This window comes from Tannerella serpentiformis (assembly GCF_003033925.1).
In the GTDB taxonomy this organism is placed as follows: Bacteria; Bacteroidota; Bacteroidia; order Bacteroidales; family Tannerellaceae; genus Tannerella; species Tannerella serpentiformis.
The window spans coordinates 865,073-922,743 of the sequence record NZ_CP028365.1 but is presented as its reverse complement, the minus strand read 5'-3'; the positions used below and the strand labels follow the sequence as shown (position 1 = coordinate 922,743).

Here is a 57,671-nt window from a genome sequence, read left to right as displayed (position 1 = left end):
ATCGAGCACATTTTGAGAGCCAAGTAAAGCGTAACGCCGACGGTGTGCCGGTCAATAAGCTGTCGGTAAAAGGTGTGCCGGATGGTGCGGACGTTAAGGCTGTGGCTGCGCGCTTGCAGGAGATTGCGGAGAAGGCGCGCACCGAAGGCGAGTACAACAAGATCGGTGAGATCTATGGTTTCCCGGTCATGGTGAAGACGGAAAGCACGGCGAAGGATCTTTTCGATTGCTCCGTCAACCGCTTTTTCGTGCAAGGCTGCAGCGGCATTTACTATACCTATAACAATGGTCGTCTGGCCGCTGATCCGAAGCTCGCTTGCCAAAACTTCCTGAACGCACTAGAGCGGATCCCGAAAGTCATCGAGACGCACGAGAAGGAGTTGGCCAAGACGAAGGAGCAGATTCCGGTCTTTGAGGCAGCCGCCTCAGGCGTCTGGCGGAAAGAGGACGAGCTACGTACGCTGAAGAGGAACGCGGCGGAGCTGGATCGGAAGATCGCGCTCTCATTAAAGAAGAACGAGGCGAAAGAAGACGAAGCTGCGATCGGTAAGCAGGTTTCCGTTCTAGAGCCGCCGGCCACCAAAGCTGAACGGCCACTACCTGGTAACGAAACGAAGCTGCGTGTGCGCTGAGTGGGTGGAGGCAGATATCATTGTTGTTGATTTTACAAATTAACTCACGCACTCATTCTTGACTATAGACTTAGTTCACCCTCAGTTTAAGTAAGAATTACAGCGAGTCGCTTTGTAAAGGCACATCCGTAGTATTACCATTATACGGATTGACTTAGTTCCATATAGATTGTTCCTCATCTCTTGTTTGTAGAGGTACCACCTCTATTGTTTTTGAAGACATAGGGGCTCTCCTTACGTGATTTCTATCTTTGATTCTTAAAGGACGATTAGTCTGTTCTTCAAAACTTGACGAAAAAAAATTCCTCCCCATACCATTTCCAAAAGTAACATCCATGGGTTCACCCGTATCTTTCCATATCCGCACTTCAGCAGCATAATCAAACTCGAATTTCACAATGCTACTATCATATGGAAATGTAACAGTATAATACGCACGTCCAAGATTCTTTCTTATTTCAGGAGAGCTATCATCATAATCATCCCTACATAACTTTTTGGGAGGAGATACTATAGGCTTTCCAAAGTATGACGCATATCCAGGTCCTAACGTTTCTGCCACATTCTGTGCGATTTCGATCAAAATCACATGCCGATCTTTAGTGGGAATTTTATCTATATTTACTGATTGGGCATATGATGAGCCTACACCCAAAATCATCACAAAAACACCAAGTAAGTACTTCATAATATAAACCGCTATATTGATTATTTAGATTAGATGGAACGCTTTGATGGACCAAAGCGTATATATTTTCTTTGGAAGATCTTTCCTATCTCCCCCTCTTTCTCGCTTGGCATAATCATATAATACACTGGGTGACTTATTTTTACTAGCAAAACTTTTATCAGCAGAAGACGGCCTGTCCTTCTCTTTGTTTCTTTAGGGCAATACTGCAAAGTCGTATGGCAATGAAAAAAAGCACAGACTGTCGTATTATCAATGACTTTCCCTAAGCTAACATTTGCATTTGTCCCTCTACATCCTTGAGTGACTGGCCCTTGCACAATTTCTCTACATGAATAAGTATTGGTGTTCTTGTTGTAGTAAATATAACGTGAGTTCGACCTAAGAAAAGGGGCAAAAAGAGGTGGGAGTCAAGAGTGAGGTTTGTATCTTTAATGCGTTGAAAACAAAGAGCAAATCCAACAATGATTTCCACCAATAAAACGGTAGAGATCTACTATCTTGTCGACGAATTCTTGAAAGAATACGACGCCGTAATCAAAAGTCATTCCTTGGAAGAAGGGGCCCCAAAGAAAAGGAGGAACCGCAAATTCACTATGTCCGGTAGTGAGGTGATGACGATTCTCATCCTTTTCCACTTCTCCTCTTTTCGGGATCTGAAGCATTTTTATCTCTTCGTCCGATCACACATGAAGTCTGATTTCCCCCATACCGTGTCCTACAACCGATTTGTAGAGTTAGAGCGAAAAGTCTGTATCCCGCTTGCTGTCTTCCTAAAAATGAAGGCTTTGGGGCAATGTGCCGGCATATCTTTTATCGATTCTACTCCCATCCGAAGCTGCCATATCAAAAGAGAAAAGCAGCATAAAACCTTCAAGGAATTTGCCCGGAAAGGGAAAAGTACGCTGGGGTGGTTCTATGGATTCAAACTCCACTTGATCATTAATGACAAGGGGGAACTGCTCGGGTTTTCTTCTGACTCCGGGCAATGTAGACGACAGACCCCCCTTGAAACACATGGACTTCCACAAACGGATCTTCGGGAAGCTCTTCGGAGACAGGGGCTATATCTCGAAAGACCTCTTCGAACAGCTCTTCATTGACGGAGTCCACCTCATCACGCGTCTGAAAAAGGGTCTGTGAAGAATACCTTGATGTTCCAACATGACAAGATTGTGCTCCGGAAAAGATCTCTGATCAAGACAGTTAATGATCAACTGAAGAATATCTGTCAGATAGAACATACTCGTCATCGATGCTTCTCGAACTTCATCATCAATCTGTTATCGGCTTTGGCTGCTTTCTCCTTTTTCGACAAAAAGCCCTCCATCAACACCGCCGAGGAGTTTGTACATCCCTCTTTCCTGCCGGTTGCTTAGGTCGAACTCGCGTTATTTAATATCGTTCCGAGGGATATTTAACCACGTTCCGAACGTATTACGACCACCTCGGAACGTTATTCCCCCCGAAATAAATCCCAAACAGCTTCTTAGGATCAGTGAGAGCGTTTTTTTGAGGAAGCAGCTCGAGCGAGATCTATTGGACGAATAAGCGTTTTACCGTCGCCAGAAGCCGGGTAGAAGGGGGGTGAGGACGGTGAAGATCTCTAATCGGCCGACGATCATTAGGAAGGAGAGGATCCACTTGTTGAAGGAGGAGATGGTGGAGAAGTTGCCGTCCGCAAAGTGGCCGATGCCGGGGCCGGCGTTGCTGATGGAGGTGGCGGCCAAGCCGAGGGCGTCACCGAGGTCGATGCCCTCGAAGGTGAGGACGGTACAGCCGAAAAGGATGAGGCCGACGTAGATGATGGCGAAGGTGTAGACGCGCTGGACGACATGCTCGGGGATGACTTGCCCGCCCGCCCGCAGGGGCAGAACGGCGTGGGGATGCGTTTGGCGTTTGAACTCGTTGAGCAGGTCCTTGACGAGGATCATGAAGCGACCCATCTTGAGTCCGCCACTGGTGGAGCCAGCGCACCCGGCCACGATGATGACGAAGAGGGCGATGACGGCAAAGAAGGAGCCCCAGGAGGAATAGTTGACGGTCAGTAAGCCGGTGTTAGAGACGAGGGCGGTGCTGTGAAAGAGGGCGTGGCGGAAGGCCAGCTCGGGGTTGGTCTCGTTGTGACGCAGCAGGATCCACGCGGTGGTCACTATGGTGGTGGTGGCGATGACGATGCAGAACCAGCGGAATTCGTGGTCGTGAAAGAGCTTTTGGCTGTGTCCGCGGAGGGCGAAGTAGAGCAGCGTGAAGTTGGTGGCGCCGATGAACATGCCCAGGATGACGATATACTCCGTGTAGGCGGAGTGCCAGTAGGCGAGGCCATTGTTTTTGGTGGAATAGCCGCCGGTGGCTACGGTGGTCATGGCGTGGTTGAGGGCATCGAATAGGTTCATGGGGCCGATCCAAAGGAGGAGAAGGAAGGCCAGAGTGATGAGGACGTAGAGTCCGAAGATGCGCTTGGCTACCTGGGTGATGCGCGGGCGGAAGCGATCGTGGGTGATACCGGGCGTTTCGGCGTCGAATAGCTGGGAGGCGGCACCACCGAACATGGGTAATAGGGCGACAGTGAAGACAATCATGCCAATGCCACCCTGCCACTGGGTGAGGCTTCGCCAGAAGAGCAGTCCGTGAGGCAGCCGCTCGATGTCGTCCAGGATGGTGGCACCGGTGGTGGTGAAGCCGGAGATGGTCTCGAAAAAGGCGTCGGTGACGTTCGGGATGTAGCCGCTGATGAGGTAAGGTAGCATACCAAAGAAGGAGAGGAAGATCCACGTCAGGGTGACGCTGATCATGCCTTCGCGGCGGCCGGAGCGATAGTCGTTGGCGTGGCGACCGGTGATATACATGGCGAGTCCGGCAGAGAACATGATGGCGCAGGAGATAGCGAGCGGGATGAGGTCGCTGTCGTGATACCAGAAGGAGACGGCTACGGCGGAGAGCATAAAGAGGCTCTCGAGCATGTGCATCGTGCCCAAGAACTTGATGATGAAGCGGACGTTAAGTTGGTGAAACATAGATGGGGGGATGGGATTTAGAAGCTGTCTCGAATCGATTTCGGCAGCTCCTCAGAATAATCATTCAATAAATTCGAAACAGCTTCTTGTTAGCGTGAGTTTGACGTAAGAACAAAGCCAGCAGAGAGGTTCTACGGATGACTCGCGATGGGCTAAAACATTTCTGGAAATGCTTGCAGCATTCCTGCAAACGCCAAAAAGTTTTTCGGGGCACTTGCAGCATTTCTGCAAACTCCGAAAAGTTTTTCGAGGCACTTGCAGCATTCCTGCAAACGCCGAAAAGTTTTTCGAGGCACTTGCAGCGTTCCTGCAAACTCCAAAAAGTTTTTCGAGGCACTTGCAGCGTTTCTGCAAACTCCAAAAAGTTTTTCGGGACACTTGCAGCGTTCCTGCAAACTCCAAAAAGTTTTTCGAGGCATTTGCAGCATTGCTGCAAACGCCAAAAAGTTTTTCGTGAGACTTGCAACAGTGTTGCAAGCGTTTCCAGAAGCACTTTGGCCGTTACAGCGCTCAATCAAAGACATGCTCCAGAGATAAGATAAGAGACCTCATTCTTACGCCGAACTCACGTTTGTTATCCTCCGATCAGCCCCGTTTTCCCCACAAAGAACAAGAGCAGATAGCCGAGTATTAAAGAGACCATGCCAACGATCAGTCCGATCTTGAGCATATCCTTCTGTTCGACCAGTCCTGTAGAATGGGCTATGGCGTTCGGAGGGGTCGATATCGGTAGGCACATGGCACTGGATGCAGAGAGGGCTATACCGATGATGACTGTCGACGTTCCGCCGATCTGTTTCAGAGCGTCTCCCATTCCCGTGCAGGCTACGACAAGAATGGGCACAAGCAGCGCCGCCGTAGCTGTGTTAGAGATGAAGTTGGAGAGGATGTAGCAGATCGCGCCCGATATGATAAGGATCAGCATGGGTGACCATCCTCCGAACGGGATCGACCGAATGACGGCACCGGCTAGGCCAGAGCCGTTCAACCCGAGGCCGAGAGCAAATCCGCCTGCTACCATCCAAATCACACTCCAATTGATCGACTGTAGATCTCGCTTCGTAATGACTCCGGTGACGGCAAAGACGCCCATCGGAATCATCGCGACCGTATTGGCGTCGACCCCGGTATATCGGTCGAACAGCCACATCAGGACGGTAATGATGAAGGTGATCGATACGACCTTCATTCTCCATCCGCTATGTATCTCCCCGGTGATCGAAAGCTCAATCGTTTTCTTCTTGAACGGGAACAGCTTTTTTATGAGGTACCACGAGATGAAGAGTAATACGATGACCAGAGGGAACATAAAGGCCACCCAGTCCCCGAAACCGATGTGCATGTTCAAGCCTTCTGGATCGTTCAATGCTTGCAGGGCGATGGCGTTCGGTGGGGTTCCAATAGGTGTTGCCATTCCGCCGAGATTGGCCGCGATGGGTATGGAGAGCGTCAGCGCCGTACGTCCCTTACCGTCTGGTGGCAAGGCTGCAAATACGGGTGTGAGGAAGACAAGCATCATGGCTGCCGTCGCCGTATTACTTATAAACATGGAGAAGGTGCCTGTGATCAGAATGAACCCCAGCAGGACGGTTTCCGAGCGTTTCCCGAAGGGTTTGATCAGCGTCTTGGCCAGTAGCACGTCTAACCCAGATTTGGTGGCTGCGATGGCGAGGATAAATCCGCCGAGAAACAGCATGATCACAGGGTTGGCAAACGTGGCCATGATCTCTTTCGAGCTCATCAGAGTCCCGAACGACTCGCTATCGCTCTTCAAGAATGATAGACTGTTGTCCGATACCGTTAAGCACATCGTCGTGATGATGACCAACGAGGTGGCCCACGATGGGATGGCTTCGGTAATCCACAGCAGGGTGGCGAGCACGAAAATGGCAATAACCCGCTGTTGTACTGTCGTGAGCCCATCTATCCCGAACGATGTGCTGGGCAGGTTCCAAACGATTAGTGCGAGCAGCAGGATAACAAGTGATGAGATGAGTTTTTTCATCTCAAATTGATCTGAGAGTTTTCCGATTACTTCTGTCATGGTGTGTTGCGTTAATGGATTAATAAAACAGGGCTGCAAGTTTAGTTGAATAAAACAACTAACCATGAGGTGCTCTCTGATGCTTTTTAGACATGACAATCGATAAGGAGGGCATCAGCGCGTTGACTATCCACCATCCTATACCCCTGTATCACCCTTTATATTCAGTTGAAGTAATCCTTGAGTTTGCGCATGGCTGAGTCGAAGCAGAAGACCATGACGTGATCGTTGGCGCGGATCTGCGTGTCACCCTCTACCATCATGGGGATACCGTTGCGGATGAGTCCGCCCAGGGTCATGTCCTTCGGCAGACGCATGTCCTTGATGGGCTTGCGGGTGATCTTCGAGTCGGGTTTGGCCACGAGCTCGGCCACGTCGGCGCGAGCAAAGGCGAGGCACTTGACGTTGGCCACGTCGGCGTCGAGGAGGAACTGGTAGATGTGCCCCGCGGCGATGAGCTTCTTATTGATTACCGTGCCAATGTCCACCTTGGCGGCCAGGGAGATGTAGTCAAGGTTCTCCACCTGTGCGATGGTCTTGAAGACGCCGTAACGCTTGGCTGCCAGACAGGCCAAGATGTTCGTGCCCGCGATTTCGGTCAGGGCCACGAAGGCCTGGGCGTCGTCGATGCCCTCCTGCACAAGCAAGTCGGTGTCGCGCCCATCACCGTGGATGACGAGCACGTTCTTGGGCACCTGTGCGGAGATCTTTGCACACTTGTCGCGGTCGGCTTCGATGATGGTGATGTGAATGTTGTCAGGCAGAAAGTGCGCCGTCTTGATAGCGATGCGTCCGCCGCCCATGATGATGATCTTCTTCACCTCCGGATTCTGCTTACCGGTCTTGATGCGTACATCCTCGATGTGTTCGCGGGTGGTGGTGACAAAGACGATGTCGCCAGACTTGATGTGGTCCATACCGCGGGGGATGATCATCTCGCCGTTGCAGCGCTGTATGGCTACGATGTGATAGCATTTCTTGTCGTGCTGCATCAGCTCTATCAGCGAGCGGTTGATGATTGGTGCATCGTCGCGCACCTTAATGCCGAGCAGGATGAGTCCGCCGCCGAAGAGTTCCCAGTACTGTCGTGTCCAAGGCCGACGGATGGCTGCTACGATCTCTTTGGCGGCCAAGATCTCGGGGCAGATCATGGAGTTGACGCCGATCTTCTGGAAGAGCTCATTGTTGCGTGGCAGGAGGTACTCATGGTTGTTGATGCGGGCGAAGGTCTTGCGTGCACCGAGGTTGCTGGCCAGCATGCAGGCCGTGATGTTGGTCGACTCCTCCGTGGTGACGCTGACGAAGAGGTGGGCGTCACGGACGTCGGCGTTCTCCAGATCGTGCAGCGAAGTGGGATTACCGACGATGGGCAGGATCTCCATGCCCGTCTTGGCGAAGGCCAGATTCTCCTCCTTAGGGTCAAGGAGGATGATGTCGTGGCGTTCGCGCGAAAGCATTTTCGCCAGATGGCGGCCTACCTCACCGGCACCCGCAATGACGACTCTCATGCCTGGCCTCCTTTCTGTCCGGCGAGTGAGCGGATGGCCTCGAGGATGTGTGGGGCGTCCATGCCGCAGAGGTTATAGAGTTCGGCTATGCTGCCATGCTCGATGAAGCGGTCGGGGATGCCAATGCGTTGCACGCGGGGTGTATAGCCATGCTCCATCATGAACTCCATGACGGCAGTGCCGAGTCCGCCGACCACAGTACCGTTCTCTACGGTGATGATGCGCGAGTAGCGACGGCCGATCTCATGCAGCAGCTCCTCGTCGATGGGCTTGAGATAGATCATATCGTAATGCGCGGCGGAGATGCCTTCCGCGGCGGCGGCTTCGATGGCCTGACGCGCCACGTTGCCGATGGGGCCGATCGTGACGACGGCTACGTCTGTCCCCTCGCGCAGTCGACGGCCACGACCGACGGGCAACAGCTCCATCTCGTTCTGCCAATCACGCAGCTCGCCTTTGCCGCGCGGATAGCGGATGACGAAGGGGCCACGGTCGGTCTTGTAAGCCGTGAACATGAGGTTGCGGAGGTCGATCTCGTTGAGGGGGGAGGAGATGATTAGGTTCGGAATGGGGCGGAGGTAAGCCAGGTCGAAGGCGCCGTGGTGCGTGACGCCATCCTCACCCACGAGGCCCGCGCGGTCGAGGCAGAGCACGACGTGCAATTTCAGTATGGCTGCATCGTGGATCACCTGATCATAGGCGCGCTGTAGGAAGGAGGAGTAGATGTTGCAGAAGGGGATCATGCCCTCCTTGGCCATGCCCGCTGAGAAGGTCACGGCGTGGCCCTCGGCGATGCCGACGTCGAAGGCGCGATCGGGGAAGGCTTTCATCATGTACGTCATGGAGCAACCCGTGGGCATGGCCGGGGTGACACCCGTGATGCGCTGATCTTTCTCGGCCAACTCCACGAGCGTATGGCCGAAGACGTCCTGATAGAGCTGCGGCTCGTTCGTCCGTTCGGGTAGGAGGCGCTGGCCGGTATCCTTATTGAAGCGCCCGGGCGCGTGCCAGACGGTAGCCGACTGCTCGGCGGGTTTGTAGCCCTTGCCTTTCTTCGTTTTGATGTGGAGCAGCTTGGGGCCCTTCATTTCCTTGATGTCGCCCAGCTTCTTGACCAGATCGCCTACGTCGTGGCCGTCGATAGGCCCGAAGTAGCGGATACTGAAGCCCTCAAAGAGGTTGTGCTGGCGGTTGATGAGAGCCTTGAGGCTGTTATTGAAGCGCAGGATGTTCTCGCGCCGATCTTCGGAGATGAGGTTCAGCTTGAGGAGCCTCTGGTAGACCTCGTAGCGGATGTGGTTGTAGGTCTGGCTGGTGGTGATGTCGACAAGGTAACGGTTCATGCCACCCACGTTGCGGTCGATCGACATGTCGTTATCGTTAAGCACAATCAGCAGGTTGTTGGGGTCGATGGAGGCGTTATTGATGCCCTCGAAGGCCAGTCCGCCGGTCATGGCGCCGTCGCCAATGACGGCCACGACGTGTCGGCCCCCTTCGCCGGCTATCTCGAAGGCGGTGGACATGCCCAGGGCGGCAGAGATGGAGTTCGAGGCGTGCCCGGCGATGAAGGTATCGTAGGCGCTCTCTTCGGGGTGGGGGAATCCGCCGATGCCGCCGAACTGGCGGAGGGTGTGGAAGGCCTCGCGTCGGCCGGTGAGTATCTTGTGACTATAAGCCTGATGCCCGACGTCCCAGACGATGCGGTCGTCGGGCGTGTTGAAGACGTAATGCAGGGCCACGGTCAGCTCCACGGCGCCGAGGCTGGCGCCGAGGTGTCCGGGCCGCTCTGAGAGTACGTCGATGATGTATTTCCTCAGCTCATCGCATACCGCGGGGAGCTTATCGACGGCGAGTTTCCGCAAATCAGCCGGGCTATCTATCCGGCTCAACAGATGATATTGGTTGCTATCAGCCATTCCTGTGTTCCTTACTGTTCGTTTTTATCGGGCAAAGGTAGCACCGGAAGTAAGGGCAGCAAGGAAAGCACATTCCCCAGCCTTGTCGGCAGGCCATCGAGGGTCATTTTGGTACTCGCACGGCATGCAAGGGGTAAAATGAGGGTCATTTCGGTGTTTGCACGGCATGCAAGGGGCAAAATGAGGGTCATTTTGGTACTCGCACGGCATGCAAGAGGCAAAATGAGGGTCATTTCAGTACTCGCACGGCATGCAAGGGGCAAAATGAGGGTCATTTTGGTACTCGCACGGCATGCAAGGGGTAAAATGAGGGTCATTTCGGTGCTCGCACGGCATGCAAGAGGCAAAATGAGGGTCATTTTGGTGCTCGCACGGCATGCAAGGGGCAAAATGAGGGTCATTTCGGTGTTTGCACGGCGTGCAAGGGGTAAAATGAGGGTCATTTCAGTGTTTGCACGGCATGCAAGGGGTAAAATGAGGGTCATTTCGGTGTTTGCACGGCGTGCAAGGGGTAAAATGAGGGTCATTTTGGTGCTCGCACAGCGTGCAAGGGGTAAAATGAGGGTCATTTCGGTGTTTGCACGGCGTGCAAGGGGTAAACGGCCCCGATGGCTTGGGGCTATAAAAGCAACAGAGGCAGCCGAGGGAGGAGTTTCTTCCCGGGCTGCCTCCGTCGGCTGGTTGCCAAGCCTGCGAAGAGGCCTCGGATCAAAGCTCAATCGCCGAGTTCCAATTGCCCTCAGCGCTGTGCTTGTTGTTGTAGTTAATCCGTATGCGATCGCTACCGATGGCTGTGACCGCGGTTGTCTCCGGCAGACCGTTGGGGCCAGTGGCTATGATCCGCAGTTGCCCGTCCACGAGCGTGAACGTAGAGGTGTTTCGCAGGGTGTAACTCAGGGGTAAATCGGTCTTGAAGTCCAGCCGCAGTGTAGGCACAGCCAGACTTGTCCGCACGCCATTCCCCACGAGCTGTAGGCTGCCGTCGCTGACGAATTGCACCATCCACGCGGAGCTGTCGGCAAACTCTCGGTCGCGTCCGATGTGCTCCATGTACCACGTGCCACTCTTCCCCGTGTTGACGCGGAAGTGATCCACGGCACGCTCCGAGCGTGGGCTGAACTTCGTGGCCAAGCCTTCGCCGACCACCTCCCACATCCCACCGCGTACGGCGTTGCGGATCGTAATGGTGCGCTCATTCCCGTAGCGCTCCTTGAGGCGAAGCGTCCACGCGTTGGGCTCTTGGTCGCGCTGGATCTTTACGTTGGAGAAGTAGAGTCTATCCACCGAGTCGCGTCCAGACGAGGTGTTTTGCTCTAAATAACGGTCGAAGCGGTGGAGGTATTCCGCCGTGATGCCACAGCGCTCCACCAGCGCCGAGGTGTACTCGAAGGCGACCCATCCGGGGGCCGTCTCACCTTGATTGCTGCGTTCTTCGACGCAGGCCGCAAGCGACATAAGGAGGATCCCTGCGGCAATGATTTGTTTCAGGTTCATATGTTATAAAGTAGTTATGCGGCCTTGCGGCCGCGGTAGTTATCGGCCTAACGGCCGGGTAGTAGGCGTATTGCATACGCCCGGTAGTTATGGCGCTTCGCGCCGGGTAGTAATGCGGCCTTGCGGCCGTGGTAGTACGGGGCTAAAGCCCCGGGTAGTTACGGGTAGTTAGAAGTAGATTCTACCATGTAACTACCCTCTGACTACCCGGGCGAAGCCCGTAACTACCGCGCCGCAAGGCGCATAACTACCCGGGCGAAGCCCGTAACTACCGAGGCCGACAGGCTGCATAACTACCCGGGCGAAGCCCGTAACTACAGCGCCGCAAGGCGCATAACTACCCGGGGCTTCAGCCCCGTTTTACAGCTTGAATGCGACGCCGCCCATGAGCCAGAAGCCGGCCTGGGGCACGTTGCCGATGTCGTAATAGGTGACGTTGAACATGTTGTTCAGGTCGAGGTGGAAGTCAAACTTGCGGACGGCATAGTTCAGCTTCAGGTCGAGGGTCGAGAAGGCCGGGTAAGGCTCCAGGCCCATGTCCTTCTTGTCCACGTATCGGCGATAGCTGCCCATGCGCTTCTGCGCGCGGAAGTGCCACGAGGCCGTCAGCCCGCGAAAGATCGGGTGCTGCAGTCCGACGGTCACCTTGTCACGCAGGTAGTTCAGCGAGTAGCGCGACTCCAGGCCGTGGCTGTCGGCCGTCTGATTCATGCGTGCATAGTCCACGTTGAGCACCGTGCCGCGCATCGAGGGCCAGATGGCGCCCGGGCGGAAGGTGGCGCCCATCTCGACGCCCTGCTTGTCTATCTCCGTGAAGTTCCATGACGCCCACTTGGCCGTGCCCGAGTCGCGCACCCAGTCGATCACGTCGCGTCCCCACATCAGGTAGCCCACGAGGCGGAGCGTTACTGCGGGGCGCGTGAACGTCACACCGAGGTCGACCGACTCAGAGCGTTCGGGCTTCAGGCCCACGTTGGCCGTGTGCGTCTCGGTGGTGTAGTAGAGGTCGGTGAAGGTCGGCATACGGGTCGAGCGACTCCAGGTAGCGTTCAGCTTCAGGTCGTCCGTCGGGCGATAGGCCAAGCCGGCCGAGGGGTAGAAGCGCACGCCGTCGAGCAGGGTGTTGCGCTGCATCATCACGCCGGCCGAGGCGGCCCAGCGCTGCCACGTCCAGGTGTGCTCAGCCGTAGCGCTGACGATGGTGCGGGCGTCGCTGCGTGTGTAGTGACCGTTCGGGGTGGCCATCGGTGTACCGAGCTTGCTGCTGATGATCTCCTCGCGCCGCAGTTCGCCGCCGAGGCTGGTCACGCCGCCGCGCCAGGTATATTGGAAGATGAGGTTCGCCCCGTACGTGTCGCCGCGGTGGAAGTTGCGGCCCTTGTCGGTGTCCTTGATGAGGTCGAACTGATCATAATGACGATTCCAGTAGAGGATCGGCACCACCTTCAGTGCGCCGCCAAAGGCTCCTTTGACGGATCCGGCCCAGGAGCTCGTGCGCTCGTATTGGTTGGGGTAGAGGGCGGTGTAGAAGGTGTTGGCGCCGTAGTTCTTGCTTTCATAGCCCGCCTGAATGTCGAGGCGGTTGTCGCCGCTAAAGCGCACGCGCGTCTGCCAGAAGGCGTTCCAGATGGCGTAGTCGCTGCCGGCGATGTATCCGTCTGAGGCGCGATGGCCGACGGAGAGGCTGCTTGTGGTGGGTCCCGCCTCGAGTGCGCCGCGCACTTCGCCGCCGCGCAGGGCGTGCATACCGGCTTCGGCTGCGAGGTAGAGGGGAGTTTCGACTTTCTGTTTCGTGATGATGTTGATGCCGCCGGAGAAGGCCGACGAACCGTAGATGAGCGCTGATGGGCCGTGTACGATCTCGATGCGCTCGATGTCGGAAAGGTTAATGGGGAGATCGAAGCTGTAATGGCCCGTGTGGGGGTTGGAGAAGTTGACGCCGTTGAGGAGGACGGCTGTTTGGTCGGCTGAGCCGCCGCGGATGGAGATGTCGGACTGTACGCCGTGGCCGCCGCGTTGGATTACGTCCACGTTAGCGGCGTAGACCAGCAAGTCTTGGATGCTTCGGACGGGCGCCTGCTCGATCTGTGCGCGGGTGATGACGGTGACGATCTTGGACGTCTGGCTGAGCGGCGTCTCGAGGTGTGAAGCCGTGACGGTCACTTCCTCGAGCGTCTCTTCGCGGAGGCTGTCCGTGGGCAAGGCGTCGGGTGCCGCCGCAGGCTGTGCTGCCGTCTGCGTGGCGTGGGCGAAGGTCAGCATACAGCCGGCCACCACGCCGATGTTAACTACTCGGTGCATACTGCTGAAAGCGCTGTATGCCTTGCGTGCAAACCGCCGGAAGCGGAAGGTGCACGCCCTGTTCAGGTGTCTCTTTCTGTTCATAATTAAAGTGATTAAATGATGTTTGCGCCGCAGTTAAACGGCTTGCAAAAGAAGGGAAAAGGGGAAAAACGAGCGACCGGGGCTCTCAGAGAACAGCTGCTGCCTGACGTATCCGTGCTAACGTGCCGCTGAGCTTCTTGTCGGTCTGAGCCATGTGCAGATCGTACTTCAATTGCAGGCGCATCAGAGAATCGGCTGGCACGTTCAGCGCTGCCTCAAAGCGCATGGCCGTCCGTGTCGTAAGCGACCGCCGCTCGTTCAGTATATCATTCAGCGCCCGATAGGAGACGCCCATTTGTCGCGCCAAGCGTGAAAGCGAGATGCCCCGGCATTCGATCTCATCCCGCAACACTTCCCCCGGATGCGTCGGGGTATAGCCGTAGCCTAAATTTCCCATTGCTGTTATTGATAATGATTCGACAATTCTATGATGTTGCAGATCGTGACGACCGTCTCGGAGACGACTCGCTCTGTCTTGAACTCGATGCGCCCGTCTTTCCCGTCTCGTAGAGTTCTTTCAGATACGCCTTATCAAACGTGATCTCCATCTCTCTTTCGCTCGCCTAATTCGTGGGCAAAGATACCTCCTTCGGCTCCTCCGTCCCCGTAGCTTTTTGGCGGCGGGCACGACGTTGCGAGAGGCTCTGCTTGTAGGAGGTGTTGATGCGGGCGGTGAGGGCGGTGAGACGTTCGGCCAGGGCCTCGAGCTCCGTACGCGAGGCCTCGGAATTGGCTTTGAGGTAGGCCATTTGGAGCAGCATGATGATGTGCTGATAGATCTCGTCCGACTGGTGCCGCACTTCAAGCATAGCGGGTTGCTCCTTTTGCTCCACACGCTCGTCTCGACGCTGTCGACTCAGCGTTAAGTACTCCCCGTCGAGCCTTTCCAGCGCCTCTAATGCCGCGGTGAGGCCGAGGCGCCCTATGTGTGCGGTGTGCTCAGGCTTTTTCAGGTCGTAGATGAGCGATAGCAGGTCGGCCGATCGGCGATCGGTGGAGAGGTTCTGGAGTCGCACGAACTGACGTGTCACGATGTGCAGCGCGTGGGCAGCTTCCACCTGCGCCTTGTCGGGCGAGAGCCGCATGATGCGCACGATACCGAGGATAAACGTCGCGGCTCGCGTACGTTCCGCATCCTTTTCGTGCATAGCCTTGGTATAGACCGTGGCGCGGATCTCGACGGCCTGATCGATCTCTTTACGGGCCAGGGCATACCACTCGTCGGATAATTCGGTCGGTATGTCGGTCGTTTTTGCGTTCACCTCGCGCACCAAGTCGCACGCCTCGCAGTGGAATCGTGCGTGGAGTGCGTTGTCTAACTTGTCTAAGCCGATTTTCTTGATCTGAATCGTGTGCTTCATCTCGTTTTTGATGGATATGGGGATTGACACCTCGATCGGAGTGCCTCACGCGTCGCGTTTCCCGATCGTTAGCGCCTACAAATGAAATAAATTGTCGCTTTTCGGTAAGCGTACGAGGTCGTATGCTCGAAAAAGCCTCTTTCGCGTGATTCAGCACCCGTATGAGTCCGTAAAGAGGCTCTTTTTCGTTATTCATACTTGGTAAGAGTCCCCAAACGGCCTCTGTTTCTCTATTCATACCTGGTATAGGTCTGGAAATAGCCTCTTTTTCGTGATGTGTACGCCGTAAAGTGCCCTCAAAAGAGGATCTCGAGGGAGTTTGACGGCGTATGATATGCAAAACAGACTCTATTTCTTAGATCATACCGCGTATGAGGTGCAAAACAGCGTCTTTCGGTGAACTTATACCGTGTATGAAGTGAGAAACAGCTTCTTTTTGTAGAGCCATACGGCGTATAGATTAGGAAACAGTCTCTTTCTCTCGACTCTTACGGCTGCTACATAGGGAAACACGCCGCGTTTACCTCTTCCATGTTGATGGGCATTCCGAGATCAGCCACGTTTATCTCTTCCAAGTTGATGGGCATTCCGAAATCAGTCGCTGGAGGCAGTTCCATGTTGATGGGCATTCCGAGATCAACCGCGTTTACCTCTTTCATGTAGGTGGACATTCCGAAATGAGCCGCGGAAGGGGGAAGGATGCCTATGCGTTGGGGAGGGACAAAAAGAGAGCAGGGAAGAGAGTCGGTTGTGACTCTCCCCCCTGCTGAATCTCGGTGGCTACCCTCGGCGTCGGGTTGCACACCAGACAGATTGACAAGTGTAATAGTTACGTTGGCCCGAGGATTACTTCTTCAAGCTCTTAGCACGAGCTTCCAGTTTGGAAACTGGGAGGTAGATCTGGAGACCTACGTTGAGCGAAAGACCGTTTACGGAGCCTTTGCCGAACTGGCCGTTGTAGAGTGCCAATGCTTCAAGCGCTACGTGCTCGTTCAGGAAGTAAGCGTAGCCAGGACCAAAGTTGACGTTGAATCCAACTGGTGCACCTTGGACACCACCCAGACCGACGCCGACTTCACCAAAGAAGTGGCCTTCTTTTGGGCCGATCTCTACCTCTTTATTGCCGAGATAGTAACGACCGAAGGCGTTGAGGCCATAGCTGAACGTGGTGTTGCCACCGCGCTGACCGGTGAAGCCGGCATTCACTTTGGCACCAAAGGCCAAGTTGTCCTGCACGAAATAGCCTACACGCGGAGTGAGGTTGAGCGAGAAGTAGCTGCCGCTACCCAGACCGAACTGAATGTCGCCGATGCTTCCACCAACCAATACGCTACCTTTCTCGAGCTGTGCATTTGCTGCTCCGATGGAGCACAGTGCGAATACAATCGCACTCATCAGAAATTTCTTCATACTGTTTTGTTCTCTTTGTTTGGTTTTTTTCATTCCTACTCTATTCATATGGGCTTTTCGGATACTGCCGCGGCAAAGGTATGCGGTTTTTTGTAAGTCGGTTTGTAGTGAGCCCAAAAAGAGACAGATAAACAAAGGGTCAGAGGTCGATGGCGCCTCGACCTTGGCGCAGGATGGTGAAGGGGGAAGCGGTGCAATCGACCACGGTGGAGCCTTCGGTGCGGCCGATGCCGCCATCGATGACGAGGTCGACACGTCCGTCGAACTTTTCATGGATAAGCTCGGGGTCGGTGAGGTATTCCGGCTCCTCATTGTCGCTGGCGGGGTCGTGGACGGACATGGTGAGGAGGGGATTTCCCAGTGTGCGGACCAGCTCGAGGGCTATGGGGTTGTCAGGGATGCGTAGGCCTACCTCGCGTCGGCTTTTGTAGATGCGCGGAAGGTCGGCGCCGGCGGGCAGAATGAAGGTGAAGGCGCCGGGAAGGTGGCGCTTGAGGAGTTTGAAGGCATCGTTATCGATGCGCGTGTAGGCGCCGGCCTCGGAGAGGTCATGGCAGACGATGGAGAGCTTGCTCTTTTGCGGGTCGACGCCCTTGATGCGGCAAATGCGCTCCACGGCGCGGACGTTGAGGGCGTCGCAACCGATGGCATAGAGCGTGTCGGTGGGATAGATGACAAGTCCACCGTCACGCAAGGTGCTGGCGACGCGATCCAGATCCTTCTGGTTGGGGTTGTTGGGGTAAATTTTTAGAAGCATGGTATGGGCTGTTTGATGAGGGTGGCAAAAGTAGAGACTTTGGGCAGTGATACATGATGAAAGCCCCCAGAGGGGGTGTGCTGAGGGGCTAATTTTCCCGCATGATTAGCCAGATTTGCCGTGTGGCATTTTTTCTACTTTTGCGCCCGCTCCATCCGTAGATGGGCGATTATTAGTAAGATAAGCGAATGTAGTTATGGCGAAATATGCGTTGGTTACAGGGGGCTCACGAGGCATTGGGCGGGCCGTTTGTCTGGAGTTGGCGGCCGCGGGATACGCGGTGCTGATCAATTGTCGGGCTAACCTCGAGGCGGCATCCGAAGTCGAGGCTGAGGTGAGGGCTCGCGGCGGAGTGGCAGAGGTGATTCCGTTCGATGTGGCCGACTCTGCGGCGGTAGATGCTGCCTTGGAGGCTTGGGAAGCGGGTCACCCGGAGGATGCGATCGAGGTGCTGGTCAACAATGCGGGTATTCGTCAAGACGCGATGATGATCTTCATGCAGGATAAGGATTGGCACGAGGTGATCAATGCCTCCGTCGATGGCTTTTTCTATGTCACCCGCCGCGTGCTGAAGGACATGCTGATGCGCCGCCATGGACGCATCATCAATATGGTCTCCCTGTCCGGTTTGAAGGGTATGCCGGGCCAGACGAACTATTCGGCGGCTAAGGCGGCCGTGATCGGCGCCACGAAAGCCCTGGCGCAGGAGGTGGCGCGGCGTCATGTGACGGTGAATGCCGTCGCCCCGGGCTTTATTGCGACCGATATGACGAAAGATCTGGACGAGGCGACGCTGAAGCAGACTGTCCCTGCGGGGCGTTTCGGTAGGCCGGACGAGGTGGCCGCATTGGTCGGCTTTTTAGCCTCAGACAGGGCCGATTACATCACTGGGCAGGTCATATCTATCAACGGAGGCCTCTTGTGAAGGGCTTCTTTGGGCCTAAAATTCCCTTCCCTGGGGGAGGTATATATAAGGTATAGGACACATACACGAAACAATCAAGAAGACTATAGAGATAAAGATGGAAAGAAGAGAGATAGAAGAGAAGGTGAACGACTTTTTAGTGGAAGAGATGGAGATCGAGGCGGAGAAGATCAAACCTGAGGCCTTGCTGAAGGAGGATCTGGGGTTAGACAGCCTGGATTTTGTGGACATCGTTGTGATTGTCGAGCGCACTTTTGGCTTCAAAATCAAGCCCGAAGAGATGGCCGACGTGAAGACGGTGGGTGCCTTCTACAACTATATCGAATCGAAGCTCTAAAGACGAGACTGGAAGGATCGATCAAGGCGTCACGATGGTGCAGAAAAGCGACGAATGGGACGGCGTAACGGGCGGCACGACGCTCGGACAGAAGGCCATGAAGGTCATGCTGTCCATCCTCGACGTCCGCATCGGCTACGTCCTGCTGGCCTTCGTCGTCCCCTTCTATATGCTCTTTCATCACAAGGGTTACGTGGCCATCTACGGCTATTTTCGCCGTCGTCACGGCTATGGACCGCTGAAATCATTGCTCAAGACCTACCGCAACCATTTCCTTTTTGGTCAGGCCATGCTGGATCGGTTTGCGGTCTATGCTGGAAGGGCAAAATTCAGCGTCGATAACCCTGATAACCCGCTTTTTCTCGCCATGCTCGATCGGCCAGAGGGCTGCATCGTGGCCAGCGCCCATGTGGGCAATCCGGAGTTGAGTGGTTACCTGCTGAGTCAGCAGAAAAAGCGCATCAATTGCCTCATCTATGGCGGTGAAGCTAAGGAAGTGCAGAAAAATCGCATCAAAATATTGGAGCGGAATAACATCCGCGCCATCCCCGTATCGGACGATTTGTCGCACATCTTCCTCGTCAACGAGGCGTTACAAGGGGGCGAGATGGTAAGTATGCCGTGCGATCGCACGCTGGGCAGTAGCAAGTGTGTGACGTGCGACTTCCTCGGTGCGCCAGCTGACTTCCCCATCGGCGCATTCGTGTTGGCTGAGCAATTTGGGGTGCCTGTGCTGGCTATGTTCGTGCTGAAGGTCTCGGCCTCAGGCTATCGCATCCATGTTTCTCGCATCCCTTCGCCCGCAGGGGGAACAAAACGCGAACGCATCGAGTCCATGACCCGCGCCTATGCCCATGAACTCGAACGCATCGTGCGGCGTTACCCCGAACAATGGTTTAACTTTTATACGTTCTGGAAAAGATGAAAATGTCACCCGCTCTTGAGCGGACTTTTACCAAAGATCGGATGAGGATCCTCGAGGCACAACGGCGAGCACACGAGATCGCCTTTGCGCCAGTCACTTTTCAGGTGGCAAGACTCATGCGCAAGTTCGGTCTCTTCGCTTTATTGAATGAAGCACGCCAAGGCTTGACGCTGGAGGAGCTTACCGAACGCTCCCCAGCGCTTTCGCACTATGCGGTGCAGGTACTTCTTGAGTCGGCCCTCACGGCCGGGATGGTTTGCTGCACAGACGATCGATTTGTGCTCTCAAAGCTGGGCTGGATCCTACTTACAGATCCGCTCATTGCCGTGAACATCGACTTTAACCATGATGTCAACTACCTCGGTTTGCATCGCATGGAGCAGGCGCTCCTTGAAGGTAAGCCAGAAGGCTTGCGCGTGTTTGGCGATTGGAAAACGATCTACGAGGGCCTCTCCGAGTTGCCCGATCCGGCACGTGAAAGTTGGTTCCGCTTCGATCATTTCTATTCGGATCACTCTTTCGACGAGGCATTAGAGATCGTCTTTGCCCAACGACCGAAACGCTTGCTCGATGTAGGTGGGAATACGGGCCGATGGGCCGCACGCTGCGTGGATTATTCCCCCGATGTGCATGTGACAATCATGGATTTGCCGCAACAGCTCGACATGGTGCGCCGTCAGATGGCTGATCGCCGCGGTGCAGATCGCATCGAAGGCTACGCCATCGACTTACTCGACGTTACGGCCCCCTTCCCCACCGGGGCAGACGCTATTTGGATGAGTCAGTTCCTCGATTGCTTCTCGGAAGGTGAAATCACGAGCATCATACGACGTGCCGCGGAGGCGATGACAGATCGCACCCGCCTCTATGTCATGGAAACGCTCTGGGATAGGCAGTCGAACGACATTGCAGCCTTCTGCCTGACGCAGATCAGCCTTTACTTCACCGTCATGGCCAATGGCAACAGCAAGATGTACCATTCCGACGACCTCATACGCTGCATCCACGCGGGCGGACTGGAGGTGGAGACGATCCACGATGGTCTAAAGGGCGGCCACTCGATTCTTGTCTGTCGGAAACCCGCTGAGCGGTCGTGATTCGTCCCTTCGACATCCTCGAACTGCTGCCGCAGCGCCCACCTTTCGTTATGGTCGATCGGCTGATCTACTACGATCCTGTCGTGGCCCGATCTGAGTTTACTATCCGCCCCGACAACATCTTCTGCACCGGAGATGGACGCGTGGAAGAGGCTGCACTCGTGGAGATTATAGCCCAAACATGTGCTGCGAGGATGGGCTATCGCGAAAAGACGGAACCTTCACGCGATGGCATGGTCAAGATCGGCTTCATCGGCATGATCCGTCCGCTGCACATCCTCCGTGCGCCGCGCATAGGCGAGATGCTCACCACAACCGTCGAGGTGAAGGAGGACATCTTCTCCACCACACTCGTTGAGACTGTCGTCGAAGCGAGCGGTGAGACCATCGCCACGTGTAGCATGAAGATCTTCCTGACCGACCGTGTACCGACAACAGCTTAAACGCCCTGACTGGCCTACAAATCGTAAACTACGAGTTACGAGTATCTGGCACTTGTGGCTCCCTAACCCGTAACTATAAACAATATGAACAAGAGAATTCTGCTTTTTATCATGGCAACCCTGCTTGTTGCCGTCGGCACGCTGCGGGCGCAGAGTGCCTCAACCCCCGCTAAGTTTCACACCGAGCTTGGAGCCTCCTTTGGCACCGGTTCATTGAACGGTAGCGACTATCACTTCACTTCGCGCGACTTGAATGTGTCGTTTGGCTACGCCTTCACCCCGCGTTTTTCTGCTTACGTCCCCCTCACGCTGACCACCGGCCTCTTCCGGGGCGATAGTCCCGGCCTCCATAGCACTTACGAAAATACGGGCACCGTCGGAGTCGGCGCCGGATGGAACGCCATCCAACGCTCGCTTTGGCGCCTTCGCCTCAATGGCGAGGCGGGCTGCTCACTCAAGAGTAAGACCGATCCTTGGAGCTTCTACTATTACGACGCTGGCGCGCGCCTCTACCTTGGCGAACAGAATCGCTTTGTCAACGCCTACGTTGGCCTTGGCGTCAAGCATATGCTCACGCGCACCGATGGGCGTAGCGACTATTTCACGCCCTACGTTAGCATTGGCTTCCGCCTCAATGCCCTCGGCCGGTAAGTAACAAGTGGCAAGCGCCAGATGCTTGCCGCCTTTTTCTTCTAATTACTCCTCTTGACCTCTCTCCACTTTTGACTTCTCCCGTCCTTCAAACATCCAAGACCTTCGACATCCGCTTCAGTGAGGTCGATTCGATGCACATCGTCTGGCATGGCTCGTACGCCCTCTATTTCGAGGACGCTCGCGAGGAGTTCGGGCGTGTCTTCGGGCTGAGCTATTCGAGCTATGTCGAAAATGGTTGCTACGCCCCGCTTGTCGATCTGCAATTCAGCTACCGCCAACCCCTTCGCCACGGCGAACGCGCTCGCACGGTCATCACCTACCGCAACACGCCCGCGGCCAAGGTGGTCTTTGACTATGCCATCCATCGCCTCGACGAGGCCGACACGCTCATCGCCACTGGCTCCTCCACACAGGTCTTCCTCGACCTCAATTATCAACTGATTTGGACCAATCCCCCTTTTTACGAAGCATGGAAAATCCGTCACGGCCAGCTATGACCACCGTCTTTGAGGCCACTAACATCGTCTCTGCGCTCGGCTTAACGACCGACGAGGTGTTCGACAACATCCGTCAGGGACGCACCGGCCTGAGCCTGCAGTCTGACCACTTCGACTTGCCCGAACCGTTCATGGCGTCCCTCATCGACCGCGCACGACTGGACGAGGCTTTCGACCGACTGCATCCGCCTACCTGGCCAGACGGCGCCTATACCCGATTCGAGCAGGCAGCCATCGTTTCTGCGGATGACGCGCTCCGTCAGACGGACATCGACCCGACCACTTTGCGCGTCCGCTTCTTCCTCTCCACCACGAAGGGCAACGTCCATCTGCTCGACCCACGTGAGACGGCTGGCCACAGCGCCGACCAACTCTACCTCTGGCACACCGCCTACCGCATTGCGCATTTCTTCGGCAATATCACGCCCCCGCTCGTCATCTCCAACGCCTGCATCTCCGGTGCCGCTGCACTCATTGCGGCTCGTCGCGAACTGTTGGCGGGTCGCATCGATACGGCCATCGTCATCGGCGCAGACATGCTTTCGCGCTTCGTCGTCTCGGGCTTCCAATCCTTCAAAGCGCTTTCCCCCGAGCCCTGTCGGCCCTTCGACGCCGATCGGACGGGCTTGAACCTCGGCGAGGCGGCCTCCACCGTCATCCTTACCCGTCGAGCCGTGAACAATCTGGAGCCCTCCGACGTGCTGCTCACCGATGGAGCCATCCGCAACGACGCCAACCACATCTCCGGCCCTTCGCGAACGGGCGAAGGGTGCTTCCGTGCCCTCCGGCACATCCTCCGCCACATCCCCGAGGAACGCCTCACGGACGAGGTCGCTTTCGTCAATGCCCACGGCACAGCCACGCCTTACAACGACGAGATGGAGTCCGTCGCCCTCACCCGTGCCGCCCTCGACCGCGTGCCCGTGAACAGCCTCAAGGGTTATCTGGGTCACACGCTGGGTGCCGCCGGTGTGCTTGAGACCATCCTCGCCGCGGAGTCTTTGCGCGCAGGCATCGCGCTCCCTACCGCCGGTTTCCACACGCTCGGAGTCACTCACCCGATCCGTGTCACCAACGCCACGGCGCCCATCACGGCCCGCCGCTGCATCAAAATGCTCTCCGGTTTTGGCGGATGCAACGCCGCCCTACTCGTTTCCCTTCCTGACTGCTGACCCATGATGTATATCCAGAAATCCTGTCGCATTCACGACCGCCGCGTTATGGTAGACGGTCAGACGCGCTTCGAAGCCTCCGATGGACACGCTTCCGGAACTGACTTTTTGGCCGATGCGTTCCGAAGCATGGGCATCGATTATCGCAAGTTCTACAAGATGGACCCCCTTTCGCGCCTCGGATTCTTGGCCGCGGAGCTGATCCTCCCGCAGCCCGCTGAGGCCGACCCTTCAGGCGAGGAGATGGGCCTCATCTGCTTCAACAGCACCGCCTCGCTCGCTGCTGATCGGGCTTATCAGCGCACCATCCCCGCGGGCGACGACTTTTTCCCCTCGCCGTCGGACTTTGTCTACACGTTGCCGAACATCGTCACGGGCGAGATCGCGATCCGACATCACATACAGGGCGAGACCGCCTTTTACGTCCTGCGTGCCTTCAACCCCGAGACAATTTGTCACATCGTCCGCGAAACAATCGCCGACGCCGACCTTCATCGCGTCTTTGTCGGGTGGATCGACATCGACACCGATCGCCTTGACGCTCGGGCCGTGCTTTGCGTCGACCGGCCTCATGGAAATAGCCCCGAGCTGACGCCCGAGGCCCTCCTCCAACTGTTCCCCTAACTACTTATTATAGACTACAATGGAAGAATTGATCTTAGAATTAAAGAACGAAATCATCAACGTCCTGAACCTCGAAGGCGTCAAGCCGGAGGACATCGCCACCGACGACGAGCTCTTTGGCGGCGGCCTCGGCCTCGACTCCATCGACGCCCTGGAGCTGATCGTGCTCCTGGAGAAGAACTACGGCATCAAGCTCAAAGACCCCGCACAGGGCAAAGAGATATTCCGCTCCGTCCGCACGATGGCCGAATTTATCCAAGCCAATCGCACGAAGTAGCGGACACGCTCACCGAATGCGTAAAGCTCCCGCCCCAAGGATCACATCAAAGATCCTCCGGCGGGAGCTTTCTTTTTCTGTCCGACGTTCGGAAACAACTTGCGTAGGAATTCCTTCGTCGGTCATTTCTCGCAAATCATTTGCATGGTAATAAATTGCCGCGTTCATTGATCGCAAATCATTTGCATGGAGACCAATTACTGCAGTCATTTCTCATAAAGCATTTGCATGGAGATCAATTACCGCGTTCATTGATCGCAAAGCATTTGCATGGCGATCAATTACCGCAGTCATTTCTCACAAATCAGTTGCATGGCGATAAATTGCCGCAATAATTTCTCGCAAAGCAATTGCATGGAGATCAATTACCGCGTTCATTGATCGCAAAGCATTTGCATGGCGATAAATTATCTCAGTCATTGATCGGAAATCATTTGCATGATAATAAATTACTGCGTTCATTGATCGCAAAGCATTTGCATGGTAATCAATTACCAAAGTCATTTCTCACAAATCATTTGCATGGCGATAAATTATCGTATTCATTAATCGCAAAGCATTTGCATGATAATAAATTACTACGTTCATTGATCGGAAATCATTTGCAGGGCAATCAATTACCAAAGTCATTGATCGTAAATCAATTGCATGGCGGTAAATTACGGAAGGAGTTAATCTTATGGTCAATGGAGAAAGAAGAATATCGGCAGGTGACATGCTCCAGCCAGTTGCATACGGAAAAAACGCGGGAGAAGTTTTTCACCCTGAACGGGAAAGGTGATTGTCGACGAGTGGCAAAAGGCCTACCTTGCGCCCGTTTTCATCCAAGAACCATGCAGATATCCTTCCACAAAATCAAAACAAAGAACCTCGGAGTGCTGGCACAGCAAGTGATTCAGGCTTCCAAAAGCGGCACGTACAAGTTGCCGGAAGAACACGTGCTGCTCAAGAAGCTCGAAGACGAGTCAAGGGAATACACCCAGGCGTACACGAAGCCCGCCTACAGCCAAAAGGGACGCAGTGTGCTGGCGGCTGATGCGGCGCGCACGAAGGCTTACCAACGGCTTCGAGCCTATCTCAAGGCTTATGGCGAGATGCCGCTGCTGGCTGATTATAAGGATGCCGCGGAGCTGTATAAGGTCATGAGGCGGTTTGATATTCGGCGGATGAACTATGCGGAGAAATCGGCCGAGATGAAGCTGCTGGTCGAGGAACTGGAGAAGCCGGAGCATGCCGAGCGACTCAAAAAGCTGAAGCTAAAACCCGCCTTCGATGAGCTGAAAGCGCTCTATGAGGGCTTTGAGGACCTCTACGCTGAGCAGGCTTCAGCCAACGCGGCCCTGCGTGCCACACCATCGGCCACGGCCATCCGTCGTCGGTTGGAGCGTGCCCTGCGCGACTACATCAACCTCCTGACGGCCATGCGCAGCCTGGAGGGTTGGGATATGATTTATGGCGAAGTCAACGAGCTGGTAAAAGCCGCCGCGATCGTCTACAAGAACGATCGGAAGAAAGACAAAGTGGCAGTCGCCCCAACAGACAAGACCGAGGCATGAAGCGCTTTTCACTGCTCTGCATCTCCCTGCTGCTACTCCTCTCCACGGGAGCCTGCGCGAAGAAAAAGCCACGCGAGGGCGCATTCCAAGTGATGAGTTACAACGTTGAGAACCTCTTCGATACGTCCGACGATCCGCATACGAACGACAACGAGTTCCTGCCCGATGGCACACGCCACTGGACACAGAAGCGCTACCGCAGCCATTTGGAACAGACGGCACGTGTCATTCTGGCAGCTGGTGCATGGGAGTCACCGGCCCTCGTGGGGCTGTGTGAGGTGGAGAACGAGGCCGTCCTCCAGCAGCTCATCCGCCATACGCAGCTGCGTAGTGAGGGCTACCGCAGTTGCATCACCCGCGGCAACGATCCGCGTGGCATCAACAATGCGCTGCTCTACCGTCAGGACCGATTCCGATTGCTCGGTTGGCGTTCCGTGCGCATCCCCTTTGCTGATCGTGCGAAACGCTCGCGCGACCTGCTTCACGCTTGGGGACGCATCGCCTCGGGGGATACGCTCGACGTCATCGTCTGCCATTTCCCCTCGCGTCGCAACGGTCGGAAGGCATCCGAACCGGATCGGATAGATGCTGCGCGATGCGTACGTCGGCTCTGCGACTCGCTCGGTCGTTCGCGTCGCCGCCCACAGCTGATCGTCATGGGCGACTTCAACGATACGCCCACAGATCGCAGCATCCACCTCATGACCGACGGCGGCGCACGTCATCTCCGCCTCACGAACCTCTTCTCCGATCCGCACCGGACAGGCTTCGCAGGCAGTCATTATTACCGCGGCGCATGGGCGCAGTTGGATCAAATGCTCGTCAGTCCCCTGCTGGCCGAACGCGTCATATCGGCACGTGTCTTTGCTCCTGACTTCCTGCTCACCGACGACGGTCGGCGTCGTTCCCGTCGCCCACATCGCATCTACAACGGCTTTCGCTACGAAGGCGGCTTCAGCGACCATCTGCCGATCGTGGCCACATTCCGATGAGTCGCAAATGACCGTAACGGAAAGCCCGTACATTTGTGAACCCATTCATTCATCATCATATAATCATCACATCATTATGGAGAATTCGGAATTATTGGAAATCGTGAGAAAGAAAGCTCAGGTCTGGCTGGGCCCGGAGTATGACGAAGAGACCCGTCGCGAGGTGCAAGCCCTGCTCGACAAGGACGACCCGACGGACCTCATCGAGGCCTTCTACAAAGACTTGGAGTTCGGCACCGGAGGCCTGCGCGGCATCATGGGCGTGGGCACCAATCGCATGAACATCTACACCGTGGGAGCCGCCACGCAAGGCCTCTCGAACTACCTGAAGAAGGAGTTCGCGGAACTGCCGCAGATTAAGGTTGTCATCGGCCATGACTGTCGAAACAACAGCCGTCGATTCGCTGAGATTTCGGCCGATATATTCTCAGCCAACGGCATCAAGGTTTACCTCTTCGACGCCCTCCGTCCGACGCCCGAGACCTCGTATGCCATTCGCCATCTTGGTTGCCAGAGCGGCATCATCATCACAGCCTCGCACAATCCCAAGGAATACAACGGCTACAAGGCCTATTGGGACGACGGCGCACAGATGATCGCACCGCACGACAAGAACACCATCGCCGAGGTGAACAAGATCCGCAACGCCTCCGACATCCACTTCCATGGCGATAAGTCGCTCATCGAAATCATCGGCGCAGAGATGGATGAGCGCTACATCCGTGATCTGACCGCCATCTCGCTCTCTCCCGACGTTATCCGTCGTCAGCACGACATGAAGATCGTCTACACGCCCATTCATGGCACGGGGACGCACATCATCCCCAAAGCGCTCCAGGCCTTCGGCTTCACTAACGTGATCCACGTGCCAGAGCAGGACGTGATCAGTGGTGACTTCCCCACCGTCATCTCGCCCAATCCTGAAGAGGCGGCTGCGTTACGCTTAGCTGTCGAGAAGGCGCGTGAGACGGACGCGGAGCTCGTGTTAGCCTCCGACCCTGACGCCGACCGTGTCGGATCGGCCGTCAAGAACGAGGCAGGCGAGTGGGTGCTTTTGAACGGCAATCAGAACGCCATCCTGTACGTCTACTACCTCCTCACCCGATGGAAAGAGACAGGTCGGCTCACTGGGCGGGAGTATATCGTCAAAACGATCGTCACGTCCGAGACCATCCGGGCTATCGCAGAGCGTAATGGCGTGGAGATGTACGACGTCTACACGGGCTTCAAATGGATCGCCGACATTATGCGTCGCAATGAGGGCAAGAAGCAATTCATTGGTGGAGGCGAGGAGAGCTACGGCTTCCTTTGTGAGGACTTTGTGCGCGACAAAGACGCGGTATCCGGCTGTTGCATGCTCGCCGAGATCGCGGCATGGGCTAAGGATCGGGGCTTGACACTTTATCGTCTGCTTCAGGAGATCTATCGCGAGTACGGTTACTCGAAGGAGGTGAACATCTCAGTGGTGAAGAAGGGTAAGAGCGGCGCCGAGGAGATCGAGGCCATGATGACCCGTTTCCGCAACAATCCACCGACCGATTTGGCTGGGTCTAAGGTGGTCACACTCTACGATTACTCGTCGTTGAAGGGACACAGCTTTACCGACGGTGAGAATTTCTCACTCCACATGCCAACCACGTCGAACGTGCTCCAGTATTACACGGAGGATCAGACGAAGGTCTCTATCCGCCCATCTGGCACGGAACCTAAGATCAAGTTCTATATCGAGGTGCACGTGCCCCATATCCGTTCTGTGGAAGACTTGCATGCCGCCGAGGCACATGCCTTGGAGAAGGTGGAGGCCATCAAGGCTTCGCTCGGTATCTGAACCGAACTGTCCGTCAGCCGGCAGGCGCACGCATAGCTGTTTGAAAAGGCACTCCCTATCGTAGGGGGTGCCTTTTTTCGCGTCTGTCGTCGGACATGGAGAGGGCGACTGGACGCCCTGCGAGCTTGCTTATAGACGGACGTATCCCTTACTCTCTCACCAGAAAAGTACCCCTTAAAAAATCTACCTCTTTGTCTCATCTCCAGAAAGTATGTTTTCCAAAAATGTTATCCTTAGTCTTGTCTTCTGGAGGTAGATTATCCGAAAACATTATCCTTACTATCATCTCCAGAAAGTAGGCTTTCCAAAAAAGTTATCCTTACTCTCATCTTCGGAAAGTAGGATCTCCGAAAATGTTATCCTTACTCTCCTCTTCAGAAGGTAGAATCTCCAAAAACGTTATCCTTAGTCTTGTCTTTAGAAAGCAGATTCTCCGAAAATGTCATCCTTACACTCATCTCCAGAAAGTAGGCTTTCCGAAAACATTATCCTTAGGATTGTCTATTAGAGGTTGCAAATGCGTGTCTGTTCATTGAATCCTTGTCAGCCGGTAGGGTAGGGGCGTATTGCATACGCCCAACTAAACACCGCCAACGGATGCGAAAACTGTCCCGTTTTCGTCCCCTTCGGGGCCGTCTGTGGGGCGTATGCAATACGCCCCTACAATCGGGTACGTGCGGCCCTCCAAAAAACTATCTCGTTTTCGTCCCCCTTGGGGCCGTCTGTGGAGCGTATGCGATACGCCCCTACGACCGGGTATGTGCTGCCCTTCAAAAAACTGTCCCGTTTTCGTCCCCTTCGGGGCCGCTTGTGGGGCGTATTCAATACGCCCCTACGACTGGGTACGTGCAATCCTTCGAAATACCGAAGCTATTCCCCAACTGGGTACGTGCGGCCCTTCGAAAAACTGTCCCGTTTCCGTCCCCTTCGGGGTCGCTTGTGGGGCGTATTCGATACGCCCCTACAACTGGGTATGTGCAATCCTTCGAAATACCGAAGCTATTCCCCAACTGGGTACGTGCGGCCCTTCGAAAAACTGTCCCGTTTTTGTCCCCCTCGGGGCCGCCTATGGGGCGTATTCAATACGCCTCTACAACTGGATACGTGCAATTCTTCAAAATACCGATGCAATTTCCCAACCGGGTACGTGCGGCCCTTCGAAAAACTATCCCATTTTCGTCCCCTTCGGGGCCGCTTGTGGGGCGTATTCAATACGCCCCTACGACTGGGTACATGCAATCCTTCAAAATGCCGATGCAATTCCCCAACCGGGTACGTGCTGCCCTTCGAAAAACTGTTCTGTTTTCGTCCCCCTTCGGGGCCGTCTGTGGGGCGTATGCAATACGCCCCTACGACCGGGTATGTGCGGCCCTTCAAAAAACTATCCCGTTTTCGTCCCCTTCGGGGCCGACTGTGGGGCGTATTCGATACGCCCCTACAACTGGGTACATGTGATCCTTCGAAATACTGATGCAATTCTCCAACTGGGTACGTGCGAGGGTTTAAAAAAAGGATCTGTATTCGTCCCCCTTGGGGCCATCTGGTGGGCGTATTCTTTTGCGCCCCTACGGATGGGTACGTGCGATTCTTCGAAATACCGATGCGATCCTACGACTGGGTACGTGTGAGGGTTCAAAAAACTGTCCTGTTTTCGTCCCCTTTGGGGACGCTTGTGGGGCGTATGCGATACGCCCCTACGACTGGATACGTGTGGCCCTTCAAAAAACTATCCTGTTTTCGTCCCCTTCGGGGCCGTCTGTGGGGTATATGCGATACGCCCCTACGACCGGGTACGTGCGATCCTTCGAAATACCGATGCAATGCCCCAACCGGGTATGTGCGATCCTTCGAAATACCGATGCGATTCTCCAACTGGATACGTGCGATTCTTCGAAATACCGATGCGATTCCCCAACCGGATACGTGCGATCCTTCGAAATACCGATGGGATCTCTCGACCGGAGGGGCGGGGATTTTTGGGAGGTGGGGCGGTGGGGGCTACCGCTTGCGGAGGAGACGGGCGTGAATGAGTTTGGCGAGGAGGAAGATGACGATCAGGACTACGATAATAAAGGCGCCCGAGGGGACTTGCAGCACAAACGACAACCATAATCCGCACACGCAGGCGAAGAACCCTAGGGCGATGCTGCCGAAGAGGATTCGGCGGAAGTCGGCGGTGAAGAGGTTGACTGTCATCTGAGGGACGGTCAGGAGGCTCATCAGGAGCATGATGCCCACGAGGCGGATCGAGAGGACGATGGTGATGGCCGTGAAGAGGGTCATGGCGGACTCGATACGCCGAACGGGGAGGCCTTGCACTTGGGCAAAATCGCGGTCGAAGGCCGTGTAGACGATCGGGCGGTAGAGGAGGGCGAAAAAGAGACTCAAGGCGGTGGCGAAGGCGGCTGTCAGACCGATGTCGGCACGGGAGATGGTGAGGATGTTGCCAAAGAGATACGACGAGAGATTGGGAGCGTAGCCCGGCGTGAGGACGATAAAGATGGCCCCGACAGCCATGCCGAGCGACCAGAAGGCGGCGATGGCGGAGTCTTCGCGGACACGCCCGGAGCGACCTACCCACTCGATCCCAAAGGCCGAGAGGACGGCGAACGTAAGGGCGGCCCAAAACGGATCCAGACCGAGGTAGAAGCCGAGGCCGAGACCTCCGAAGGAGGCGTGGGTGACGCCACCGCTGATGAAGACGAGTCGGCGTGACACAACGTATGTGCCGACTATGCCGCAGGCGATGGTCGTGAAAAGTGCTCCGAGGAGGGCGTTCTGAAAGAAGGTGTATTGAAAGATGTCCATAAAATAGGTAGTATGGCCTTCGGCCGGTAGTGATGCGCCTTGCGGCGCGGGGATTACGGCATTCGGCCGGTAGTTATGCGCCTTACGGCGCGGGGATTACGGCCTTCGGCCGGTAGTTATGCGCCTTGCGGCGCGGGGATTACGGCCTTCTGCCGGTAGTGATGCGCCTTGCGGCGCAGGGATTACGGCCTTCGGCCGGTAGTGATGCGCCTTGCGGCGCAGGGATTACGGCCTTCGGCCGGTAGTGATGCGCCTTGCGGCGCAGGGATTACGGCCTTCGGCCGGTAGTTATGCGCTTTGCGGCGCAGGGAGTATGGCCTTCGGCCGGTAGTGATGCACCTTGCGGCGCGAGGAGTTCGGCCTTCGGCCGGTAGTTATGCGCCTTACGGCGCAGGTAGTACGGCCTTCGGCCGGTAGTGATGCGCCTTGCGGTGCGGGTAGTGCGGCCTTCGGCCGGTAGTTATGCGCCTTGCGGCGCAGGGATTACGGCCTTCGGTCGGTAGTTATGCGCCTTGCGGCGCGTATAGTGGAGACGTCAGTAGGTAGAAGCTACATTAAACTACTTCTAACTACCCGCGCCAACGGCGCGTAACTACCGGGGCGCAGCCCCTACTACACCGGCCAGAGGCCGGAAGCTACCGGGCGTAGCCCTTGACTACCCGCGCCAACGGCGCGTAACTACCGGGGCGCAGCCCCTACTACCCCGGCCAGAGGCCGGAAGCTACCGGGCGTAGCCCTTGACTACCCGTGCCAACGGCGCGTAACTACCGGGGCGCAGCCCCTACTACCCCGGCCAGAGGCCGGAAGCTACCGGGCGTAGCCCTTGACTACCCGCGCCAACGGCGCGTAACTACCGGGGCGCAGCCCCTACTACCCCGGCCAGAGGCCGGAAGCTACCGGGCGTAGCCCTTGACTACCCGTGCCAAGGGCGCGTAACTACCGGGGCGCAGCCCCTACTACCCCGGCTAGAGGCCGGATGCTACTGGGCGTAGCCCTTGACTACCCGCGCCAAGGGCGCGTAACTACCGGGGCGCAGCCCCCACTACCCCGGCCAGAGGCCGGATGCTACTGGGCGTAGCCCAGATATTCCCGCATCATGGGTTCGAGGTCGGACCAGACGCGGTCGACTGTCACCAGGTCGAAGCGCTCGGCACGGGTAGCGGTGGGGGAGGGGGGGGCGATGTCGTCCGGGCTGATGCCACGGTGTCGCGGACTGTCGCCGGGCAGCCATAGCCGCCGACTGATGCCCGGGGGATAGATGGCGTACGAGGGGGTGTCGAGCGCCTGGGCGATGTGCCGGGGGCCGCCCTCGTTACCAAAGAAGAAGTCGCAGAGCGAGGTCAGGGCGCGCAGTTCGCGTAGCGTTGTGGCCTCGATCTCGGGAAGGATATGCGGGTCGTAGTCCATGCGCTCGTAAAGCATGAGACTGATCTCCAGCTCGCGGTAGCCGGAATGGTTCAGGATGATCTGGGGGTGGAAGGTGTCGATTACGTGTCGGAGCACGCCGACCATACGCTCCATCTCCCAGCCTTTGCCCTCGATGCGTGTTGCAACAGCCGCCAGCACGATGGGCTTCGTGAAATCGACCCCTTTGCCCTCCATATAAGCGCGGTAGGTAGCCCGATCCTTGTCGGAGACGTAGAGGCGGAACGTGGGATCTAAGCGCAACGGCCCGAGTCGCTCGAGGGGCGAGAGCAGGAGCAAGTCGCGCTGCACCATGTCGAGCGAGGGGTCGATGCGGTCGGCTACGCGATAGTTATGGAGGAGGCGACTGTAGGGCTTGCGCGTCCCGATGCGATAAGGGGTACGGAGGGAGAAGAGGCTGAAGAGCAACGTCCGCGGGGTAGCGCGCATGTCGATCAGGATGTCGTAACGTGTCTTGCGCATGACGTCGAAGACACGCCGGACGTACCGCCATGGGTTCGCATTGTCCGTATCGGTAAACGTGACCACGCGATCGATGTCCGGATGACCCTCGAAAAGGGGAGCGATGGCCTCGTTGAGTACGAAATCCACACGTATATCGGGAAAGGAGCGCTTCAGGGAGCTGCACGCGGCAACCGCCAAGACGGCGTCGCCGACCCGGCGGAAGCGGATCACGAGCGCGCGGAGCGACCCGTCACCCTTCTTTCTTGCCATACAGCACGGGGTTAAGCGAGGGATCGTTGTACATCTTCATCTGTCGGTAGACTTTCATGTACTTACGGCCCGCCGCAATGTCCGCCAGCAGCTGATCCAAGGCCAGTGAGAGGTCTGCGCGCTGCTCCAACAGCACCGCCAGCTTACGCCGGCAAGCCTCCCGATGAGCCTCGTCGACATCCGTACGGTCAACCTCCTGACGCATGTGGTAGATCTTCAGGGCCAGTATCGAGAGGCGGTCGACGGCCCAAGCTGGGCTTTCAGTATTGATCGTAGCATCTGCCGCTGGCTGCACGTCCTTGTATAGGGTCAAGAAATAGCTATCAATGCGCTCCACCAGATCCGTCCGCTCCTGGTTCGAGCGATCTATCCGGCGCTTGATCTGCAGGGCACGAATAGGGTCGATCTCAGGGTCGCGCACAATGTCTTCCAAATGCCATTGCACCGTGTCGATCCAGTTCTTGAGATACAAGTTGGCCTCAATCCCGGGTGCGGGGTAAGGGTTGCGGATAGGTGCGTCGACATCGTCTGAGACGTGATAATCGTCTATGGCGCGTTCAAAAATCGGATAGGCGGTCTTACTGAAAGGTGTCATAAGTAGGTCTTTAATACGTTATTCTTGAAATGAACGGCCCCAAAGGTAGGCCAAACCTCCCGGTCATGGTTACCCCCATTGGACGAATGTTGAAAAATAGGGTGTGTTTTTCTGTGTGTGGCGTGTATTGGGTCGGGGGAACGTGTCCGTATTTTAATGTATGACGTGTACCGGGTTCGGAAAACATATCCGTATTTCCAACCGCCGTCCCCAAAAACATCCTATAACACGACCGAATACATAGGTGCGGCCCTTCCGCGGTGGTCGTAACACGACCGTATTTTCAACCATAGGACCCCGTGATACCCCGTAACACGACCGTCAAGACAACTACCGAGCGCATATGTATGACAATACGGCAGGTATTTTGAACTACCGAGGCTCAGGAGTTGAAAATACCTGCCGTATTTTCAGTCCCTACCACTCCGGAGTTGAAAATACCTGCCGTATTTTCATGTAATACCCCTCGGTAGTTCAAAATACCTGCCGTATTGTCATATCAAACCTATCGGCAGTTAGAAATACGGCCATGTTATTCCAAATAAGGCGTGTCCCCGGTTGTAGGGGCGTATTGAATACGCCCCACAGACGGCCCCATGGGGCCGAATGATGGTCATGTTATGGGTGGTTTTTGGGGGCGACGGTTAGGTATATGGATATGTTTTCCGAATCGGGAATATGTTTCGGTTAGGGATACGGACATGTTTTCGCCACCTATGGGCGGCGTTTGTAGGGCGTATGCAATACGCCCCTACACGTGTTACATGCCATACATCGAAATACGAATACGTTTTCCGAACGGGGTACATATTTCGGTTGGGGATACGGACATGTTTTCGCCACCTATGGGCGGCGTTCGTGGGGCGTATGCAATACGCCCCTACACGCGTTACATGCCGTACATCAAAATACGAATACGTTTTTCGAACGGGGTATGTGTTTCGGTTAGGGATACGGACATGTTTTCCGTACCCGGTACACGTTATCCATCGAAATACGAATGTGTTTTTCGAACCGGGTACGCGTTATCCATCAAAATACGGCCGTGTTTTCCGAACCGGATACACGTTATCCATCAAAATACGGCCGTGTTTTCCGAATTAGGCGAAGGCGTAGACGAGCCCGAGGATGGAGAGGAGGATGATGGCGGAGCCTACGATGCGGTTCAGTATGCGGATACTGCGAATGTTGAACCATCGGCGGAGGCGCGACACGAGGTAGGTGATCAACAGCCACCACAGGACGGCTCCGGCGGCAATACCGGTCAGACCAATGGGCACGTCCCAGACGCTGGCCGAAAAGACGAAGGAGAACCGGGCGAAGAGGCCGATATATAGGAATACAATCAGTACATTGCTCAGGGTGAGCAGAAAGGCTGAGATAAAATCTTGCACCAAGGAGAGGCGCGAGGCGCTGTTCTTGCGTAAACGTTTGACGGGATTGGCCTGGAAAATGTAGTAACCAAAGGCGCCGAGTACCAAACTGCCAAATACCTCGAGCGGCTTCTGGTGTGCCTCGACAAAGTTGACCACCAATCCCATCGAGAGGGCTGTCACGGCGGCATAGATCACGTCAGAGAGGGCCGCCCCGAGTCCGCTTACAAAGCCGTGCCAACGACCTTCGGAGAGGGTGCGCTGGATGCAGAGCATGCCGATGGGGCCCATCGGAGCCGACACCAGTATGCCTATAATCATCCCCGTGCGAAAGAGTTCCAGTAAATCCACCATCATCTTGTTGCGTCAAAGGAAGTGTGAGGAGTCAGGGGTTGGGCAAATCGTAGGGTCATTGTGGACTGTCTGCGCATGATGGTTGCAAAGGTAGCAAAATCGCCTCGCCCTGAGGCCGCCGCGGGTTCACGTAACCAACCCGGATTGGGAAGCGATACGTTTGGGGGATTCACGTAACCGATCCGGATTTTGATGTGATGCGTGTACCCGGCGTAGGGCCGCAACAGCATACGCCCCACAAACGGCCCCGCAGGGGACGGCCGCGGGATAGGAGTGTTGAACCGCCATAGGTTTAGGGTTCAGCATACAGATATATATTTTGGACCCCCGCGTGAGTACACCCCACGGCAAGAACCTGTATTTTTGCGCATCGTTAAACGGTGGTAGCGCGGCGCCCCGATGGCTGATGACTCCCGGCACTCCCTACCCCTAACCACTCGTAACTACAAATGATCCAATTCTTCCACCTACCCGCCGGAACGGTCTATGCCGTTGAAGTAGACCACGCCCTGACCGAGGATGAACGCGCCCCACTCAGCTGGCTCTTTGGCCAGGCAGCTGCCGTAGACTCTCCCGAAATCGAAGGCCGATTCGTCGGGCCTCGCCGCGAAATGATCACCCCGTGGAGCACCAACGCCGTGGAGATCACCCAAAACATGGGTCTCAAGGGCATCTCGCGCATCGAGGAATACCTGCCCGCTACCGATCAGGCCGACTGCGACCCCATGCTACAACGCCTCTACGACCGGCTCGACCAACGCCTCTTCACCACCGATCGGCAGCCCGAACCCATCGTCTATATCGACGACATCGCGGACTACAATCGCCGCGAAGGTCTGGCCCTCAGCGACGACGAGGTGCGTTACCTGAACGACTTGAGCCACCGACTGGGGCGCAAGCTGACCGACAGCGAAGTGTTCGGTTTTTCGCAGGTCAACTCTGAGCACTGCCGCCACAAGATCTTCGGAGGCAAGTTCGTCATCGACGGGGTTGAGCAACCCGATAGCCTCTTTGCAATGATCAAGCGCACGTCGTCCGTCAACCCGAACGGTCTCGTCTCGGCCTACAAGGACAACGTGGCCTTTAACGCCGGGCCGACGGTAGAGCAGTTCGCCCCCGCTTCGGCTGACGGGCCTGATTTCTTTGTCACGCGGCCCATCCCTACCGTGCTGGCGCTGAAAGCCGAAACGCACAACTTCCCCACTACGGTCGAACCCTTCAACGGAGCCGCTACCGGCACCGGGGGGGAGATCCGCGACCGTCTTGGAGGCGGCCGCGCCTCGCTGCCACTGGCCGGTACAGCCGTCTACATGACAGCCTACCCGCGCACCGACCCCGATCGCGCTTGGGAGCGCGTCTTGGACCCGCGCTCGTGGCTCTACCAAACGCCCGCGCAGATCTTAGTCAAGGCCTCCAACGGTGCCTCTGACTTTGGTAACAAGTTCGGCCAACCGCTCATCTGTGGCTCCTTGCTGACGTTTGAATACAAAGCGCCGGACGGTCGCAGTTACGCCTACGACAAGGTTATCATGCTGGCCGGCGGCATGGGCTTCGCTAATCGGCGCGACGCCCTGAAGGGGCAGCCCGAGGCAGGTGAAAAAGTGGTCGTGTTAGGCGGAGACAATTACCGCATTGGTATGGGTGGCGGGGCCGTTTCGTCGGTTGACACGGGTCGCTACGCCTCTGGTATTGAGCTGAATGCCGTGCAGCGAGCCAATCCGGAAATGCAGAAGCGTGCTGCAAACGTGATACGGGCTCTGGCCGAATCGGATGACAACCCCATCGTATCGATCCACGACCACGGCGCAGGAGGTCATCTGAACTGTCTTTCGGAACTGGTGGAGGCCACCGGTGGGCGAATCGACATGGATAGCCTACCTGTCGGCGATCCGACCCTCTCCGCCCGCGAGATAATTGGCAACGAGAGCCAGGAGCGCATGGGCTTGTTGATTAAGGATGAGGATACCGCCCGCGTGCGGCGCATCGCCGAACGGGAGCGCGCACCGATGTATGTGGTGGGCGAGACTACGGGCGACATGCGGTTTGTCTTTGCTCAGCGCAACGGCACCTGCCCGATCGACCTCCGCTTGGAAGATATGTTCGGCAATCCTCCGCGCACCATCATGGAGGACAGCAACCTCCAGCCCTCGTTCCCCGCCCTGACCTATCGGTTATCCGAACTGCATACCTATCTGGAGAACGTTTTACAGATGGAAGCTGTAGCCTGCAAGGACTGGCTGACGAACAAAGCAGACCGGAGCGTCACGGGTCGCGTGGCCCGACAGCAGTGTGTGGGCGAGTTACAGCTACCGCTGAGCGATCTGGGTGCCGTCGCACTCGACTTCCACGGAAGGCACGGCATGGCCACCTCCATCGGTCACGCCCCGCAAGCCGCCCTCGTCGACCCCGCAGCTGGCTCGCGGCTGGCTATTGCCGAAGCGCTGACCAACATCGTCTTTGCCCACCTGGCCGACGGCCTACGTAGCGTCTCCCTGAGCGCCAACTGGATGTGGCCCTGCCGCAACCCTGGCGAGGACGCACGTCTCTATCATGCTGTTGAAGCCGCATCTGACTTCGCTTGTGCCCTCGGTATCAACATCCCGACCGGCAAGGATTCGCTCTCGATGACTCAGAAGTATGGTGAGGAGAAGGTACTGGCGCCGGGTACGGTCATCATCTCCGCAGCCGCCGAGGTGAGTGACATCCATCGGATCATCTCCCCCGTACTATCGAACGACCCAGCGACGGCCGTCTATTATGTGGATTTCTCAGGCTGCGAGCTAAGGCTGGGCGGGTCGGCCTTCGCGCAATCACTCGGTAGCGTGGGGTCGGAGGTGCCGGACGTTTTGGATACGGACTATTTCCGCCGAGCCTTCGGGGCCGTGCAGACGGCCGTCGGGTCGGGTTTGGTGCAGGCTGGTCACGACGTATCGGCCGGCGGCATGCTGGTCGCCCTACTGGAGATGTGTTTCGCTAACGTTGACGGCGGCCTCGAGGTCGATCTGGACGCCATCCCCGACCCGGATCTGGTCAAGATCCTCTTCTCCGAAAACCCCGCCGTACTCTTGCAAGTGCCCGCAGACGACCGTCTGGAGGCGATCCTTCGCGAGGCCGGCGTGCGGTTCTATCGCGTGGCCCGTCCGACTGACGAGCGTCACCTGCTCATCACGAAGGACGGCGCCGATTACCACTTCGGTATCGATTATATGCGAGACGTCTGGTATCGCTCCTCCTACCTGCTCGACCGTCTTCAGAGCGGCGAGGAGTGCGCAGCTACCCGTTACGAACAGTATAAGATGCAGCCGCTGCGTTTCCGTATCCCTGACACATTCGTCGGATCGACCGCCAGCCTCGGACTCTCCACCGCCCGCACCGAACGGAGCGGCGTCCGTGCGGCCATCCTCCGCGATAAAGGCACGAACGGCGAGCGCGAGATGGCCTACGCCCTCTATCTGGCCGGGTTCGACGTGAAGGACGTCCACCTGACCGACCTCGCCACGGGCCGCGAGACACTCGACGACATCGATTTTGCCGTCTTCTGCGGCGGTTTTTCCAACTCCGACGTCCTCGGATCCGCCAAGGGCTGGGCGGCAGGCATACTCCATAACGACCGCGCTTGCTCTGCCATCAACCGCTTCTACGACCGCCCGGACACGCTCAGCCTCGGCGTCTGCAACGGTTGCCAACTCATGGCCCACCTCGGTCTCCTCTACCCCGACCATACGGAACGTCACGCCCTGCTCCACAACCGCTCACACAAGTTTGAATCGAGCTTCGTCACGCTCGACATTCCGCAGAACGATTCCGTCATGTTAGGCTCGCTCTCCGGCGCTCGGATCGGCGTATGGGTCGCCCACGGTGAAGGCCGCTTCGACTTCCCCTATGAGGAGTCGCGTTACCGCATAGCGGCGCGTTACAGTTACGACAGCTACCCCGCCAATCCCAACGGCTCACAGTGGGGCGTTGCCGCGCTGACCTCCGCCGACGGCCGTCACCTAGCCATGATGCCCCATCCGGAGCGGTCGATCTTCCCCTGGCAGTGCGCCCATTACCCCGCCGACCGTCGTCAAGACGAGGTCGCGCCCTGGATGCAAGCCTTTGTCAATGCCCGCCGCTGGGTAGAGAGCAAGCGGCGTTAGCCGTCAGCCCTGTCGCTGAGAACAACCGAGTCCTGCCGGATGAGAGTACACGATCGCCTCTTCATCCGGCAGGACGCTTTAGTAGGGGTGACCGCCCCGAAGCGGGGACCGCGGAGGTTCGGTGGGTAGCTTGACGGGTGTGTTGGAAGGAGGTGCGAGCGGAAAAACATACGGCTACCTTAAGGCTCCTTTGAGGCTCGAATGAGCGAAGTACGATGAGAGAAGGTGTGCAGGTAAGTGTGCGGGCGGATATATTCGGCATTCACGACATGATCTTTTAGTATATCCGATAACTCGTCGAAACTCCGCTCCCGCCCAAACGTCTTCCCTCGCAAATCCCTTGAAAGCCACTGATGAACGATTTGAGTGTACATTTGGCGCAATTTTTTGAAGTAAATAAGATAGTAAAAAGAACGAACAAGATGAATGTGATTCAAAAGACGATTGATCTGGGTGACGGACGAAGCATCACCATCGAAACGGGGAAATTGGCTAAGCAGGCCGATGGATCCGTGACCGTACGCATGGGCAACACGGTGTTGCTGGCTGCGGTGTGTGCCGCGAAAGATGCGGTGCCGGGCACGGATTTCATGCCCCTTCAGGTGGACTACAAAGAGAAATATGCAGCCTTCGGGCGCTTCCCCGGTGGCTTTACGCGCAGAGAGGGTAAACCCTCTGACTACGAGATTCTGACGTCTCGCTTGGTGGACCGCGTACTGCGCCCCCTCTTCCCGGACAATTATCACGCGGAGGTGTACGTCAACGTCATCCTGCTCTCGTCCGACGGCATCGATATGCCCGATGCACTGGCTGGACTGGCAGCATCGTCGGCGCTGGCTGTCTCCGACATTCCCTTCGGCGGACCGATCTCGGAGGTGCGCGTGGCACGCATCGACGGACGGTTTGTCATCAACCCCACCTTTGAGCAGCTGGAGAAGGCTGACATTGACATCATGGTGGGTGCAACGTACGAGAACATTATGATGGTGGAAGGCGAAATGGATGAGGTGCAGGAGGCTGAAATGCTCGAGGCTATCCGCGTGGCCCATGAAGCTATCAAGCAGCACTGCCTGGTGCAAAAGGAGCTCGAAGCTGCCTGCGGCAAGACGGTGAAGCGTGAATATTGCCACGAAGAGAACGACGAGGAGCTGCGCCAAAAGGTGCACGATGAGCTTTACGCCAAGGCGTACGCCATCTCTGTCTCCGGACAGGGCAAGCAGGAGCGTGCCGAGGCTTTCGAAAAGATCGTGGAGGACTTTAAGGCGAACTACACCGAGGAAGAGCTGGAGGAAAAGGCAGCCCTCATCGATCGCTACTATCACGACGTGGAGAAAGAGGCCATGCGCCGCGCCATCCTTGACGAAGGCAAGCGCCTCGACGGCCGTCGCACGACGGACATCCGACCCATATGGATCGAGCCGGACTACCTGCCGGGACCGCACGGATCGGCCGTCTTCACCCGCGGCGAGACGCAGTCGCTGACGACCGTCACGCTGGGCACGAAGAGCGATGAGAAGATCGTGGACGATGTGCTCAATCAGGGTCGCGACCGCTTCCTGTTGCATTACAACTTCCCGCCCTTCTCCACCGGCGAGGCCAAGTCGCAGCGCGGTGTAGGCCGTCGCGAGATCGGTCACGGCAACTTGGCTCACCGCGCCCTCAAGCGCATGATCCCGAAGGATTACCCGTATGTGCTGCGCGTCGTATCTGACATCCTCGAATCGAACGGCTCCTCGTCGATGGCCACCGTTTGCGCTGGCACACTGGCGCTGATGGATGCTGGCGTACCCATCCGCAAACCGGTGTCGGGCATCGCCATGGGGTTGATCTCCGAAAACAAGGGAACGAACTACGCCATCCTCTCCGACATCCTCGGCGATGAGGATCACCTGGGCGACATGGACTTCAAAGTGACCGGCACGCGCGACGGCATCACTGCCACACAGATGGACATCAAGGTGGACGGCCTCTCGTACGAGATCCTCGAGCGCGCCCTGGCACAAGCCAAGGAGGGACGCCTGCACATCCTTAATAAGATCGTCGAGGCGCAACCCGAACCGCGTGTCGAGCTTAAACCGCACGCTCCGCGCATCGAAACCTTCACCATCGGCAAGGAGTTCATCGGCGCCGTCATCGGCCCGGGCGGAAAGATTATCCAGGGCATTCAGGAGAAATCTGGCGCCACGATCTCCATCGACGAGGTGGACAACGTCGGCATCGTCGAGGTGGCCGCCACGAACAAGGAATCGATCGACGCAGCCCTGCGCGCCATCCGCGCCATCGTCGCTGTGCCTGAGGTCGGTGAGACGTACGAGGGCAAGATCTCGTCCATCATGCCTTACGGCGCCTTCGTCGAGTTCATGCCCGGCAAGGACGGCCTGCTGCACATCTCGGAGATCGATTGGAAGCGCCTCGAGACGGTTGAAGAGGCCGGCCTCAAGGAGGGCGACCGCGTTGTGGTGAAGCTCGTGGACATCGACCCGAAGACGGGCAAGTTCAAGCTCTCGCGCCGTGCGCTCATGCCGAAACCCGAAGGCTACACGGAGCCTGCGGCCCGTGGCAGTCGTCCGCCTCGCCAAGGTGGCAACGGCGGCGGTCGTCGGTAAGCCGCGCCGACTGTCGATCGCATGAAAAAGTCCCCCGGGCATGGATGGTAGGTCCATGGCTCGGGGGACTTCTTTTTGGGGGGAGACGACGGCGCTTGATATACTGTATATCGGTCCATGCAAGCCTGCTCGGGGCTGATATACTGTATATCGAAGCTATGCAAGCCTGCTCGGGGCTGATATACTGTATATCGGAGCTATGCAAGCCTGCTCGGGGCTGATATACTGTATATCGGAGCTATGCAAGCCTGTTTGGGCTTGATATACTGTATATCGGAGCCATGCAAGCCTGTTTGAAGCTGATATACTGTATATCGGGCCATGCAAGCCTGCTTGGGGCTGATTTACCGTAAATCGGAGCCCGGTAAATATTGAGGCAACAGACAGGCAGGATCAGGCAGCGCTCACTGCGCAAGGATCGCCTCGCGGATGCGCACCAGCCGCGTGAGCAGTCCCTCCAGCCGGTCGAGCGGGAGCATGTTCGCCGCGTCCGACAGCGCCGAGGCCGGGTCCGGGTGCGTCTCAAGGAAGATCCCATCCGTCCCCACAGCCACGGCCGCGCGCCCGATGGTCTCGATCAGCTCTGGCAGTCCGCCCGCCACACCCGACGCCAGGTTCGGCTGCTGGAGCGAGTGCGTGATGTCCGTCACCACCGGGTGACCAAAGGCCTGCATGCGTGGGATGCCGCGGAAGTCGACCACAAGGTCGGTGTACCCAAAAGTCGTCCCGCGCTCCGTCAGCATCACGTTCGGGTTGCCCGCGTCGACCACCTTTTGCGCCGCAAAACGCATCGCGTCCGGCGCCAGAAACTGCCCCTTTTTAATGTTCACGATCCGCCCCGTATGCGCCGCCGCGATCAGCAGGTCCGTCTGCCGGCAGAGGAAGGCCGGGATTTGCAACACGTCCACAAACTCCGCCGCCAAGGTCGCCTCATGCGTCTCGTGAATATCGGTCACGGTCGGGATGCCCAGCCGCTCGCGCACCTTGCCGAGAATACCGAGCGCCCGCTCGTCACCGATGCCCGTGAAGGAATCAATACGCGATCGATTCGCCTTGCGATACGACCCCTTGAAGACATACGGGATACCCAGCCGGCCCGTAATCTCCGCCACACGCTCCGCAATGCGCAGCGCCATCTCCTCGCCCTCAATCACGCACGGGCCGGCCAGCAGGAAGAACTGTTTTGTGCTTGTCAAATCATTGATGTTCATTGTTTATCTCATTCGTTTGATGGTTTGTCTAAAATCATATCCATGTCCCCCGGGCCCGACTTCCCCGCCCCCCATTCCCTATACCTTATATATAAGCTCCTCGGCGCGTTGGATCATCTCCTCCACGGGTAGCGTGGCGTCGATCCAATGGATCGTGAATCCCCGCCGTTCCATGCCGCGAAACCACGTCATCTGCCGCTTGGCAAACTGGTGGATGGCCGTCTCCAGCCCGCTGATCATTTCCTCGCGCGATCGTAGGCCTGTCACGTACTCCGTCACGAAGCGATACTCCAACCCGTAGTATATCAAGTCCTCCGCCGCGATCCCCTCGTCCAGCAGCCCGCGCACCTCATCGATAAGCCCCTCGTCTAACCGCGCAACGAGCCGCCGCGAGATGCGTTCACGCCGCAGCTCTCGGTCGATGTCCAGCCCGATGATCAGGCTGTTGATGGGCGCAAACTCGGTCCGTTCCGGCGACTGACTACGGTAGTACTCCTCAATCTCGATCGCGCGGATGGCACGCTGCGCACTGTCCACGTCCGTCTTGTTGTGCAACGTCTTATACGACGCCAAGATCCGCTCCAGCTCAGCCAGTGGCACGTCCTTCAGCCGCTCCCGTAGCGCCTCGTTTGGCGGTACATCCAACAGGCGATACCCCTTCAGCACCGCCTCGATATACATCCCCGTTCCGCCACAGAGAATCGGCACCAATCCGCCCTCTCGCAGCCGCCGAAAAACGTCGAAGAAGTCGTGCTGATAACGAAAAACATTGTAGCGTGTGCCCGGCTCACAGATGTCGACAAGGTGGCAAGCCACCCGCTGCCCCTCGACGACATAGTCGGCCAGATCCTTACCCGTACCGATGTCCATCCGTCGGTAGACCTGCCGCGAATCGGCGCTGATGATCTCCGTATGCAAACGGAAGGCCCACGCTGCAGCAAAATGTGTCTTGCCGCAAGCCGTGGGCCCTAAAATAGTGATCAGTTCGTACTCCTTCATCGTGCAATGGCTATCGATGCTGCCACGAACCATCCACGGTCAGAATAGACCGTAGCTAAAAGAACATGTTGTAGCACGCGATAAACTTTTGTCTCTTGTTTTTTACGCCTGCATGGTTATCTCCACGGACCGCTGTCACCGTCCGTTCGTCGGGCGCTTCCGCCCGGGGCTCCTGACTCTCGCAGTAGTAATCCCTCTTTTCTGCTTCAGGGTCACTCTTTGCGATGTCTCCGTTACGTGTGTGTAGAATCCACGTGGGATTCTTCGGGAATAATGTTTTCATCGCTCTGACAATTTAAGAAATTAGACGTTAGTGGGAGGTGATGAATCCACGCTTGGAATCTCTTTCCCGTTGTAAATGTAACGCCTAAGTAGCAAAATCGTTGAGCTGCCCAGTCTTGGATTGGTGTGTTTTACGATCATTTAACCACTGCCTGCATGGCATATCATCTCCTCTTCATGGCCCCACGATCAGCACTTTTTGTCGGCATCAATAGTTAATCCCCCGAAAACTGTTTCCTTTGTCCACCGAGGATAACGGAGGGAAGGCCCTCCTGTAGTAATTAGAACAGCGAAATGGAATTGACAAAAGACACCAATGAGACGGGCATGCCGGAAATGGATCGGACGCCCGAGCAACTTTCGGACAATCTGTCTGAAAACGTGGAAGCACAAAACGTAGAAACCACACCCGAACAAAACGTAATCACAACAGAGCTCGCCCCAGAAGCGGCTCCGGAGCCGCCCGCTGCGTCAACACCTGAACCGACCACTGAGCAGCCCGAGCCCGCTACAACAGCCGAAGCTCCCGCCCAGCAAGAGGCACCCGCTGAGACGGTACGCGAGATCGTCGTCAACGAAGCTACGGTGCAGCAGGATCCGCAAATGAAGGAGCTGCCCACCACGCCCGACGACTACTGCGGAGAGTTACAGGAGGCTATTGAGACGGGTGCAGTCGGTATGCTCAACAAGCACGAAATCATCGAGAAACTCAAAGAGGCGGTCGGCCGTGCAGAGAGCGCGCCGCGCGATGAGATCGATCGACTGCGACAGTCCTACTATCGCATCCTCAAGACCGAGGCGGACGAGCTCAAGCGCGTCTTTGTCGAAGGTGGCGGTAACGAGGACGATTTTGAGAATCCGTCCGACGAGACGCTGCCCGTCGTTAAAGACCTACTAAACCGATACAAGGAGCGCCGTGCCGAACTGGAGAAAGAGAGAACGCGTGTGCGTGAGGAGAACTACCTCAAGAAGTTGAGCCTCATCGACCGCATGAAAGCCCTCGTCGAAAGCACGGACGACTTCAACCGGCGATACAACGAGTTCCGCGAAATCCAGCAGAAATGGAAAGAGTACGACCCCGTACCGCAGGAACACGTCAAGGAGCTTTGGAACAACTACCAGATCCAAGCCGAACGTTTCTACGATATCGTCAAGATCAACCATCAGCTGCGCGATTACGACTTCAAGAAGAACCTCGAACGTAAGCTGGAACTCACCGAGGCTGCTGAAAAACTGGTCGAGGAGCCAGACGTCGTGTCGGCTTACCGCAACATGCAGCAGATCTTCCAGCAATGGCGCGAAATCGGTCCTGTGCCCCGCGAACAGCGCGACGAGGTTTGGAACCACTTCAAGGAACTCATGACGAAGGTCAACCGACGCCACCAAGAGCACTTCGAGGTCATTCGCGCCCGTGAGGAAGAGAATCTGCAAGCCAAAACAGCCCTCTGTGAGACCGTCGAAGGCGTCGTATATGACGACCTGAAGACCCACCGCGACTGGGAGAAGAAGGCCGCAGAAATCATCGAGCTGCAACAAAAATGGCGCACTATCGGCTTTGCCGCCCGGAAGCAGAACCAGAAGATTTACGACCGCTTCCACGCCGCCTGCGACGAGTTCTTCAAGCGCCGCAACGAGTTCTTCAAGGAGATCCGCAAGGACTTCGACGAGAACCTCCGCCAGAAGAAGGCCCTGCTCGAGAAGGCTGAGGCGCTCAAGGAAAGCATCGACTGGAAGGAAACTACCCAAGCCTTCATCGAGTTGCAGAACCAGTGGAAGGCCGTTGGGCCTACGCAGCGCCGTCAGTCTGACGCCGTTTGGAAGCGCTTCAACGCCGCCTGCGACTACTTCTTCGAGCGTAAGAACGCCGCCTTCTCCGGCCAGCGTAACGAAGAGAAGGCTAATCTCGACGCCAAAAACGAGATCGTTCGTAAGATCCAGAATCTCGACGAGAGCCTTTCCGCCGACGAGTCCATCACCACGCTTAAGGCGCTCATCAGCGAATGGAACGCCATCGGCTACGTGCCCTTCCGCGATAAAGAGAACGCCTACAACGCCTTCCGCACCGCCGTCGACAAACAGTACGACCGCCTCAACGTGGCCCAGGCCGACCGTCGCATGCAGGCCTTCCGCTCCGGCCTCTCCGAGATGGCTGAGCAGGGCAAAGGCCGCATCCACAGCGAGCGCGATCGCCTCATGCGCACCTATGAGCGCATGAAAAGCGAGGTCCAGACCTACGAAAACAACCTCGGCTTCCTCAACATCTCGTCCAAGGGCGGCAGTGGCCTCCTCAAAGAGATGGAGCGTAAGCTCGAACGCCTGCGCGAAGAGATGGCACTCGTGGTCAAGAAGATCGAAGCCATCGATGAGAACCTCGAGTAGGCGCCTGCACCGTTTCAATCCGGGACACGAGGCGGCTGTCGGGATCGGCCAAGCCAACTATACCCCCGACGCCGCCTCTCGCCGGATGGCGGACGACCTCGAAACCCTTCCACTTTGGTACGCCGACAGCGGCGACAGCGTCTGGATAACCCACACCGAGGGGGCGGATCAATTCCTTGATTCGCTCCCTCTTTTTTTGCGCCCGGACGTCCGACTGCTGACTGCTGATGCGCTCTGTCGGCTGTCGGCGGACGTCGAGGGGCCGCTCCTCGCCATGCCTTGGGGACTCTCGCCCGACGTCCTCGCCGCCTTCGAACGCCTCCGCCGACGTGGCGCCCCGATCCTCGTCCCTGCGTGGAGCGACGCCCTCCGTACGCTCACCCACCGGCAGACCGCCGCTCGTTGCTTGGAACGCGTGCTCCGTCGGTTGCCCGAGTTGCCGCCCGTTGCCGTGCCCCGCTTCTGCACGTCGGTGGGTGAGGTCGTCGATTACGTGAAGACTTGTCAGTCACCCTTTATGCTCAAGACTCCCTTCTCCTGCTCCGGTCGTGGGATTCTCACCCTCGAAAACGCTTCGATCACTGATCCAGAGCGGTGTTGGATCGAGGGTGCCCTCCGTCGATGGGGCGTGGTCAGCATCGAGCCTAAGCTGGACAAAACGGCAGACTTCGCCCTGGAGTTTCACAGCGACGGCCACGGTTGCGTCACCTACGCCGGCCTCTCCGTCTTCGACACGCACCCCCGCGGAGCCTTCACCGGCGCCCGGCTCGGAGACCCCAACCGGCTCCGAGGGCAGTTGCCCGACATCCTCCGCGGCCCCCTTTTCGACTGCCTCCGCACGGCCGTCACCGACACCCTCTGCGACACCGTCGGCCGCATCTACAGCGGCTTCCTCGGCGTCGACATGCTCGTCTACCGCCGTCCGGACGGCTCCGCGGCCGTCCACCCCTTCATCGAGCTCAACCTCCGCTACACGATGGGCCTCGTGGCCGTCGAGCTCAGCCGCCGCGTGGTGCACCCCGACGCCATCGGCCGCCTCCTCATCGCGCGCTGCCCCGCCCCCGGCGACGCCCTCCGCGCCCATCAGGCCGACAATCGGCGCCTCCCCGCCCACTTCGCCGACGGTCGCCTGCGCGCGGGCTACCTCAGCCTCGTGCCCGTCACGCCAGCCAGCCTCTTCCGCGCCTTCATCGAAGTCGTTTGACGCCTCCCTCGGCCGCGCCAAAGTGCCGCCGAAGGCTTCGCCGCCTTTGCCCAGCCGCGTCGGCTCTCCAGCGAACACGTCGCCGCTAATCCCCTGTCCGCTCAAACCCTCGGAATACCCCTCGCCACGCTTTGCATGCCGTGGACGAGGGTTGTTTCGTTTATGAACGGCTATGAAAATAATTTGGACATTCTGTTTGTGATACGAACAAGGACTATAAATAGTATTCCTTCTATTCCTGATTATAGACAGGCTATAGAAATAGATTTACCTATTGTATGTTCTAAAAATAGCATGTAAAATATACTTTTCTATCTGTTTTTGATAGAGATAGATATTCGAAATACGTATATATATCTTCGATAATATGGATGATATACGAAGTGTGTTTGAAGTACTGTTTAGACCATGAACAATATCACTATAGAAAAATATATCGTTTTAGTTTGCGGTTTACGGATAAGCGCTATTTTTGCCTCCGAATATGACATAATCAAGGTAAAATACTTTTTTGGATCGCAGGTTTTGATCGTAAACGGGGAAGAGAGGTTTTTTGAGCCAATGCTTATGATGTGAATAAGCTGATCAAGCGTTTGAGATACTGATTTTGCGATATAAACAGGGGTGTAAGGATTTTCGACATCCCGTTTATGGTCGAAACGACGGTTTAATGTATTTAGATAGTATGTTTATAGAAAAGACAGAAAGTACAGGCTTTTGGATAGCGCATTCAGGAAAGAAACGGCCCTTCTATGGGGGCTGTAAAGCGCAGAGAATGATCTGACAAGAGATACTATGAAGGAAAAGATAGAGGAGTTGCCTTGGCGCTCGGTTAAGATCGAGCCGGGAACGCAAAAAACGTTCGACGCGGCGAGTCATGCGGTCTTCATCAACTCGCAGTACACGCTGCTGAAGGAGTTTGGGGAGGAGCGGTTGCATTTTCCCGAGGGGCTGATGAAGGCGCTGGGCGAGATGGCCGATTTGGAGACGGGCGCACTGGTTGAGAGGAAAAAGTCAACGCTCACGGAGCAGCTGAAGGCCAAGGATGCGGAGCGCGACAAGGCGCTGCGCTACATTTTTGGCATGATCCGCACGCAGCTGCATTCGCCTCACACGGCGGAGCGCGAGGCGGCGGAGGAGCTCGACATAAAGCTGCGGAACTTCCGATACATCCGCCACCAGGGCTACGATGTGGAGAGTGGAAACATCGATAGCATGCTCATGGATGCTGAGCGGCTTAAGAAGGAAATCAGCACGCTGCACCTCGAGGAGTCGTTCGACTGCCTGAGGGAGGCCAATAAGGCGTACGAGAGGCTGGTGAAGGAGCGCGATGCGGAGCGGTTGGCCAACAACCGGCCGAGCATGCGCAATCTGCGGCCCAGGGCTGACAAGCTGTACGAATTGGCCTGCCAATATGTCCAGGCGTCATACCTCTTCGCCCAGACGGCGGAGGAGCGGAATAAGATCGAAGAGCTGGTGGCACAGCTGAATCAGCGGGTGCGAAACATCAAGACGTCGCACCGCAAAAGCGCCAGCCAACGGCGGCGGCGCGGGAAGGAGGACGAGGCCGCGGAGGGAGCATGAACCATACATTATAATTAAGTAACGAGAGAACAGATGGAAGATAAAAGCATCGTGTCGGTGATCTTCGGCGCGTCGGGCGACCTGACGTGGCGCAAGCTCGTGCCGGCACTTTATGATATGTATTACCGCGGGCTGTTGCCGGGCGGGTTTAAGGTGCTCGGCGTGGGCCGGGCGCAGCTGACGGACGAGTCGTTCCGGGAGAAGATGAAGGAGGGGCTCGACCGCTTTGTGCCGGCCAGCTTTGTGGATCAGCAGCGGATGGCGCACTTCCTCCAGCAGCTGCATTATCACGCGATGGACACGAACGAGGCGAAGGATTACGAGGGGCTGCGGCGGCGCCTCGGGGAGCTCTCCCAGACGGCCGACCGCGACGATTACCTCTACTACTTCGCCATGCCGCCCTTCATGTACGCGCCCGTGGCGTCGTACTTGCACACGGTCGGGCTCACGCGTCGCACATCGGCCCAGAGCGGCTTCCGGCGCGTGATCATCGAGAAACCGTTCGGCCACGATGCGCCCAGCGCGGCCAGTCTCAACCGCGAACTGTTGCGCTACTTCAGCGAAGATCAGATCTATCGCATCGACCATTACTTGGGCAAGGAGGCGGTGCAAAATATGCTCGTGATGCGCTTTTCGAACGGCATCTTCGAGCCGCTCTGGAATAGGAATTACGTGGAGTACGTCGAGATCACCTCGTCCGAGGCGCTCGGCGTCGGGTCGCGGGCAGGATATTACGAGTCGGCCGGGGCACTGCGCGACATGGTGCAGAACCACCTGCTACAGCTGCTGGCCATCGGGGCGATGGATCCGCCTGTGTCGTCGGATGCGAACGCGATCCGCAACGAGATGCTGAAGGTGTTCCTCTCCCTGCGTCGGATGACGCCCGAGCAGGTGCCGGAGTACGTCATCCGCGGGCAGTACACGGGTGCCGTGCGTCGCGGCGAGCCGCTCCGGGCCTATCGCGAGGAGAAAGGCGTGGCGCCAGACTCGAAGACGGAAACGTTCGTCGCCATGAAGTGCTACATCGATAACTGGCGCTGGAGCGGCGTGCCGTTCTACATCCGTACGGGCAAATGTCTGCCGACACGAGTGACGGAGGTGGTGGTACACTTTCGGCCCAATCCGCACCGCATCTTCGCCCGTCGCAGCGGCATGGAAAACGTGGGCAATCAGCTCGTCCTGCGCATCCAGCCCGACGAGGGCATCCTGTTGCGGTTCGGGATGAAGGTGCCCGGCGCCGGCTTCCACGTCGATCAGGTGAGCATGGATTTCCACTACTCATCGCTGGGCGAGAAGCATATCCCCGACGCCTATGAACGCCTGCTTTCCGACTGCATGACGGGCGACGCGACGCTCTATCAGCGCGGCGACGCCGTGGAGGCCACCTGGCTGTACGTGCAGCCCATCCTCGACGCTTGGGCCAGCGACCCCACTATCCCGCTCTATGGCTATCCTGCAGGCTCGTGGGGGCCGGAGCAGGCCGACACGCTCCTTGCCGCCGACGGGCACGCGTGGCGCTACCCCTGCAAAAATCTCACCTCTGACGACGGCTATTGCGAGCTGTAGACAAGACATTATACACACCGAATTATGCGACAGATACAGATCTACGAAAACGCAGACATCCTCTGCGAAGAACTGGCCGAAGCGCTGCCGATACCCGCGTCCATCTCCGAGCCGATTCACATCGCCCTCTCGGGAGGCTCCACGCCTACGCTCTTGTTTGAGAAGATGGCGGCAGTCGACGATCCGGACGCGTTTATGAACACCCACTTCTACTGGGTCGATGAGCGTCATGTGCCGGAGGATGATCCGGAGAGTAACTACGCCGTCTTCCGCCGCCTTTTGGTCGGCACCGGTATCATCCCCGTGGAGAACGTCCACCCCATCAAGTATCACCCGGATATCCACCAAATGACGGCGAACTATGAGCAGGAACTGCGTAAGCACGTGCCCTTCGAGGACGGCTATCCCCTGTTCGACGAGATCGTCCTCGGTGTCGGTGAGGACGGCCACACGGCCTCCATCTTCCCCGACCGCCTCGACCTCTTTGAGACGACGGACATCGTGGCCACGACGCGTCACCCCGTGACCGGCCAGGGGCGCGTCACCCTGACCGGCAACACGATCAACAACGCCTACGGGGTGACGGTGCTCTGCACCGGGGAGAAGAAGCGCCGCATCCTCGACGAAGTGCTTCGGGAGAACAAGCCCGAGTATCCTATTTCGCACGTCAAGCTGAGACCGTTCGCGTCAGTCATTTTCAAGCTGGATCTCGCGGCCTCGCTCTACGGCGCGTAGCGGGTCGGCCCCCGATTGTTTAATGGTAAAAAGAAGCCCGGAGACGATTCAGTTCATCTTCGGGCTTCTTCATATTCCGTGCACTGCGTTTAAGCGCCGTTTATTCATCGTTTAAAACATGGATAGCGTGACAGGCTGCCAGCGCCGCCGTCTCCGTACGTAGTCGCGTGCGCCCCAGTGAGACACCGCGGTAGCCGGCCGATTCGGCCATGGCCACCTCCTCCGCGCTGAAATCGCCCTCCGGCCCGATGAGGATCAGCACATCGCTGCCGCGGGTGTAGCATGCGCCCACGGTGGGCAGCTCCGACGAGCGACAGTGTGCAATCAGTCGGCAGTCGGCGGCGGTGGGCTGGGCGATGAAGTCGGCAAAGTCCGTCATGCCCACGAGCTGTGGCAGTCGTGCCTGTCCAGATTGCTTCATGGCGGCTACCAGCACACGTTGCAGGCGCTCCATCTTCACCTCCCGCCGCTCCGAATAACGACAGCGGAGGAGGGTCACACTGTCGATACCCACCTCCGCTGCTTTCTCTAAAAACCACTCCGTGCGGTCGATATTTTTCGTTGGCGCCACGGCCACATGTAGGCCATAGGTCCAGAGTGGTGGCGCCACGGTGCGCTCCACCACTGTCACGCGACAGTGGCGCGGGTGCGCCTCCTCAATCATTGCCCGATAGAACGCTCCACGGCCGTCCGTCACGTTCAACTCCGCGCCACGCCCGAGGCGCAGCACCTTCGTGCAGTGCGCTGACTCCTCCTCGGGCAGCACGGGATCGGTATCGATCTGCGGGGCGTAAAAGATGGGCAGCGTCATGGCGTTGGTCAGCTTCATTTCGGGTGATTGGCCGGCTCGCGACGCATGAGCTCGTCCTGGTAGATTTTAGCCAGCTCGTATTTCTCTTCGCCTACGGCTCGCTCCAGCATGGCCTCGATCTCGTAAGCCTCTTGCCGCTTGAGCCATTTGCGCAGCAGCTGTGGGTCGTGGATCTCCTCCGGATCCGTGTCGTCCGGTGGCATACCCTCTTCCGCCTCGGCTGCGGGCGTGATGGCGCAGCGTTGCAGCAGGCTCTCGAACGTGTAGATGGGACACCTCAACCGCAAGGCCAGCGCCACAGCGTCCGACGTGCGCGAGTCGATGCGAGCTTCCGTCCCGTCAGACTCCTGAAATACAAGCTCAGAAAAGAACACCCCGTCTTCAAAACGATAGATGAACACCTCTTTCAGCTTCAGCCGAAAGGCGTGCGTCATGCCCACAATCAAGTCGTGCGTCATGGGACGCGGTGTGGCCATTCCCTCCAGTGCGACGGCGATGGACTGCGCTTCGGGCAGCCCGATGATCACCGGTAGCCTTCGCGTCCCATCGTCCTTTAAGATGAGCGCATAGGCGTTCGACTGCACGCGCGAGTTGGCCACGCCTTGTACGGTCAATTCCACTTTGTTGTCCACGATATATCTTCTCCTTATTCAATTAGCGAATAGTGTCAACACCCTTTCCACCTCGTCGGCCGTGGCCTCCGTGAGCAGGAAGCGCTTCGACTCGTCCAGCATATAAAGCGCGGGCAGGGAGCGAAAGAGGAAGCCGTCGGCCGGCATGACGGTCAGGTCGCGGTCGTAGCCGTTGATCCAGCGCGGGGGCACGTACGGGGCATGCGCTGCCCACTGCGCTGAGTCATTGTCCGGATAGATGGCCAGCACCTGCAGTTGTCCTTCGTCAATGAGGCGGTTGATCGGCTCAGAGCTTGCCAGTCGACGGGTCAGCGCCTCACAGTCCTCGCACGTCGGGTCGTAGAAGTAGACCAGCACGCGCGGTGCCGTGAGTGCGTGTAGGGTAGCTGTGACGCCGGAGGCCTGCGCGTAGGTGAAATCGCCAGCTATAGCCGTCGAATCATTCGTTCCGCTGTCCGCCCTCAGTCCGCCCCAGGCCGTGGCCGCAACCAGTATGCTCAAAAGGAGTTTCCGACTATTCATTTGTAAAACATTTCAATAGGACAAAAGTAGTCATCTGTTTGGAATGGCTTTTCGTTTAATGACGCAGCTTTTCAACACTACGGCCTGGAGGCGTGATCCCGTTTTATCGATCGATGGCGAGGGAGGGAGAATGAAGAGGTTGTTTGAGTCGATAGAGCGTTCGTTTTACGTAACGTGAGTTCGACGAAAGAAAGAGATACCCTTATTCATATAGAGAATATCATTGATAGCATGTTGTAACGGCCAACAAGTTCTCCGAAGCACTTGCGGGACTCCCGCAAACGCCAAGGCAAACGCCGCGAGACTTGCGGGACTCCCGCAAACGCCAAAGTAAATGCCGGGAAACTTGCGGGACTCCCGCAAACGCCAAAGCAAATGCCGGGAGACTTGCGGGAGTACCCGCAAAAGCCAAGGCAAACGCCGGGAGACTTGCGGGACTCCCGCAAACGCCAAAGTAAATGCCGCGAGACTTGCGGGAGTACCCGCAAACACCCAGAAGTTCTTCGAGGCACTTGCAACAGTGTTGTAGGCATTTCCAAAAACGTTTTGGTCGGGCTTCCGTAGGAACTCTCTGCGGGCTTTATTCTTACACTGAACTCATGTTACGTAAGCGATCCTCCCGTTGAGCGACTCATTGGCTTGCCTGTGACCCAGCGGCTCCACCCGAGCGACTCGCTGACAGGATAGAGAGCGTGAGCGGGCGGATTGTTGGGCTCGCACGGATGATTGCTGCGTCGGAAGGGCGTGAAAAGTGGCTCGAAAAAGGGCTTAGATGGGGCTTGATAGGCCATCGTCTGCGCGCCTTTCCCCTCTGCGAAGCGCGTCTATCTTTGCGGCCGATTTTTTCGGAGTTGAACTACAGAAACATAATTGAGAGGAACATGCAGAAGAATTTGGTGATCGTAGAGTCGCCAGCGAAGGCCAAAACGATCGAGAAATTTTTGGGGAAAGACTACCGGGTGATGTCCAGCTATGGGCACATCCGCGATCTGAGCACGAAGGAGCTGGGTATCGACGTGGCACACGATTTCAAGCCGCAGTATGTGGTGCCTGAGGAGAAGAAGAAATTAGTGGCGGAGCTGAAGAAGGCGTCGCAGGATGCGCGTGAGGTGTTGCTCGCATCCGATGAGGACCGCGAGGGAGAGGCCATCGCGTGGCACCTCAGTGAGGCGCTCGAACTGTCGCCCGACCGCACGCAGCGCATCGTCTTTCACGAGATCACGAAGCCGGCCATCCTGCATGCGCTCGACACGCCGCGAGGCATCGACATCAACCTCGTCAATGCCCAACAGGCGCGGCGTGTGCTGGATCGTATCGTGGGCTTTGAACTCTCGCCGGTGCTGTGGCGCAAGGTCAAGCCGGCGCTGTCGGCCGGACGTGTGCAGTCGGTGGCTGTGCGACTGATCGTGGAGCGGGAGCGCGAGATTGCGCGGTTCGTGTCCGAGGCGTCGTTTCGTGTCGTGGCCTCGTTCCTGTTGCCCGACGGAAAGACGCTGCTCAAGGCTGAGCTGAACCGAAGGCTGAAGGATCGCGACGAGGCCGAAGCCTTCCTCCGCGCCTGTCAGCGTCCCGAGGCGGCGTTCACGATCGAAGACACCACGAAGCGCCCGGTGAAGAAGTCGCCCGCACCGCCCTTCACCACCTCTACGCTACAGCAGGAGGCGGCCCGCAAGCTGGGCTTCTCCGTGGCGCAGACCATGATGGTGGCTCAGCGACTGTATGAATCCGGGTTCATCACCTACATGCGTACCGACTCGTTTAACCTCAGCGACATGGCGCTCACGGCCTCGCGCCAAGCCATCACCGAGGAGTACGGCGAACGTTATCACCGCCTGCGCCACTACCACACCAAGAGCAAGGGTGCACAGGAGGCACACGAGGCCATTCGTCCCACCAACATGCAGGCGCCAACGATCAGTGCCGGCGCACAAGAGATGAAGCTGTACGACCTGATCTATAAACGTACCATAGCCTGCCAGATGGCTGACGCCGAACTGGAGCGCACGACGGTCTCGATCGGTATCGGAGGACTCACGGACAAGTTCGTGGCCGTGGGCGAGGTGATCAAGTTCGACGGCTTCCTGCGCGTCTATCGCGAGAGTACGGACGACGAGGCCGATGCGCCGGAGCAGGAAACGAAACTGCTGCCCACGGTGAACGTTGGCGACCGCCTCACGGCTCGCGAGATCATCGCCACGGAGCGCTTTACGCAGCGTCCACCCCGATACACCGAGGCCGGGCTGGTGCATCGCATGGAGGAGCTTGGGATCGGCCGCCCCTCGACGTATGCACCGACGATCCAGACGATCCAGAACCGCGAGTATGTGGTGCGTGGCGATAAGCCGGGCGAGGAGCGGAAGTTCCGCGTGCTGACGCTCACGGACGGCGAGATCGCGGAGGAGGTGAAACGAGAAACGGTAGGCGCCGACCGCAACAAACTGCTGCCGACGGACGTGGGCACGGTGGTCAACGACTTCCTCACCGAGTCCTTCCCCGAGGTGATCGATTACCACTTCACGGCCAACGTGGAGAAGGAGTTTGACGCCATTGCGGAGGGCACGATGGAATGGACCGAAGCGATGGATCGCTTCTACAAATTCTTCCACCCGATCGTGGAGAAGACGCTGGCCATGCGCACGGATCATCGGGCGGGCGAGCGCCAGTTAGGCATCGATCCCAAGAGCGGGCAGCCGGTCTCAGTCAAGATCGGGCGCTACGGCCCCGTGGCGCAGATCGGGCAGCCGGATCCGGACAACAAGTCGGCCGCGAAGCCGCGTTTCGCTTCACTGATGAAGACGCAGTCCATCGAAACCATCACGCTCGAGGAGGCACTGGAGCTGTTCAAGTTGCCGCGCGTCATCGGCGAATATGAGGGCAAAGAGATGGTGGCCGCCACGGGGCGCTTCGGGCCTTTTGTCCGCTTCGACGGCCTCTTCGTTTCCATCCCCAAGCCGCTCGAACCGACTTCCATCACGCCCGACGAGGCCATCGCGCTGATCGAAGAGAAACGCACGAAGGAGTCGCAGCGACACATCAAAACGTTCGCCGAAGAGCCGGGGCTGGAGATCCTCAACGGTCGCTATGGCGCGTACATCGCCTTCGAGGGGTCGAACTATCGGCTTCCGAAAGACGTTGTCCCGGCTGATCTCACGCTGGAGGATTGCCGTCGGATCATTGCCGAGGCGGCCGACAA

Annotated in this window: 47 protein-coding genes and 2 pseudogenes (2 of these 49 running past the window's edge); 26 read left to right on the top strand and 23 right to left on the bottom strand. The window is 57.2% G+C overall.

All coding sequences use genetic code 11. The features are described from left to right. A pseudogene (locus C7123_RS03825) lies at positions 1–632 on the top strand (helicase); its annotated part reaches 445 nt to the left of the window's first position; the annotation flags it as partial. 154 nt (positions 633–786) lie between these two features. On the opposite strand, the gene C7123_RS12860 reads toward C7123_RS03825, so the two are convergent. Next, positions 787–1,320 (bottom strand): hypothetical protein, encoded by a 534-nt coding sequence (locus C7123_RS12860; RefSeq protein ID WP_159049827.1) that lies wholly within the window; start codon positions 1,318–1,320, stop codon positions 787–789. Between the two features lie 464 nt (positions 1,321–1,784). Here C7123_RS12860 and C7123_RS13605 point away from each other — a divergent pair. The 3 genes and pseudogenes from C7123_RS13605 to C7123_RS13595 all read left to right on the top strand — a co-directional run. Then, positions 1,785–2,318: pseudogene (locus C7123_RS13605) on the top strand (transposase); the annotation flags it as partial. Between the two features lie 19 nt (positions 2,319–2,337). Further along, on the top strand, positions 2,338–2,463 hold the full coding sequence (locus tag C7123_RS13600) for a transposase (RefSeq protein ID WP_394365930.1): 126 nt from the start codon (positions 2,338–2,340) through the stop codon (positions 2,461–2,463). 11 nt (positions 2,464–2,474) lie between these two features. Next, entirely contained in the window at positions 2,475–2,699 is a 225-nt protein-coding gene (locus C7123_RS13595; RefSeq protein WP_394365935.1) for a transposase, read from the top strand. 177 nt (positions 2,700–2,876) lie between these two features. Here C7123_RS13595 and C7123_RS03815 read toward each other — a convergent pair whose 3' ends face one another. Further along, a complete protein-coding gene (locus C7123_RS03815) occupies positions 2,877–4,337 on the bottom strand; it encodes a TrkH family potassium uptake protein (protein WP_069175833.1) in 1,461 nt (486 codons plus the stop codon). Between the two features lie 169 nt (positions 4,338–4,506). Here C7123_RS03815 and C7123_RS12855 point away from each other — a divergent pair, with 169 nt between their 5' ends. Continuing rightward, on the top strand, positions 4,507–4,794 hold the full coding sequence (locus C7123_RS12855; protein ID WP_159049826.1) for a hypothetical protein: 288 nt from the start codon (positions 4,507–4,509) through the stop codon (positions 4,792–4,794). 117 nt (positions 4,795–4,911) lie between these two features. Here C7123_RS12855 and C7123_RS03810 read toward each other — a convergent pair whose 3' ends face one another. The 9 genes from C7123_RS03810 to C7123_RS03765 form a co-directional block, all read right to left on the bottom strand. Next, positions 4,912–6,342: an SLC13 family permease gene (locus C7123_RS03810; protein ID WP_394365934.1), complete on the bottom strand. Its 1,431-nt coding sequence runs from the start codon at positions 6,340–6,342 to the stop codon at positions 4,912–4,914. Between the two features lie 203 nt (positions 6,343–6,545). Then, a complete protein-coding gene (gene trkA, locus C7123_RS03805; RefSeq protein ID WP_069175832.1) occupies positions 6,546–7,889 on the bottom strand; it encodes a Trk system potassium transporter TrkA in 1,344 nt (447 codons plus the stop codon). Further along, positions 7,886–9,805 (bottom strand): 1-deoxy-D-xylulose-5-phosphate synthase, encoded by a 1,920-nt coding sequence (gene dxs / locus C7123_RS03800; protein ID WP_069175831.1) that lies wholly within the window; start codon positions 9,803–9,805, stop codon positions 7,886–7,888. Before dxs ends, trkA begins: the two co-directional genes overlap by 4 nt. A gap of 708 nt (positions 9,806–10,513) precedes the next feature. Then, positions 10,514–11,299, bottom strand: a complete 786-nt coding sequence (locus C7123_RS03790; protein WP_069175829.1) for a hypothetical protein — start codon at positions 11,297–11,299, stop codon at positions 10,514–10,516. 360 nt (positions 11,300–11,659) lie between these two features. Beyond that, complete coding sequence (locus C7123_RS03785) at positions 11,660–13,684, bottom strand: TonB-dependent receptor plug domain-containing protein (RefSeq protein WP_069175828.1); 2,025 nt, start codon at positions 13,682–13,684, stop codon at positions 11,660–11,662. Between the two features lie 85 nt (positions 13,685–13,769). Further along, entirely contained in the window at positions 13,770–14,081 is a 312-nt protein-coding gene (locus C7123_RS03780) for a HigA family addiction module antitoxin (RefSeq protein WP_069175827.1), read from the bottom strand. 166 nt (positions 14,082–14,247) lie between these two features. Continuing rightward, positions 14,248–15,045 carry a DUF6261 family protein gene (locus tag C7123_RS03775; protein WP_069175826.1) on the bottom strand — a complete coding sequence of 266 codons (798 nt, stop codon included), beginning with the start codon at positions 15,043–15,045 and terminating at the stop codon, positions 14,248–14,250. A gap of 846 nt (positions 15,046–15,891) precedes the next feature. Next, positions 15,892–16,455 (bottom strand): outer membrane beta-barrel protein, encoded by a 564-nt coding sequence (locus C7123_RS03770; RefSeq protein WP_069176421.1) that lies wholly within the window; start codon positions 16,453–16,455, stop codon positions 15,892–15,894. A gap of 139 nt (positions 16,456–16,594) precedes the next feature. Further along, complete coding sequence (locus tag C7123_RS03765) at positions 16,595–17,212, bottom strand: L-threonylcarbamoyladenylate synthase (protein ID WP_069175825.1); 618 nt, start codon at positions 17,210–17,212, stop codon at positions 16,595–16,597. 196 nt (positions 17,213–17,408) lie between these two features. Here C7123_RS03765 and fabG point away from each other — a divergent pair, with 196 nt between their 5' ends. The 10 genes from fabG (at position 17,409) to C7123_RS03715 (ending at position 24,163) form a co-directional block, all read left to right on the top strand. Then, positions 17,409–18,137: a 3-oxoacyl-ACP reductase FabG gene (gene fabG / locus C7123_RS03760; protein ID WP_069175824.1), complete on the top strand. Its 729-nt coding sequence runs from the start codon at positions 17,409–17,411 to the stop codon at positions 18,135–18,137. A gap of 97 nt (positions 18,138–18,234) precedes the next feature. After that, positions 18,235–18,474: an acyl carrier protein gene (locus C7123_RS03755; protein ID WP_037983686.1), complete on the top strand. Its 240-nt coding sequence runs from the start codon at positions 18,235–18,237 to the stop codon at positions 18,472–18,474. 34 nt (positions 18,475–18,508) lie between these two features. Beyond that, the gene (locus C7123_RS03750; RefSeq protein WP_069175823.1) at positions 18,509–19,399 is read left to right on the top strand and encodes an LpxL/LpxP family acyltransferase; all 891 of its coding nucleotides are present in this window, start codon (positions 18,509–18,511) and stop codon (positions 19,397–19,399) included. Then, on the top strand, positions 19,396–20,496 hold the full coding sequence (locus tag C7123_RS03745; protein WP_037983646.1) for a class I SAM-dependent methyltransferase: 1,101 nt from the start codon (positions 19,396–19,398) through the stop codon (positions 20,494–20,496). The genes C7123_RS03750 and C7123_RS03745 overlap by 4 nt, the downstream gene beginning before the upstream one ends. Continuing rightward, entirely contained in the window at positions 20,493–20,939 is a 447-nt protein-coding gene (locus C7123_RS03740) for a pseudouridylate synthase (RefSeq protein WP_107490587.1), read from the top strand. The genes C7123_RS03745 and C7123_RS03740 overlap by 4 nt, the downstream gene beginning before the upstream one ends. Before the next feature lie 84 nt (positions 20,940–21,023). After that, positions 21,024–21,590, top strand: coding sequence for a hypothetical protein (locus tag C7123_RS03735; RefSeq protein ID WP_159049825.1), 567 nt, complete (start codon positions 21,024–21,026; stop codon positions 21,588–21,590). 71 nt (positions 21,591–21,661) lie between these two features. Next, a complete protein-coding gene (locus C7123_RS03730) occupies positions 21,662–22,090 on the top strand; it encodes an acyl-CoA thioesterase (RefSeq protein WP_107490586.1) in 429 nt (142 codons plus the stop codon). After that, positions 22,063–23,262, top strand: coding sequence for a beta-ketoacyl synthase N-terminal-like domain-containing protein (locus C7123_RS03725; protein ID WP_237269271.1), 1,200 nt, complete (start codon positions 22,063–22,065; stop codon positions 23,260–23,262). The genes C7123_RS03730 and C7123_RS03725 overlap by 28 nt, the downstream gene beginning before the upstream one ends. Before the next feature lie 6 nt (positions 23,263–23,268). Beyond that, positions 23,269–23,886, top strand: coding sequence for a beta-ketoacyl-[acyl-carrier-protein] synthase family protein (locus C7123_RS03720; protein WP_069175819.1), 618 nt, complete (start codon positions 23,269–23,271; stop codon positions 23,884–23,886). A 19-nt stretch (positions 23,887–23,905) separates the two neighbouring features. Next, positions 23,906–24,163 carry a phosphopantetheine-binding protein gene (locus tag C7123_RS03715; RefSeq protein WP_037983638.1) on the top strand — a complete coding sequence of 86 codons (258 nt, stop codon included), beginning with the start codon at positions 23,906–23,908 and terminating at the stop codon, positions 24,161–24,163. A 9-nt stretch (positions 24,164–24,172) separates the two neighbouring features. On the opposite strand, the gene C7123_RS12850 is transcribed toward C7123_RS03715, so the two are convergent. After that, entirely contained in the window at positions 24,173–24,373 is a 201-nt protein-coding gene (locus tag C7123_RS12850; protein WP_159049824.1) for a hypothetical protein, read from the bottom strand. Between the two features lie 87 nt (positions 24,374–24,460). Next, on the bottom strand, positions 24,461–24,625 hold the full coding sequence (locus tag C7123_RS13190; RefSeq protein ID WP_162597290.1) for a hypothetical protein: 165 nt from the start codon (positions 24,623–24,625) through the stop codon (positions 24,461–24,463). 371 nt (positions 24,626–24,996) lie between these two features. Between C7123_RS13190 and C7123_RS03710 the strand changes: the two genes are divergently transcribed. From C7123_RS03710 to C7123_RS03700, 3 genes are all read left to right on the top strand, one after another. After that, the gene (locus C7123_RS03710) at positions 24,997–25,719 is read left to right on the top strand and encodes a DUF6261 family protein (protein WP_069175818.1); all 723 of its coding nucleotides are present in this window, start codon (positions 24,997–24,999) and stop codon (positions 25,717–25,719) included. After that, positions 25,716–26,711, top strand: coding sequence for an endonuclease/exonuclease/phosphatase family protein (locus C7123_RS03705; protein ID WP_069175817.1), 996 nt, complete (start codon positions 25,716–25,718; stop codon positions 26,709–26,711). Before C7123_RS03710 ends, C7123_RS03705 begins: the two co-directional genes overlap by 4 nt. A 76-nt stretch (positions 26,712–26,787) precedes the next feature. After that, positions 26,788–28,539, top strand: coding sequence for a phospho-sugar mutase (locus C7123_RS03700; protein WP_069175816.1), 1,752 nt, complete (start codon positions 26,788–26,790; stop codon positions 28,537–28,539). Positions 28,540–30,537: 1,998 nt separating this feature from the next. On the opposite strand, the gene C7123_RS03695 is transcribed toward C7123_RS03700, so the two are convergent. From C7123_RS03695 to C7123_RS03680, 4 genes are all read right to left on the bottom strand, one after another. Further along, positions 30,538–31,347 carry a metal ABC transporter permease gene (locus C7123_RS03695; protein ID WP_069175815.1) on the bottom strand — a complete coding sequence of 270 codons (810 nt, stop codon included), beginning with the start codon at positions 31,345–31,347 and terminating at the stop codon, positions 30,538–30,540. Between the two features lie 1,065 nt (positions 31,348–32,412). Continuing rightward, complete coding sequence (locus tag C7123_RS03690) at positions 32,413–33,486, bottom strand: glycosyltransferase family 9 protein (protein WP_069175814.1); 1,074 nt, start codon at positions 33,484–33,486, stop codon at positions 32,413–32,415. Next, positions 33,467–34,081 (bottom strand): DUF4254 domain-containing protein, encoded by a 615-nt coding sequence (locus C7123_RS03685; RefSeq protein ID WP_069175813.1) that lies wholly within the window; start codon positions 34,079–34,081, stop codon positions 33,467–33,469. The genes C7123_RS03690 and C7123_RS03685 overlap by 20 nt, the downstream gene beginning before the upstream one ends. 1,100 nt (positions 34,082–35,181) lie before the next feature. Then, the gene (locus C7123_RS03680; protein ID WP_037983673.1) at positions 35,182–35,808 is read right to left on the bottom strand and encodes a LysE family translocator; all 627 of its coding nucleotides are present in this window, start codon (positions 35,806–35,808) and stop codon (positions 35,182–35,184) included. Between the two features lie 449 nt (positions 35,809–36,257). On the opposite strand from C7123_RS03680, the gene purL reads away from it, so the two are divergent. Then, positions 36,258–39,947 (top strand): phosphoribosylformylglycinamidine synthase, encoded by a 3,690-nt coding sequence (gene purL, locus C7123_RS03675; protein ID WP_069175812.1) that lies wholly within the window; start codon positions 36,258–36,260, stop codon positions 39,945–39,947. A gap of 422 nt (positions 39,948–40,369) precedes the next feature. After that, the gene (gene pnp / locus C7123_RS03670; protein ID WP_069175811.1) at positions 40,370–42,553 is read left to right on the top strand and encodes a polyribonucleotide nucleotidyltransferase; all 2,184 of its coding nucleotides are present in this window, start codon (positions 40,370–40,372) and stop codon (positions 42,551–42,553) included. 404 nt (positions 42,554–42,957) lie between these two features. On the opposite strand, the gene kdsA is transcribed toward pnp, so the two are convergent. From kdsA to C7123_RS13185, 3 genes are all read right to left on the bottom strand, one after another. Next, positions 42,958–43,764, bottom strand: a complete 807-nt coding sequence (gene kdsA, locus C7123_RS03665; RefSeq protein WP_069175810.1) for a 3-deoxy-8-phosphooctulonate synthase — start codon at positions 43,762–43,764, stop codon at positions 42,958–42,960. A 78-nt stretch (positions 43,765–43,842) separates the two neighbouring features. Next, entirely contained in the window at positions 43,843–44,763 is a 921-nt protein-coding gene (miaA, locus tag C7123_RS03660; protein ID WP_069176419.1) for a tRNA (adenosine(37)-N6)-dimethylallyltransferase MiaA, read from the bottom strand. A 55-nt stretch (positions 44,764–44,818) separates the two neighbouring features. After that, positions 44,819–45,046 (bottom strand): hypothetical protein, encoded by a 228-nt coding sequence (locus C7123_RS13185; RefSeq protein ID WP_069175809.1) that lies wholly within the window; start codon positions 45,044–45,046, stop codon positions 44,819–44,821. Between the two features lie 293 nt (positions 45,047–45,339). Here C7123_RS13185 and C7123_RS03650 point away from each other — a divergent pair, with 293 nt between their 5' ends. The 5 genes from C7123_RS03650 to pgl all read left to right on the top strand — a co-directional run bounded on the left by C7123_RS03650 (position 45,340) and on the right by pgl (position 52,513). Beyond that, the gene (locus C7123_RS03650; protein ID WP_069175808.1) at positions 45,340–47,424 is read left to right on the top strand and encodes a DUF349 domain-containing protein; all 2,085 of its coding nucleotides are present in this window, start codon (positions 45,340–45,342) and stop codon (positions 47,422–47,424) included. Continuing rightward, positions 47,408–48,628, top strand: coding sequence for a hypothetical protein (locus tag C7123_RS03645; protein ID WP_069175807.1), 1,221 nt, complete (start codon positions 47,408–47,410; stop codon positions 48,626–48,628). The genes C7123_RS03650 and C7123_RS03645 overlap by 17 nt, the downstream gene beginning before the upstream one ends. A gap of 795 nt (positions 48,629–49,423) precedes the next feature. Next, a complete protein-coding gene (locus C7123_RS03640) occupies positions 49,424–50,212 on the top strand; it encodes a DUF6261 family protein (protein WP_069175806.1) in 789 nt (262 codons plus the stop codon). A gap of 33 nt (positions 50,213–50,245) precedes the next feature. Next, positions 50,246–51,778 (top strand): glucose-6-phosphate dehydrogenase, encoded by a 1,533-nt coding sequence (gene zwf / locus C7123_RS03635; RefSeq protein ID WP_069175805.1) that lies wholly within the window; start codon positions 50,246–50,248, stop codon positions 51,776–51,778. A gap of 24 nt (positions 51,779–51,802) precedes the next feature. Next, the gene (gene pgl / locus C7123_RS03630; protein ID WP_069175804.1) at positions 51,803–52,513 is read left to right on the top strand and encodes a 6-phosphogluconolactonase; all 711 of its coding nucleotides are present in this window, start codon (positions 51,803–51,805) and stop codon (positions 52,511–52,513) included. A 100-nt stretch (positions 52,514–52,613) separates the two neighbouring features. Here the strand turns inward: pgl and C7123_RS03625 are convergent, their stop codons facing one another. Genes C7123_RS03625 through C7123_RS03615 form a run of 3 tightly spaced genes read right to left on the bottom strand, consistent with a single transcriptional unit; the run spans position 52,614 to position 54,478 of the window. After that, a complete protein-coding gene (locus C7123_RS03625) occupies positions 52,614–53,318 on the bottom strand; it encodes a 16S rRNA (uracil(1498)-N(3))-methyltransferase (protein ID WP_069176418.1) in 705 nt (234 codons plus the stop codon). A 20-nt stretch (positions 53,319–53,338) separates the two neighbouring features. Next, positions 53,339–53,956 carry a bifunctional nuclease family protein gene (locus C7123_RS03620; RefSeq protein WP_069175803.1) on the bottom strand — a complete coding sequence of 206 codons (618 nt, stop codon included), beginning with the start codon at positions 53,954–53,956 and terminating at the stop codon, positions 53,339–53,341. An 18-nt stretch (positions 53,957–53,974) separates the two neighbouring features. Then, positions 53,975–54,478: a thioredoxin domain-containing protein gene (locus C7123_RS03615; protein WP_069175802.1), complete on the bottom strand. Its 504-nt coding sequence runs from the start codon at positions 54,476–54,478 to the stop codon at positions 53,975–53,977. 881 nt (positions 54,479–55,359) lie between these two features. Between C7123_RS03615 and topA the strand changes: the two genes are divergently transcribed. Further along, on the top strand, positions 55,360–57,671 hold the 5' portion of the coding sequence (gene topA, locus C7123_RS03610) for a type I DNA topoisomerase (RefSeq protein WP_069175801.1). It continues 40 nt past the right edge of the window; the window shows 2,312 of its 2,352 coding nt (coding positions 1–2,312); the start codon lies at positions 55,360–55,362; its stop codon lies beyond the right edge, outside the window.

Coding starts and splice junctions, on each gene's coding strand:
- C7123_RS12855 (WP_159049826.1), top strand. CDS start 4,507: ATGCTTGCAGCATTCCTGCAAACGCCAAAAAGTTTTTCGGGGCACTTG.
- C7123_RS03700 (WP_069175816.1), top strand. CDS start 26,788: ATGGAGAATTCGGAATTATTGGAAATCGTGAGAAAGAAAGCTCAGGTC.
- C7123_RS12850 (WP_159049824.1), bottom strand. CDS start 24,373: ATGACTGCAGTAATTGGTCTCCATGCAAATGATTTGCGATCAATGAAC.
- C7123_RS12860 (WP_159049827.1), bottom strand. CDS start 1,320: ATGAAGTACTTACTTGGTGTTTTTGTGATGATTTTGGGTGTAGGCTCA.
- C7123_RS03815 (WP_069175833.1), bottom strand. CDS start 4,337: ATGTTTCACCAACTTAACGTCCGCTTCATCATCAAGTTCTTGGGCACG.
- C7123_RS03750 (WP_069175823.1), top strand. CDS start 18,509: ATGGTGCAGAAAAGCGACGAATGGGACGGCGTAACGGGCGGCACGACG.
- C7123_RS03640 (WP_069175806.1), top strand. CDS start 49,424: ATGAAGGAAAAGATAGAGGAGTTGCCTTGGCGCTCGGTTAAGATCGAG.
- C7123_RS13185 (WP_069175809.1), bottom strand. CDS start 45,046: ATGAAAACATTATTCCCGAAGAATCCCACGTGGATTCTACACACACGT.
- C7123_RS03710 (WP_069175818.1), top strand. CDS start 24,997: ATGCAGATATCCTTCCACAAAATCAAAACAAAGAACCTCGGAGTGCTG.
- trkA (WP_069175832.1), bottom strand. CDS start 7,889: ATGAGAGTCGTCATTGCGGGTGCCGGTGAGGTAGGCCGCCATCTGGCG.
- fabG (WP_069175824.1), top strand. CDS start 17,409: ATGGCGAAATATGCGTTGGTTACAGGGGGCTCACGAGGCATTGGGCGG.
- C7123_RS13595 (WP_394365935.1), top strand. CDS start 2,475: ATGTTCCAACATGACAAGATTGTGCTCCGGAAAAGATCTCTGATCAAG.
- C7123_RS03685 (WP_069175813.1), bottom strand. CDS start 34,081: ATGACACCTTTCAGTAAGACCGCCTATCCGATTTTTGAACGCGCCATA.
- pgl (WP_069175804.1), top strand. CDS start 51,803: ATGCGACAGATACAGATCTACGAAAACGCAGACATCCTCTGCGAAGAA.
- C7123_RS03780 (WP_069175827.1), bottom strand. CDS start 14,081: ATGGGAAATTTAGGCTACGGCTATACCCCGACGCATCCGGGGGAAGTG.
- pnp (WP_069175811.1), top strand. CDS start 40,370: ATGAATGTGATTCAAAAGACGATTGATCTGGGTGACGGACGAAGCATC.
- zwf (WP_069175805.1), top strand. CDS start 50,246: ATGGAAGATAAAAGCATCGTGTCGGTGATCTTCGGCGCGTCGGGCGAC.
- C7123_RS03645 (WP_069175807.1), top strand. CDS start 47,408: ATGAGAACCTCGAGTAGGCGCCTGCACCGTTTCAATCCGGGACACGAG.
- C7123_RS03680 (WP_037983673.1), bottom strand. CDS start 35,808: ATGGTGGATTTACTGGAACTCTTTCGCACGGGGATGATTATAGGCATA.
- dxs (WP_069175831.1), bottom strand. CDS start 9,805: ATGGCTGATAGCAACCAATATCATCTGTTGAGCCGGATAGATAGCCCG.
- C7123_RS03735 (WP_159049825.1), top strand. CDS start 21,024: ATGAACAAGAGAATTCTGCTTTTTATCATGGCAACCCTGCTTGTTGCC.
- C7123_RS03745 (WP_037983646.1), top strand. CDS start 19,396: ATGAAAATGTCACCCGCTCTTGAGCGGACTTTTACCAAAGATCGGATG.
- C7123_RS03650 (WP_069175808.1), top strand. CDS start 45,340: ATGGAATTGACAAAAGACACCAATGAGACGGGCATGCCGGAAATGGAT.
- C7123_RS03785 (WP_069175828.1), bottom strand. CDS start 13,684: ATGAACAGAAAGAGACACCTGAACAGGGCGTGCACCTTCCGCTTCCGG.
- C7123_RS03720 (WP_069175819.1), top strand. CDS start 23,269: ATGTATATCCAGAAATCCTGTCGCATTCACGACCGCCGCGTTATGGTA.
- C7123_RS03715 (WP_037983638.1), top strand. CDS start 23,906: ATGGAAGAATTGATCTTAGAATTAAAGAACGAAATCATCAACGTCCTG.
- miaA (WP_069176419.1), bottom strand. CDS start 44,763: ATGAAGGAGTACGAACTGATCACTATTTTAGGGCCCACGGCTTGCGGC.
- C7123_RS03725 (WP_237269271.1), top strand. CDS start 22,063: ATGGAAAATCCGTCACGGCCAGCTATGACCACCGTCTTTGAGGCCACT.
- kdsA (WP_069175810.1), bottom strand. CDS start 43,764: ATGAACATCAATGATTTGACAAGCACAAAACAGTTCTTCCTGCTGGCC.
- C7123_RS03775 (WP_069175826.1), bottom strand. CDS start 15,045: ATGAAGCACACGATTCAGATCAAGAAAATCGGCTTAGACAAGTTAGAC.
- C7123_RS13600 (WP_394365930.1), top strand. CDS start 2,338: ATGGACTTCCACAAACGGATCTTCGGGAAGCTCTTCGGAGACAGGGGC.
- C7123_RS13190 (WP_162597290.1), bottom strand. CDS start 24,625: ATGAACGCAGTAATTTATTATCATGCAAATGATTTCCGATCAATGACT.
- C7123_RS03705 (WP_069175817.1), top strand. CDS start 25,716: ATGAAGCGCTTTTCACTGCTCTGCATCTCCCTGCTGCTACTCCTCTCC.
- C7123_RS03790 (WP_069175829.1), bottom strand. CDS start 11,299: ATGAACCTGAAACAAATCATTGCCGCAGGGATCCTCCTTATGTCGCTT.
- C7123_RS03765 (WP_069175825.1), bottom strand. CDS start 17,212: ATGCTTCTAAAAATTTACCCCAACAACCCCAACCAGAAGGATCTGGAT.
- C7123_RS03755 (WP_037983686.1), top strand. CDS start 18,235: ATGGAAAGAAGAGAGATAGAAGAGAAGGTGAACGACTTTTTAGTGGAA.
- C7123_RS03810 (WP_394365934.1), bottom strand. CDS start 6,342: ATGAAAAAACTCATCTCATCACTTGTTATCCTGCTGCTCGCACTAATC.
- C7123_RS03770 (WP_069176421.1), bottom strand. CDS start 16,455: ATGAAGAAATTTCTGATGAGTGCGATTGTATTCGCACTGTGCTCCATC.
- C7123_RS03690 (WP_069175814.1), bottom strand. CDS start 33,486: ATGGCAAGAAAGAAGGGTGACGGGTCGCTCCGCGCGCTCGTGATCCGC.
- C7123_RS03615 (WP_069175802.1), bottom strand. CDS start 54,478: ATGAATAGTCGGAAACTCCTTTTGAGCATACTGGTTGCGGCCACGGCC.
- purL (WP_069175812.1), top strand. CDS start 36,258: ATGATCCAATTCTTCCACCTACCCGCCGGAACGGTCTATGCCGTTGAA.
- C7123_RS03695 (WP_069175815.1), bottom strand. CDS start 31,347: ATGGACATCTTTCAATACACCTTCTTTCAGAACGCCCTCCTCGGAGCA.